Origin of the sequence: uncultured Roseibium sp. (genome assembly GCF_947494555.1) — a bacterium.
In the GTDB taxonomy this organism is placed as follows: domain Bacteria; phylum Pseudomonadota; class Alphaproteobacteria; order Rhizobiales; family Stappiaceae; genus Roseibium.
Window position 1 is genome coordinate 1,261,025 of record NZ_CANLVF010000001.1, and the last position, 57,671, is coordinate 1,318,695.

General features: G+C 56.6%; 53 protein-coding genes (2 of these 53 running past the window's edge). 17 read left to right on the forward strand and 36 right to left on the reverse strand.

The genetic code is table 11. The features are described 5' to 3' along the window. Positions 1-73, reverse strand: the beginning of a protein-coding gene (locus tag Q0915_RS05665; protein WP_299474501.1) for a DUF1287 domain-containing protein. It extends 638 nt beyond the left edge of the window; the window shows 73 of its 711 coding nt (coding positions 1-73); its start codon is at positions 71-73; the stop codon falls past the left edge of the window. 308 nt (positions 74-381) lie between these two features. On the opposite strand from Q0915_RS05665, the gene Q0915_RS05670 reads away from it, so the two are divergent. Beyond that, entirely contained in the window at positions 382-801 is a 420-nt protein-coding gene (locus Q0915_RS05670) for a nuclear transport factor 2 family protein (protein ID WP_299474504.1), read from the forward strand. A 67-nt stretch (positions 802-868) separates the two neighbouring features. On the opposite strand, the gene Q0915_RS05675 is transcribed toward Q0915_RS05670, so the two are convergent. Then, the gene (locus Q0915_RS05675; protein ID WP_299474507.1) at positions 869-1,462 is read right to left on the reverse strand and encodes a TetR/AcrR family transcriptional regulator; all 594 of its coding nucleotides are present in this window, start codon (positions 1,460-1,462) and stop codon (positions 869-871) included. Positions 1,463-1,580: 118 nt separating this feature from the next. On the opposite strand from Q0915_RS05675, the gene Q0915_RS05680 reads away from it, so the two are divergent. Together Q0915_RS05680 and Q0915_RS05685 are read left to right on the forward strand one after the other, a co-directional pair. Continuing rightward, positions 1,581-2,009: a VOC family protein gene (locus Q0915_RS05680; RefSeq protein ID WP_299474510.1), complete on the forward strand. Its 429-nt coding sequence runs from the start codon at positions 1,581-1,583 to the stop codon at positions 2,007-2,009. A gap of 223 nt (positions 2,010-2,232) precedes the next feature. Continuing rightward, a complete protein-coding gene (locus Q0915_RS05685) occupies positions 2,233-3,897 on the forward strand; it encodes a hypothetical protein (RefSeq protein ID WP_299474513.1) in 1,665 nt (554 codons plus the stop codon). On the opposite strand, the gene Q0915_RS05690 is transcribed toward Q0915_RS05685, so the two are convergent. From Q0915_RS05690 to Q0915_RS05740, 11 genes are all read right to left on the reverse strand, one after another. Beyond that, a complete protein-coding gene (locus tag Q0915_RS05690; protein ID WP_299474516.1) occupies positions 3,884-4,858 on the reverse strand; it encodes a hypothetical protein in 975 nt (324 codons plus the stop codon). The two genes, Q0915_RS05685 and Q0915_RS05690, sit on opposite strands and share 14 nt — an antisense overlap. After that, complete coding sequence (locus Q0915_RS05695; protein ID WP_299474519.1) at positions 4,855-5,964, reverse strand: GNAT family N-acetyltransferase; 1,110 nt, start codon at positions 5,962-5,964, stop codon at positions 4,855-4,857. Before Q0915_RS05695 ends, Q0915_RS05690 begins: the two co-directional genes overlap by 4 nt. Next, entirely contained in the window at positions 5,961-7,169 is a 1,209-nt protein-coding gene (locus Q0915_RS05700) for a hypothetical protein (RefSeq protein ID WP_299474522.1), read from the reverse strand. Before Q0915_RS05700 ends, Q0915_RS05695 begins: the two co-directional genes overlap by 4 nt. Then, entirely contained in the window at positions 7,162-8,043 is an 882-nt protein-coding gene (locus tag Q0915_RS05705) for a ThiF family adenylyltransferase (RefSeq protein ID WP_299474525.1), read from the reverse strand. The genes Q0915_RS05700 and Q0915_RS05705 overlap by 8 nt, the downstream gene beginning before the upstream one ends. Then, positions 8,040-8,978, reverse strand: coding sequence for a hypothetical protein (locus Q0915_RS05710; RefSeq protein ID WP_299474528.1), 939 nt, complete (start codon positions 8,976-8,978; stop codon positions 8,040-8,042). Before Q0915_RS05710 ends, Q0915_RS05705 begins: the two co-directional genes overlap by 4 nt. A gap of 162 nt (positions 8,979-9,140) precedes the next feature. Continuing rightward, complete coding sequence (locus tag Q0915_RS05715) at positions 9,141-9,632, reverse strand: hypothetical protein (protein WP_299474531.1); 492 nt, start codon at positions 9,630-9,632, stop codon at positions 9,141-9,143. Between the two features lie 170 nt (positions 9,633-9,802). Then, positions 9,803-11,257 (reverse strand): hypothetical protein, encoded by a 1,455-nt coding sequence (locus Q0915_RS05720; RefSeq protein ID WP_299474534.1) that lies wholly within the window; start codon positions 11,255-11,257, stop codon positions 9,803-9,805. A 37-nt stretch (positions 11,258-11,294) separates the two neighbouring features. After that, entirely contained in the window at positions 11,295-12,230 is a 936-nt protein-coding gene (locus tag Q0915_RS05725; RefSeq protein ID WP_299474536.1) for a DUF6384 family protein, read from the reverse strand. A gap of 63 nt (positions 12,231-12,293) precedes the next feature. After that, positions 12,294-13,499: a cell surface protein gene (locus Q0915_RS05730; RefSeq protein ID WP_299474539.1), complete on the reverse strand. Its 1,206-nt coding sequence runs from the start codon at positions 13,497-13,499 to the stop codon at positions 12,294-12,296. Positions 13,500-13,859: 360 nt separating this feature from the next. Further along, a complete protein-coding gene (locus tag Q0915_RS05735; protein ID WP_299474542.1) occupies positions 13,860-14,792 on the reverse strand; it encodes a pseudouridine-5'-phosphate glycosidase in 933 nt (310 codons plus the stop codon). Positions 14,793-14,908: 116 nt separating this feature from the next. After that, positions 14,909-15,823 carry a PfkB family carbohydrate kinase gene (locus tag Q0915_RS05740; RefSeq protein ID WP_299474545.1) on the reverse strand — a complete coding sequence of 305 codons (915 nt, stop codon included), beginning with the start codon at positions 15,821-15,823 and terminating at the stop codon, positions 14,909-14,911. 317 nt (positions 15,824-16,140) lie between these two features. Here Q0915_RS05740 and recA point away from each other — a divergent pair, with 317 nt between their 5' ends. Together recA and alaS are read left to right on the forward strand one after the other, a co-directional pair. Continuing rightward, positions 16,141-17,229, forward strand: coding sequence for a recombinase RecA (gene recA / locus Q0915_RS05745; protein WP_299474548.1), 1,089 nt, complete (start codon positions 16,141-16,143; stop codon positions 17,227-17,229). Positions 17,230-17,498: 269 nt separating this feature from the next. After that, a complete protein-coding gene (gene alaS / locus Q0915_RS05750) occupies positions 17,499-20,156 on the forward strand; it encodes an alanine--tRNA ligase (RefSeq protein WP_299474551.1) in 2,658 nt (885 codons plus the stop codon). Between the two features lie 87 nt (positions 20,157-20,243). Here the strand turns inward: alaS and Q0915_RS05755 are convergent, their stop codons facing one another. Then, positions 20,244-20,369 carry a hypothetical protein gene (locus tag Q0915_RS05755; protein WP_299474554.1) on the reverse strand — a complete coding sequence of 42 codons (126 nt, stop codon included), beginning with the start codon at positions 20,367-20,369 and terminating at the stop codon, positions 20,244-20,246. A 189-nt stretch (positions 20,370-20,558) separates the two neighbouring features. On the opposite strand from Q0915_RS05755, the gene Q0915_RS05760 reads away from it, so the two are divergent. Further along, positions 20,559-21,845, forward strand: a complete 1,287-nt coding sequence (locus Q0915_RS05760; RefSeq protein ID WP_299474557.1) for a cyclic nucleotide-gated ion channel — start codon at positions 20,559-20,561, stop codon at positions 21,843-21,845. 67 nt (positions 21,846-21,912) lie between these two features. Here the strand turns inward: Q0915_RS05760 and Q0915_RS05765 are convergent, their stop codons facing one another. Further along, positions 21,913-22,383: a hypothetical protein gene (locus Q0915_RS05765; protein WP_299474560.1), complete on the reverse strand. Its 471-nt coding sequence runs from the start codon at positions 22,381-22,383 to the stop codon at positions 21,913-21,915. 56 nt (positions 22,384-22,439) lie between these two features. On the opposite strand from Q0915_RS05765, the gene Q0915_RS05770 reads away from it, so the two are divergent. Continuing rightward, a complete protein-coding gene (locus tag Q0915_RS05770) occupies positions 22,440-23,135 on the forward strand; it encodes an aspartate/glutamate racemase family protein (protein ID WP_299474563.1) in 696 nt (231 codons plus the stop codon). Positions 23,136-23,138: 3 nt separating this feature from the next. Here Q0915_RS05770 and Q0915_RS05775 read toward each other — a convergent pair whose 3' ends face one another. Continuing rightward, entirely contained in the window at positions 23,139-23,777 is a 639-nt protein-coding gene (locus Q0915_RS05775; RefSeq protein ID WP_299474565.1) for a glutathione S-transferase family protein, read from the reverse strand. Positions 23,778-23,793: 16 nt separating this feature from the next. Further along, positions 23,794-23,922 (reverse strand): hypothetical protein, encoded by a 129-nt coding sequence (locus Q0915_RS05780; protein WP_299544190.1) that lies wholly within the window; start codon positions 23,920-23,922, stop codon positions 23,794-23,796. Positions 23,923-24,377: 455 nt separating this feature from the next. Here Q0915_RS05780 and Q0915_RS05785 point away from each other — a divergent pair, with 455 nt between their 5' ends. Together Q0915_RS05785 and Q0915_RS05790 are read left to right on the forward strand one after the other, a co-directional pair. Then, entirely contained in the window at positions 24,378-25,925 is a 1,548-nt protein-coding gene (locus Q0915_RS05785; RefSeq protein WP_299474568.1) for a S8 family serine peptidase, read from the forward strand. 84 nt (positions 25,926-26,009) lie between these two features. Next, a complete protein-coding gene (locus tag Q0915_RS05790) occupies positions 26,010-26,363 on the forward strand; it encodes a hypothetical protein (protein WP_299474571.1) in 354 nt (117 codons plus the stop codon). A 51-nt stretch (positions 26,364-26,414) separates the two neighbouring features. Here Q0915_RS05790 and Q0915_RS05795 read toward each other — a convergent pair whose 3' ends face one another. Continuing rightward, positions 26,415-27,632 carry an NADP-dependent isocitrate dehydrogenase gene (locus Q0915_RS05795; RefSeq protein WP_299474574.1) on the reverse strand — a complete coding sequence of 406 codons (1,218 nt, stop codon included), beginning with the start codon at positions 27,630-27,632 and terminating at the stop codon, positions 26,415-26,417. 567 nt (positions 27,633-28,199) lie between these two features. Here Q0915_RS05795 and Q0915_RS05800 point away from each other — a divergent pair. After that, positions 28,200-32,999: an Ig-like domain-containing protein gene (locus Q0915_RS05800; RefSeq protein WP_299474577.1), complete on the forward strand. Its 4,800-nt coding sequence runs from the start codon at positions 28,200-28,202 to the stop codon at positions 32,997-32,999. A gap of 79 nt (positions 33,000-33,078) precedes the next feature. Here the strand turns inward: Q0915_RS05800 and Q0915_RS05805 are convergent, their stop codons facing one another. Together Q0915_RS05805 and Q0915_RS05810 are read right to left on the reverse strand one after the other, a co-directional pair. Further along, the gene (locus tag Q0915_RS05805; protein WP_299474580.1) at positions 33,079-33,492 is read right to left on the reverse strand and encodes a hypothetical protein; all 414 of its coding nucleotides are present in this window, start codon (positions 33,490-33,492) and stop codon (positions 33,079-33,081) included. A 197-nt stretch (positions 33,493-33,689) separates the two neighbouring features. Continuing rightward, positions 33,690-34,307: a LysE family transporter gene (locus Q0915_RS05810; protein ID WP_299474583.1), complete on the reverse strand. Its 618-nt coding sequence runs from the start codon at positions 34,305-34,307 to the stop codon at positions 33,690-33,692. Between the two features lie 97 nt (positions 34,308-34,404). On the opposite strand from Q0915_RS05810, the gene Q0915_RS05815 reads away from it, so the two are divergent. Then, the gene (locus Q0915_RS05815) at positions 34,405-35,277 is read left to right on the forward strand and encodes a LysR family transcriptional regulator (protein ID WP_299474586.1); all 873 of its coding nucleotides are present in this window, start codon (positions 34,405-34,407) and stop codon (positions 35,275-35,277) included. On the opposite strand, the gene Q0915_RS05820 is transcribed toward Q0915_RS05815, so the two are convergent. From Q0915_RS05820 to Q0915_RS05845, 6 genes are all read right to left on the reverse strand, one after another. Further along, positions 35,257-35,982, reverse strand: coding sequence for an HAD family hydrolase (locus tag Q0915_RS05820; RefSeq protein WP_299474589.1), 726 nt, complete (start codon positions 35,980-35,982; stop codon positions 35,257-35,259). The genes Q0915_RS05815 and Q0915_RS05820 overlap by 21 nt on opposite strands. 130 nt (positions 35,983-36,112) lie before the next feature. Next, complete coding sequence (locus Q0915_RS05825; RefSeq protein WP_299474592.1) at positions 36,113-36,721, reverse strand: dimethylsulfonioproprionate lyase family protein; 609 nt, start codon at positions 36,719-36,721, stop codon at positions 36,113-36,115. Beyond that, entirely contained in the window at positions 36,718-37,377 is a 660-nt protein-coding gene (gene prfH, locus Q0915_RS05830) for a peptide chain release factor H (RefSeq protein WP_299474595.1), read from the reverse strand. Before prfH ends, Q0915_RS05825 begins: the two co-directional genes overlap by 4 nt. Then, positions 37,374-38,570, reverse strand: a complete 1,197-nt coding sequence (locus Q0915_RS05835; protein WP_299474598.1) for an RNA ligase RtcB family protein — start codon at positions 38,568-38,570, stop codon at positions 37,374-37,376. Before Q0915_RS05835 ends, prfH begins: the two co-directional genes overlap by 4 nt. 365 nt (positions 38,571-38,935) lie before the next feature. Further along, the gene (locus Q0915_RS05840; protein WP_299474602.1) at positions 38,936-39,421 is read right to left on the reverse strand and encodes a YHS domain-containing (seleno)protein; all 486 of its coding nucleotides are present in this window, start codon (positions 39,419-39,421) and stop codon (positions 38,936-38,938) included. Positions 39,422-39,619: 198 nt separating this feature from the next. Next, positions 39,620-39,991, reverse strand: coding sequence for a hypothetical protein (locus Q0915_RS05845; RefSeq protein ID WP_299474605.1), 372 nt, complete (start codon positions 39,989-39,991; stop codon positions 39,620-39,622). 180 nt (positions 39,992-40,171) lie between these two features. Between Q0915_RS05845 and Q0915_RS05850 the strand changes: the two genes are divergently transcribed. After that, positions 40,172-41,110: an AraC family transcriptional regulator gene (locus Q0915_RS05850; RefSeq protein WP_299474608.1), complete on the forward strand. Its 939-nt coding sequence runs from the start codon at positions 40,172-40,174 to the stop codon at positions 41,108-41,110. 712 nt (positions 41,111-41,822) lie between these two features. Here the strand turns inward: Q0915_RS05850 and Q0915_RS05855 are convergent. From Q0915_RS05855 to Q0915_RS05885, 7 genes are all read right to left on the reverse strand, one after another. Next, complete coding sequence (locus tag Q0915_RS05855; protein WP_366525262.1) at positions 41,823-44,048, reverse strand: NADP-dependent isocitrate dehydrogenase; 2,226 nt, start codon at positions 44,046-44,048, stop codon at positions 41,823-41,825. Between the two features lie 168 nt (positions 44,049-44,216). Beyond that, positions 44,217-44,732, reverse strand: coding sequence for a hypothetical protein (locus Q0915_RS05860; RefSeq protein WP_299474614.1), 516 nt, complete (start codon positions 44,730-44,732; stop codon positions 44,217-44,219). Between the two features lie 60 nt (positions 44,733-44,792). Then, the gene (locus Q0915_RS05865) at positions 44,793-45,332 is read right to left on the reverse strand and encodes a hypothetical protein (RefSeq protein ID WP_299474616.1); all 540 of its coding nucleotides are present in this window, start codon (positions 45,330-45,332) and stop codon (positions 44,793-44,795) included. Between the two features lie 620 nt (positions 45,333-45,952). Then, entirely contained in the window at positions 45,953-46,297 is a 345-nt protein-coding gene (locus Q0915_RS05870) for a hypothetical protein (RefSeq protein WP_299474618.1), read from the reverse strand. A 1,114-nt stretch (positions 46,298-47,411) separates the two neighbouring features. After that, positions 47,412-47,960: an STM3941 family protein gene (locus Q0915_RS05875; protein WP_299480635.1), complete on the reverse strand. Its 549-nt coding sequence runs from the start codon at positions 47,958-47,960 to the stop codon at positions 47,412-47,414. A gap of 127 nt (positions 47,961-48,087) precedes the next feature. Then, complete coding sequence (locus Q0915_RS05880) at positions 48,088-48,516, reverse strand: DUF2267 domain-containing protein (RefSeq protein ID WP_299480638.1); 429 nt, start codon at positions 48,514-48,516, stop codon at positions 48,088-48,090. A gap of 534 nt (positions 48,517-49,050) precedes the next feature. Further along, positions 49,051-49,182, reverse strand: a complete 132-nt coding sequence (locus Q0915_RS05885; RefSeq protein ID WP_299480641.1) for a hypothetical protein — start codon at positions 49,180-49,182, stop codon at positions 49,051-49,053. A gap of 74 nt (positions 49,183-49,256) precedes the next feature. Here Q0915_RS05885 and Q0915_RS05890 point away from each other — a divergent pair, with 74 nt between their 5' ends. Continuing rightward, positions 49,257-50,429, forward strand: coding sequence for an adenylate/guanylate cyclase domain-containing protein (locus tag Q0915_RS05890; protein ID WP_299480644.1), 1,173 nt, complete (start codon positions 49,257-49,259; stop codon positions 50,427-50,429). A 70-nt stretch (positions 50,430-50,499) separates the two neighbouring features. Here the strand turns inward: Q0915_RS05890 and Q0915_RS05895 are convergent, their stop codons facing one another. Beyond that, a complete protein-coding gene (locus Q0915_RS05895) occupies positions 50,500-51,579 on the reverse strand; it encodes an L-dopachrome tautomerase-related protein (protein ID WP_299480647.1) in 1,080 nt (359 codons plus the stop codon). 93 nt (positions 51,580-51,672) lie between these two features. Between Q0915_RS05895 and Q0915_RS05900 the strand changes: the two genes are divergently transcribed. The 3 genes from Q0915_RS05900 to murI are packed head-to-tail and all read left to right on the forward strand — an operon-like array spanning position 51,673 to position 54,269. Continuing rightward, entirely contained in the window at positions 51,673-52,554 is an 882-nt protein-coding gene (locus Q0915_RS05900) for a LysR family transcriptional regulator (RefSeq protein WP_299480650.1), read from the forward strand. A gap of 53 nt (positions 52,555-52,607) precedes the next feature. Further along, positions 52,608-53,453, forward strand: a complete 846-nt coding sequence (locus Q0915_RS05905; protein ID WP_299480653.1) for an RNA methyltransferase — start codon at positions 52,608-52,610, stop codon at positions 53,451-53,453. A 9-nt stretch (positions 53,454-53,462) separates the two neighbouring features. Beyond that, the gene (gene murI / locus Q0915_RS05910; RefSeq protein ID WP_299480656.1) at positions 53,463-54,269 is read left to right on the forward strand and encodes a glutamate racemase; all 807 of its coding nucleotides are present in this window, start codon (positions 53,463-53,465) and stop codon (positions 54,267-54,269) included. On the opposite strand, the gene Q0915_RS05915 is transcribed toward murI, so the two are convergent. Further along, the gene (locus tag Q0915_RS05915; RefSeq protein ID WP_299480659.1) at positions 54,266-56,062 is read right to left on the reverse strand and encodes an EAL domain-containing protein; all 1,797 of its coding nucleotides are present in this window, start codon (positions 56,060-56,062) and stop codon (positions 54,266-54,268) included. The two genes, murI and Q0915_RS05915, sit on opposite strands and share 4 nt — an antisense overlap. Before the next feature lie 621 nt (positions 56,063-56,683). Here Q0915_RS05915 and rpsD point away from each other — a divergent pair. Further along, on the forward strand, positions 56,684-57,301 hold the full coding sequence (rpsD, locus tag Q0915_RS05920; protein ID WP_299480662.1) for a 30S ribosomal protein S4: 618 nt from the start codon (positions 56,684-56,686) through the stop codon (positions 57,299-57,301). A gap of 71 nt (positions 57,302-57,372) precedes the next feature. On the opposite strand, the gene Q0915_RS05925 is transcribed toward rpsD, so the two are convergent. Next, positions 57,373-57,671 carry the end of a class I SAM-dependent methyltransferase gene (locus Q0915_RS05925; protein ID WP_299480665.1) on the reverse strand. It continues 331 nt past the right edge of the window, so the window shows 299 of its 630 coding nt (coding positions 332-630); its start codon lies beyond the right edge, outside the window; the stop codon is at positions 57,373-57,375.

The window sequence follows — 57,671 nt, forward strand, 5'->3', positions numbered from 1 at the left end:
GTATCATGGCCGCCGTCGTCAGGCCGCCTCCCGCAACAACGCCGGCTCCGATCAGAAAGTCTCTGCGCTTCATACAACATCCATACGTTCTCGCCCGGAACCCGAAATAAGCGGATTCTGAGTCAGGAATGGGGCGATGCGGCGGATTTTCTTTCAAATTTCAATCAAGATCCTGTTGCGGGCTTAAAAAAGGCTGCGAATGGACCTGGGATTTGAGACACCGAACGCTTGATGCCGTTTTGGAAGGGTCTGCGGCGAGAGATGTCATTTCGATCACGCCGATCAACCGGAACTCGTACGGTCAAGATCGGCAGGGTTATTTCTGGTTGCAAAGGCGTGTACAATTCAATTGTACCTAATACACGGTCCGGGGAGGCAAAAATGACTGCGAGCGAAAATTTGAGCGCTTTGAAGCGCTGCTATGAATTGTGGAACGACACGAAGGGCGGCAGCGTCGATGCCTGGCTGGATCTATTTGCCGACAACATCGATTTCAAGTCGCTCGCGATGGCGCAGGATCCGGCTATTGATTTCACAAAACCGAGCCAGGGCAAAGCAGAGGTTATCCAGTATCTTGAAGGTCTGAAATCCGACTGGTCGATGGACCACTACACGATTGCCGATTATGTCGTTGACGGCAATACGATCTGCGCCTTCGGCTCGACGGCCTGGACCAACAAGAAGACCGGAAAGTATATGGATACGCCGAAACTCGACTACATTAAGTTCGAGAACGGCAAGATCGTCTTCTTTTTCGAGTTTTACGACACGGCTTCGCTGATTTCCTGCGCCTGCGACTGACAAAGTCTGCGTACAGGATTTGGGATCGTGGCGGTCTTTTGGACCAACGTGCGAGCCGACTTCGTTCCTAGCCTTTCAGGATCCCTGACAGCAGTGACAATGTTGCGCGTTCGTAGGCTTCCCGATCTTCACCGTTGGCGATGGCCAGTGCTGCGCGGTCGAAGGACGAGGACAGGAGGTCTGCAAGCGGCTCGAGCGGGATGCCCTCAAGTGCGCCGTGCGCGGCAGCATGTTGAAGACCTTCCAGGAGTGTCGCGCCGCCTGTTTCCCTGTCGATAACAGCCATCTCCTCGACACCGAGGACTGCGGGTCCTTCCAGCAACAGGATTCTGGCGCGGCCCGGTGCCGACATGGCCGTGAAGTAGGCACGTGCCCCCGCCATGAACGCATCGAGAGGTGTCTGATCCGTGCTGGTATCGGCGTTTATCTCGGTCGCGATGGCTGCGGCTTCCTGGCGCACAAGCGCACGCATCAGGTCCGCCTTGTCGGCAAAGTGATGATAGAGCGCGCCTCTGGTGACTTCGGCCGCCTTCACAATGTCGGGTGTTCCCGTTTCCGCATACCCCTTTTCCACAATCAGCTTGCGCGCGGCACGCAGGAGGGCGCGCCGTGTTTCAGCCCGGCGCTCGGCTTGAGATCGGCGAGGTTTTTCAACTTGCATACATGCAGCCTGTATGTTAATTTATTTTTACATACAGACTGTATGTCTTTTTATGCCGAAGGAAAAGCCTGAATGTCTCAAGAGCGTGGATAGTTCGGGAAAACGAAGGAGAAATGCCATGAAATGCACTCAATACTATCCCGTTCTCATGACGGAAAACGTCGGCGAGACGGCCCGTTTCTACCTAGATAACTTTGGCTTCAGGGCTGCGTTCGAAGCCGACTGGTATGTCCACCTGCAGTCCGAGGAAGACGAAAAGGTCAACCTTGCCATTCTCGATAAAAACCATGAGACCGTTCCTGAAGAGGGGCGGGGACGTGAAGCTGCGGGGCTTCTTTTGAATTTCGAAGTGGACAATGTGGACGATCTCTACGAGCAGCTTTCAAAGAAAGGCCTGCCGATCCTGCTGGCTCTTAAAGATGAGCCCTTCGGTCAGCGTCATTTCATCACGAAAGATCCGAATGGCGTGATGATCGATGTGATCAAGCCGATCCCGCCAAGTGCTGAGTTTCTGGCCCAATATTCGCCGGACGCAGTGCCCGCCTGAACAGCGCAAGGTCATGGATTTGGAGCGCGGACAGGACGGCCGCGCTTCAAACCGACTGTGCAGATTGTGCAAGGAGGGAATGCCTTGGGTTTTTACCAAATGACCGGAAATCGGATGTGTTCACAAAAAGGCATTCCCATTTGTAGTATCCCTTTGAATAGCCATATGACGGCTCAAGCCCGTTTTATGAAACGGCTGTCACGCGTTGGATTGAAAGGGCACCATGAAACGCATTGCGTTTGCCGTTCTTCTGCTTCTCTGCGGTATTGCGGCGCTACTCCTGGTCGGCAAACCTTTTGACCTTCGGACGTCGTCGACGGCGCTGGCATCACTTGAACCAGCGTTTCAGTCTGAGCGGGATCGCGGCATAGCTACCTTCGGTTTCGGCGATTTCGGTGCGCTGAGCACAGACACACTCAAAACCTCGGCGGTTCCTTGGAAACTCGCCGTCTCGGCTTTGGCTCTGCAACAGACGCATGGGGATTTGAATGCCGTTGGCGAGGTGGATATCAGTGCACTTTTCCGCACTTTCGGGTTTCACAGTCCCGGAAAGATTGCGAACTGGCCAAGCGGGCTGTCGGAGCCGGATCTGTCCAAGCCGGTAGGCCTCAACACAGGCCTTGCAAGCCACGATTTTCTGCCGACAGCTGTCACCATCGCCAATACCGGATGTGCCGCCTGCCATGCGAGCGTGACCTACACGGCAGACGGAACGCCGGACACCGAGCGGATCTGGCTTGGCATGCCAAACAGTTCGATCAATCTGGAAGCTTATGCGTCTGCGCTTTTTTCCGCTTTCAAAACCTATGGTGACGACAGCGGCCTTTTGCTGGAAACCGTTCAGCAGCTTTTTCCCGAGACGACCTGGCAGGAGCGGCAGACCTTGCGTATTGCGATCCTGCCCCTTCTTCAAAAGGAGATCGTTGAGCGGCAAAAAACCTTTGGCCGGTTGCTGCCATTCTCGGCCGGGCTGCCCGGAGCGACGAATGGTCTGGATGCCCTTAAAAACCAGTTGGACCTCATTCCGGACGGCGCAACCGTCGAGAAGAGCGCCTTCAACTCCATCCCGGATCTGGGTGAACGGCACTGGAGGCGAAGCTTCCTGAATTCGGCCGTTTATGCGCCGCCTGGAAGTGATCTCCAATCGGAGACGCGACCGGAGGATCTCGACAACAAGCATCTCCAGGAAATGGCGTCTGTTATCGCCTATTTCACTGTTCCGAGCATGGGTGTTAGCGGGGAGGTTGCCGAGGCGCATATCGAAGATGCGGAAGCCGTCCTCCAATGGCTGACAACTTATCGGCCTCAACCGTTTCCGGGGCAGATAGACAGAACACAGCTGCAACTCGGGCAGTCGGTCTATGCTGCAAAGTGCAGTCGCTGTCATGGCGTTTACAACAGCAGTCTCGAAACACCTGAACTCATCTCGTTCCCCAATTGGTTAGGCGATGTCGGAACCGACAGACGGCTTATGGAACTGACAGACGAAAGTGTCGCGGAGGCGGTCAATGCCGGCCTGTTCGGTCGTTACATCAGCGCCAAAAGCACAGGTGCCTATGCTGCCCCGCCGCTAACCGGCATTTGGGCTAGCGCGCCTTATCTCCACAATGGCAGTGTTCCAACGCTGTGGCACCTGATGCGTCCGGACCAGCGTCCGCACAAATTTGTTGTCGGTGGGCACTCTCTCGATATGAAAAAGGTCGGCATACGCGGGCAAAAAGATGGAAATGGAGGATGGATGCCAGGCAACGAGCACATCCCCTGGTCGCTTGCAGCGGAGATCGATGTCAGTACATACGGCCTTGGGGCTCAGGGGCACGAAAGCGAGTTCAAAAACCTTACGGAAGACCAGAAAGACGCGCTTCTGGAATACCTCAAGCTTCTATGAGGAGCTGGCGCGCAGCCAATCGGGCTTTTGGCGGTTGCCTGTTTCCCGGATGTGGTCCAACGCGCAGTACCGTGGTCAGGTCGCGGTTATCGGGCAAGCGGTAAAGGCGAACAACCTCTTGCCGCGCGGCTGCATTGTCCGCAAGAACGGCCATCGGCCAGGCGGCAAAACCTGCCTGGGTGAGGGCGATCCAGAAATCATAGAACCTGCCACCGCTCGTCCAGCGGTCTTCCCCCTGTGGCCTGTGAAAGGCGACCAGGCCCGTTGCGGTTACGGTCTTGCTGTGTTCGGAAACCACGGCCTTGGCAAAACCGATGCGATCGATCAGTTCAAACATGGGGCGGCGCAACACCAGCCCAGCGGCCCGGGCCTCCAGCCCTGACATTGCAAGCGCGTCTGCAGATAGTCCGTCGGTGTCCCAGTGCGGGTTAGACCGGCTCAACCGCATCCAATCCAAAAGTTCGCGCCGGAAGTCGGGCGCGCGCATGATTGCCAGACTCGCCTGATCATTCCATTCGGACAGCGCCTCGATCTGGTCCTTCGCCTGGGTCAGGGCCGTATCGTCTCTGGAGGCGCAAATCTCCTCAAGCGCTTTGCGGGCGTCGATTGAAGGTGCTTCAAATCCAGCTCTGAAGGTGGTTCTCTTATTGAGCAATTCAGCCGGTAGCACGGGACCCGCGTCGGAAGATAGCTGAATGCGGGCGCGATCCCCGTCGGCTTCCCATCCTGACGTTCCCATGCCATTGCGGGCCAGAGCCAGGATTGTCCCGTAAAGGGCGGCGCCCCCACTCAAGCGCGCATCCTTGTTTTCAGGGTCGCCGATCGGGAGCAGCCGAGAAGGCTCCAGACTAAGAAGAATGGCGTTGTCGCCGTCAGCCTGCCAGCGCGTCGGTTGTGTGTTGTGTGCCGACGGTGCCAGATTGGCTTCTTCGGCGATCCTTTCAAGAAAGTCCGGGGTCACTTGAGCACCTTTCTGAAAAGGTGCGTGCGGTGAAGCTGATGCCCTCCGGCCTTTTCCGTTTGAGCAAGGCTCGCCGGATTGACGTCGGCGATCCAGGTGTTGCCGAGTGTCTCGTAACCGGTTGCCTTCATGGACAGAATGACTTGCCTCAGCACGACCGGATTGATGCCTTTCCCGTGCATGTCGGCGCGCACGGCGGCATAAATCAGAATGGCGCGGCGGTTGGTGAACCTGTGGCGCAGAAAGTGCCACGGCATCGACAGGCCCGGGCGTGAGCGAATGCGTTGAAGAAACGGGTTCAGATCCGGAACGCAAAGTATTGTCGCCACAGGCTCGCCGCGATAGGTCAGCAGGGCAGAGATCCTGGGATCGATGATCCAGACCATGTCTTTGGCCTGGAAATTGTATTCCTCGGCGCTCACCGGAACGAACATGGGATTTTTGGCAAAAGCGGAATTCAACAGGAAGCGCGCCTGTTCCATTCGCTCCTTGATGTTCCAGCGCGAGATCTTTGCAAACTGGAAGTCCGGATCGTCCAGGACTGCCTGCTGCTTCGGCCCGATCGCCGGAGCTTCTTTTTTCTTCAGATCGATCTCGAAAGTTGCCATCGGGAATTCAGCCGAATAGCCGAACTCCTCCAGAAATTGCGTAATGTGTGGAGGATTCCAGACCTGATCGGTATAGGGCGTGTTCTCAAACCCGTCGGTGACGACACCGATCTGCTGCATGGCCGTCAGATTGAAATTTCCGGCGATTTCCTCAAGCTTGCGCTCTCGCGCCCAGTTTTCTGCCGCGTTCAGGAGAGCGCCAGCCGCCTCCTTGTCTTCCGCGCAGTCAAAGTATCCGAAATAGGCGCGCCGCAATCCGTGCAATTCATTTGAGGCAGTGTGGACATGAGCAGTAATGCGGCCAATAGGGCGGTCGTCTCTGAGCGCAGTGAATATCGAAATCTCGCCCTGATCTGAAAACAACGGGTTCTTGTCATGCGACACGAACCTCTGCAAATCGGAGCGCAGGGGCGAGACGAAGGGACTCTGCGAACCGTAAGCATTGAAGGGTGCTTCGAAAAAATCGTCGAAGTTACCAGTCTCAATCCGCAGGTTCATACCGTATCCTTCAAGATTGAATCGCGCTGGGCAATGACGCGGGCGATTGCGAAAGCAGACCGCAGACTGCTGCTTGATGTTGCGGCGAAACCTGCGGGCGACCCCACCGCTACGGTCAACGGCGTTTCGGCAACGAGAATGACTTCATTACCGCCGACGCGTGAAAGCAATTCCCTCAGCTGGCTTTGCGCTGCCGTATCGTGAGACTTGTTTTTGGGAAGGTCTGACAAGGCAATCGCACCACTCGGTTTCAAATGATTGAAAAGCGTCTCCCTGTCGTAGTCCTGAAGTTCGTCTCCCCGGATCATGGTGTATCCTGCCGTCAGACCGTAGCGATCAAGTGCTGCAAGAAAGTCTTCAAGGCTCTCCGTTTTTCGCATGGCTCCAAGCAAAGAGGTTTGCCGGCGGTCTCGGCGGATGGCAGCAGACGACAGACCGAGAACAAGCACGAGCATCAGCGACACGACGATTGCCAGCGTTTCCAGCGTTTCCTTTGCGGAAAGCCCGGTTTGGAGATCGATCAGCCACGCGGCAAGTCCAGCGGTCAGGGCGATTGCGGCGACTGCAAAAAATACGCGCGCCGCACTCGCTATTCGCGCTTCCAGCGTTACCGCAACCCAGGCGACGGTCAACGCACCAAGGCCGGAAAGGTACGGCAGGTGTTCAGGCGGCAGAAGGTCGTAGTCCGACAGGAGAAGGATCATGACGATCGGAATTGCGATTGCAAAGCGGTTGATCGCGATGTTTTCCGTCTGTGACAGGCTTTGCCGGTCACGCGTCACGAGCAGATAAAAGACGAGTGCAAAAGACACAAACTGATAGATCAACACCAGATACAAAAAGGTTGGTGAGAAAGTGATCGCGCTGGGCAGAAACAGGGCCGTAAACCCGATCGCTCCCATACCTGCAACTACCATCAGTTTGACAAACCCGGGTGCGTGCCGCCGCAAAAAGCCTTCGGCAAGCAGCAGTGCCGCAACGGGTATGAGTGCTGCCGCCAAAAACATGGCGCTGCGGATAAAGTCGATTGTGACCAGCCAGCTGGCAGCCCGCAGAAAATAGAACGCTGCAACGACCATCAGGGTAAAGCGGAAACGGCCCGCGACACCGCCGCCTGCCGGATCGATCTGGTAGCGGACAATCAGAAGACCTGCCACCGCCGACAGGGTCACCGTCAGATCGGTTACGAGTTGCGATTCAGTCATCGGACGACCCGATCATGCCAGCCAGTTGCCGGCGCACGAACGGTTCCAGGATCGCGGCAAGCGGGCGTGGCAACGGTCGCTCGATCTTTGCTTTATAAGGATTGAAAAACCATCCGCGTTCGTCGGTGCTGTTCGGCAAATCGAGCAGCAGTCCAAGCGCTTCGTAGGCCATCAGCGCTCCGGTGTTGATCACCATCGGGGCAAACGACATCCGGCTGCGCCGTCCGGCCGCAACCTCTGCTGCAAGGTCCAGATCGATGTAGTGCCGGGATGACGAATTCAGCATCACGAACACGGCTTCAGCGAAAAACGCTTCGCTGCGCTGCGTGTCCGTGATGGCGTCCCATTGCGTCTGTGTTGTCGGATACCGCAGGCGTTCCTCGGGTGTCGGCCGCCCGGGCCTGGTGACATAAACCGACGGTAATGGCGATGCGTAGGCGTCGATCACCGGTCGGCCGAGTTTACGCGCGGTGCGATACAGAAGCAGGGTCGCAGCAAGATTGTCGGTGCCGTTCACAACAACCGCGGCTTTCGAGATGAGTTCTGAAGCCGCATTCGTCCAGGAGGCATCGAAAACATCGATCTTGGCCTCTGGGTTGATCTCCAGGCACTGGTCTCTTGTCGCTTCTGCCTTTGGATGATCAAGAGAGCGGAGGTTGGCAAAGACCTGCCGGTTGAGATTGGACGTCTCAAAGCAATCGAGATCGGCCAGTATCAGGTTTCCGACGCCGGAGCGTATGAGCGACTGGATCGCTGCGCCCCCCATGCCCCCGGTTCCGCAAACAAAGACGCAGGCGTCGTTCAGCTTTTGCTGCTGCTGTTCGGTGACGAAACCGATGTTGCGAGTGGTAAATTCGGAGTAGGTAAAGGTCATCGCGCCCGCAAAAGTCCGTAGTCTTTTTTCGAATTGAACCAGTGGGCCACCGGTAGGAAAACCCGCCGCGTGATAACAAGGACACCCAATGCGGCGAGTTGTATCAGAGACCCCCGCGGAACGGACCGGGAAACATATCTTTGTGCCGCTGCGAGATCGATCAGGCCGATCTGCAACAGGTCGTCACCACGGTCGTAGTTGAGCTCCCGCGCGCACCAGACATTGTATTTCTCGTCGCGATGTTTTGATGCTTCTTCGATGGTTTTTTTCAGATCATCCGAACCGCCGGTATAGGCGTTTTTGATGAGAAAGCGTTTCTCATCAAATTCAGCGTCAGTACCAACGCCGAACACGCTGCGATGGGATCGCATGATCTCACGGGCAATCAAGACTTTGCGAAAATCTCTGGGTTCCGGCTCTTCCGGTGTCGGGCTTACTTCCGAAAAAGTGTCCGTGACCATGCCGACAACGGCGGGCACTTGCGTAACGTTGGAAACATAAAGGGGCCGCAAGCCGCCGCGAATGAACAGCAAAAGGCATGTCAGGCCGTACAGGATCCATGACAGTCCCTTTTGGCGCTCTGACGGATCCACCATGACCAGACCGAGATGGATAACGCGCCTCAAGGTCCCGGACTGCTGAACATCCATGAGCGACAACGCATTGAACGCGATCGGTTTTTGATCTTTCGAGCGACGGACAAGGGTGATGATCGCGTTTTCGAGCCGTTCGCGCTTGCCGGACAAAACTCCATAGTCGAGCGCGCCGCTCTCAAGAGAGGCGGTCGCGACGGTTAGCAGATCCGATTGGAAGCCCTTAAGGCGATCAGTGTCCATCCAACGGCCCGGGCGCTCGACGATCTCAACGGTGTTGGCGCCGCTCTTGAACGACACATTGAGGTATTCCCTACTGATTGCTTTGGCGATCAGCCTCATCAGAACCTGCTCATGTGTGTCTTGGGGAACTGTGCCTTTAAAGCAAGGCGCCGGTTCCCGGTACGCGGACTATCTCTTGTCAGACACCTCTCAGATGCCCAGTTGGATCTAAAGATTCCATGAATCCCGATTGAACGAGTCGCCGCTCAGGATCCTGTTGGATCAGGACGCGATCCGCGGGCAGGGGCTGCCTTGCTCTGCCCTGGACTTGAGACCCTGCAGGCTCTGCAGTGTGTTGGGGTTGCCCGGAAGCACGAAACTCTGTTCCAGGGCGGTGCGGACATTGTTGATCACGGCAAGATCCTGGACCGCAAGTGTCTGGCACTGCGAACCGGTGAACCGTACTCTAATGCGAATGACGCGATCGCCATTGTCGGATGGACCGAACTCGCTGTCGAGTGTCGGGTTCTCACCGGCCATCGGGCGTTCCAGGATCACCATGTTGGGCTGGTTCTGGAGGATCGTGGTTCCCCGTTCCTGTGCACTCGACACCAGTGCCGTGCGTACCGCGACGGGGTCGGCAGCGATGTTGACGCTTTGGGCTCCCGCGGGAACATCAAGTCGCGGCTGGTTGCCGAGCGAAGCCGTCTGGTTGGTGGACTGGCAGGCAGCGAGGGCGAGGGCGCAAAAGCCGAAGATTACGATGTGTCGCATAAGGTGGTCCAAAGTTCAAAAGATGTGTTTTTCAGTCCGGTCAAACCATGTTCTAGTCCAGGTCCAGTCATTGACACAACTACACTTCACGCATCTCACGATACGTTGTTTCAGGTCTGGCCAGTCAATGCTACCGAAAGCTTGTGGCAAATAGCGGGCAAATGATGAATTCAGAACTGATCGCCGGTCTTGAATCCACCACCGCCGAAACTTCCCCCGCTCTTGAAACCACCGCCTCCGAACTTGCCGCCCCTGCCGCTGGATCTGCGGCCGGATCGTCCGAAACCGCCCATCGATTTCGGTAGTCCCGTGCCGTTTGGAAAAGCCACCTTGCGACCGCGCGGCTTGCGGCGCCGGTGCGACCGCTCTGCGCGTGCCCAGTAGTCGGCACCCGTGATAGCACCCTTGACCAGCTCGCCGAGCAGAACCGTGGTGAGTTTGTCGTCGGAGAACGTGGATTCCCAACTGCCATAGCCTTTGGATCGGAAACGCTTGATCACATCTGCAAGTTCAGCTCGCCGGCGGCCGATATCGCGCTGTAATTCGCGGTCCTGGCGTATTTCCCGCGCGACCTGTTCAACTCGGTCCCTGAAATCTTCTATGCGCTGAACGATCTTTTCATCTTCGGGAGAGGGGGTGTCGATGGCCGCCTGCCAAAGATCATGCAGATCATCTGCCTTGAGCGATTCCGACAGATGCCGCTCGGCTTTCTGGAAATCAGCATCCTCGCCGCTGGAAAATTCGGCAAGAGCGCCTGAAAGCGTTTCGATCTGCCGGTCCAGCTTTTCTAGATCGGTATCAATCTGTTCGATTTCGTCACTATAGGTTTCGATCGAGCCGACGAGATCCGTTCCGGCAGCATCCGTCATCGCATTGCGGCTGAATTCCGCGAGCTTTTCCTCTTCCGCAGCTGCAATTTCTGCGCAGCGTTCCGCGTGCCGCGCCATGCGTCCGGGAATTCCCGTCAACATGGCATAATTTGCCCTGGCATCATCGAAGCGGATCAGGCCGGCGACCCAGCGGTCAAGGGACCGGGTAAGGCCCCGGTACTGGTAGTCCGGCGTGCCATAGCCGCGTTGCCAGAGATAAACGAAGAGCGGATCGGCATCATAGGCCTTGCCCTTGACGTCACGATCCTGGTCTGACGTCCTGGCCTTCTCTTCCGCCGCTTCCGCTGTCGCGATGGCGCGCTCGGTGGCATCGCGCTGCGCCAGATACGATTTGTCGCTTTCCAGGCGCCCGTCGACCGCTTCCATCAGGTCGTCCATCTGGTTCTCGGCCGCATCGCGTGCGTCATCGAGTTCCTGACGCTTTTTCTGGTTCTGGCTGCGCTCCGTCTCGCTTTGGCGCAGTTGCTCGCTCAAAACCTTGTAGTCGTCGCTGCGCTTGTCGAGAAGGCGCCTGGCCTCGCGCGCTGCGCTGTCCAACCGGGTGTTGAGCGTTCCGGCAGCGTCCGTGTCCAGCCGGAACCGCGCCAGATCGCGGTAGGCCTCACTTTGCCGTTCCTGCAGGTCCGTCACGGCCCGCGTCGAACGCTCGATGCGTTTGCTCAGCTCTGCTTCTTCACGCCTGAGATCTGCGAGCGACTGTTCGATCGTGCCAAGGGTCTGCCGCCCGGTCAGCATGTGCGGGTCACCGGTGTTGCCGCAGGGCCAAGCCTTGCTACCATGTCGTTATCGCTCCATCCTGAACGCCGCCGCGCCAATTGATGTCGATCTCGCCGCGCCGTTTCTGGCCGAGAACTCCCTTCTGGACGATGCCATCTTCCATCTTGTCCCGCCGTACGGCGTCATAGATCGCTTCCGAGACGCGCTGGCCCCATTTATCGACGGTCTCGGAAGTACCCGATTCCTCAGACAGGATCGTTTGGCTGATGGTGTTTCCATCAGGATCGATCGCCTCGACGACAATGTAGAAATTTTCCGAATTCGGATTTGCCTCCGGAATGCGTGTCAGTCCGGTCGGTTCGCCCTGGCGCGACACGATCTGGACTTCGAAGACTTCCTGCAGCCGGCCCGCCAACGACCGAAGGTCGGCTTCCGCCTTGAACGCGGCTTCGTTGTTGCCGTCCTGTAAAGCAAGGCGGCCATCTTCGGCGAGCGAAGCAGCCTTTGCTTCGACGGTGCCGTCTTCCGTCAATCCGTCAATGCGCTGAACAAGCTCTGTGTAATTCGAGGACAGAGCTTCAAGCCGTGCGAGTAGCTCCGCTTCGGCACGTTGCTGCGGCATGACGACGAAAAAATACCATGCTGCGGCGGCAACAATGACGACGGCACCGGCGGCCGCAAGCCATTTGGACCACGTGCCGCGGGAGATGTAGATCATCGCCAGGGAACGCTGAAACCCGGTGTTGGGCGGCGAGTAGACAAAGCGATCCCGCTTGAGGTTTTCAACACCGGCTTTCAGGATGTGATCGGGAACCTCGATGCCCTGCGAGGCATAAACCTGCCGCAACCTCTCAAGCATTGCCGCATCGTGGTTGCCGGCTTTCAATTCCCGGGTGACCTGGCCTTCCTCGTGACGGAGCGTGTCGACCACGTCCATCACCATCATGAGGTCGTCGAGAGGGGCGTCGGATTTGTTCGCCGTGCTTGCCATCGATACCTGTCTTCAATCACGACCTTGGGCCGGCGAACGCCGGCCGCAAGCGATCTAATGTTATCAGAGGCCTTGTCCCTGAGCGGTCAGCTTGGCCAAGCGGCGTTTGCCTTCTTCGACCGCATTGCGAATTTCCTCTGAATTCTTGGTCGACATGTCGCGCATCTCGGAAATGATCTCGCGCGACTGGACCTGGAAATTCACCACGGAATCGACCAGCTTCTTGACCGAAGCCGCTGCGACCGTCGGACCATAGCCCGCCTTCAAGGCTTCCTTCTGCACTGCGTCGCCGATCTCAGCGAGCGTTTCCAGGCTTTTGTTGATCCCGTCTTTCATGGCGTTCAGCGTTTCGGTGGATTCATGAAGTCCCTGCAATCCTGTGAAAGAAGCGTTCAGAGCTGTCAAAACGGATTCGTTTGTCGAAAAGAAGCTGACCGATTGGGCATAGACCCGCTCTTTGGCGTTGGTCGTTTGAACAAGCCGCGCCATGATGACCTCGGACGTGTTGTAGCCGACCGTCAGGTTGTCGGAGAGATCCTTGGCGATCTGGTAGCGCTTTTCCTCGTCCTGCATTTCGCGCAGGCGCTCGTCGCGCGTAAGCTCCAGGCGCGCCTTCTGGGCCGGATCTTCACCCGTATAGGCTTCGACCTCATTGGAGGCCGATTCCAGAGCGAGCTTTTTGCCGTTGAGCTGTTCCGTTGCCATGTTCAGCAATTCGAGCGCCGTGACTTCGGCCTGCTTCAATGCTCCGCGGAAATCGCGGTAGGCCTCCAGAATCGTCTGCTCGCGTTCGATCTGATCTTTGGTCGCGTGTGCAACTTCTTTGTATGTTCCGCGGATGTCCTGGAAGCGGTCGGAAATGGTTCCCCGACGCATGTCACGCCACTTGTTGGCCATGTTCTCAGTAAAGGAGATCTTGCCGTCGGCGAGCTGGTCGACAAGGCTCTTTGCGTCGTCGCGAATGGAGTTGAACGCCTCGGTGATTTCCTCATAGCGCTCGCCGATATCCATTTGCTGGACCTGGGTGCGTACAACTTCATTGAAGTTCGACGCCTGGCTGAGCGTGCGCGAGATTACCAGAACCTTGTCTGGCGAAAGGTCCGAAATCTGTTCGAGAAGAGCGTTGATCGGGGCGTCTGCTTCCGATTCCGGAGATATCCCTATGTCTCGCAATGTCGATAATGCACGATCCAGATATTGAAGAGGTGAAAAGCTACCGGCGGGGGCCGCCGCTGTTTCCGTGCTTGCTGGTGTAGACGCGTCTGTCATTTTCGACCTCCTCTTCCAAACATTCTTCAACAGCTCCTGTATTCTAGCTGGGCTGCCGGGCCGTCCCCTTTACACTATTGTGCCGCAAGTAAGGGCAGGCTTACGCCGCTCTGTCAACGGCTTACGGTCTGCCGGAAGCCGTGCATCATCAATGCTGGAAAAACGTGCTTGCGCGAAAATAGCCTTAAGCCCGCTTTGCAACAGCTCTCTATCGCCTGGCCGCATCACGTTTCCGGATCTCGGAAATGTCTGACCAACTTGTTTGACCGCGACATGTGTCACCCCCGGAATGATCTTGCTCGTCGAAGACCCGGTACCTGAATGCCCAGTACCCGAATACCAACTACATTTCCGGCCTCTTCAGACAAGTTCCGCCGCGATTCTGGCTGCAAGGCGCGCATTGTTGCGCACGAGTGCGATGTTCGTTTCGAGACTGCGGCCTTCGGTGAGTTCAAAAATGGCCCCGAGCACGTAAGGGGTGACGTCCTTTCCCCTGATGTTTTCCGCAGCAGCCTTGGCTAGTGCAGCATCGATAAATCCGCTCATCTCCGAGCGTGCAATTTCGTCTGCCTCGGGTACCGGATTTGCGATCAAAACGCCGCCATGGTCAGGGAATTTTGCACGCATCTTCAAAAGAGCGCCAATTTCGGTGGCCGTATCGAGGCGATAAGGTGCCGGTAGTCCGCTGCTTCGGGACCAGAAGGCCGGTAGATCATCCGTGCCGAAGGCGATCACGGGAACCCCCTTCGTTTCCAGGACTTCAAGCGTTTTGGGGATGTCGAGAAGTGCCTTTGCTCCCGCGCTGACGACGCAAACGGGCGTTCGTCCCAACTCGTCAAGGTCTGCCGAGATGTCGAACGTGTCCTCCGCTCCCTTGTGGACACCGCCGATGCCGCCGGTGGCAAACACTTTCAGCCCCGCCAGATGCGCGGCCATCATCGTCGCGGCAACCGTTGTCGCGCCGTACCGGCCAGTCGAAAGCGCGAATGTGAGGTCCGCACGCGAGCATTTCATCACGTTTTCAGCCTGTGCGAGCCGGTCGAGTTCCGCGTCGCTGAGGCCGACATGGATCTTGCCGTCCATGATTGCGATTGTTGCAGGAACAGCGCCTTGCGAGCGGATGTCGGCCTCCACGAAACGAGCTGTCTCAACATTTCTCGGGAAGGGCATGCCGTGTGTGATGATTGTCGATTCAAGCGCAACGACCGGCAATCCCTCTTTCAGGGCGCTTTGAACTTCGTCGCTATATACCAGCAGCTGGGCCAGAGCGGCATTGTCGGCAGAATGGGTCACGTTTCAGGGCCTTTCCGTTGAGGCTGTCACCGAACAAATCCAAAAGGGTCAAAGTGACGCCCTTAAAGGTGCGCGCTTCCGGGCGCAAGGCTATTGCTTGTCCGTCTGGTCAAAATCTAGAGTGCGTCCCATGAGAGGTGCTGCGCAAAGGCGCCCGTGCTTTGCAGTGTCAGTTGTGCGGCCCGCATGCCGTAAGGAACTGCTTGGTTCAACGTAAACCCCCTCGCAAGTGCTGCAATCGTCCCGGCAGTCAGTGCATCGCCCGCACCCGTCACGTCGATGATTTCGGTTGATGGCGGCACCATTTTTTCAATCCCTGTGCCCGTCTGCACAAGAAGCGCGTCTCGCCCGCCCGTGAGGACGAATTTTCTCAATCCGGTCTCGATCAGAGCATTCGCGAGATCCTGCGGTGCTGATGATGGTGCCTTTTGCAAGAGAGCTGCGGCTTCACCGTGATTGAGCGTCAGGCAATCGATCTTTGGAAGAAGCTTACGCAGACGAGGGGCTTTTGCATCTGAAACGGCGTTGGCGAACAGGAAACCTTTCCCCAATTTGCCGACGACATGAACCAGCATCTCTTCCGGTAAATTCGCGTCGAGAAACCAAATCGTTTGCATCGCCGTGTTTTGCATCGCGGCTTCGATCACACCGTCAAACACTGTCTCGGGCGCTTCGGTCAGGATCGTGTCGTCGACGCAGGCGGCTGCAAGCGATCCATCCGGATCGTGAAGCGCTAGATACCGGCCAGTCGCAAAACCATTTCTTTGTACGAGCTCGAGCTTGAGGCTTTCGTCCGTCAACTGATCGGCAAGTTCGCGCGCCGCCGCATCCGTTCCCGTAAGACCGATCAGTGTGGTGTCGACACCCAGGCGCGAAACCGTTCGGGCAATATTTGTTGCAACGCCGCCGGGCCTGGTGTTGAAGCGGGCAGGGGTGGACGTCTCGCGGTGAACGTTTATGCGTGCATGCGCGATCGTATCTTGATGAACCGCGCCAATCGAGATTAATCGGCAGTCTGGTTGTGTCGACACTTGTCTGGCGCTTCCGGTTTGCGCGCGCCCCGCGGGCCGCTGCGGTTGCTGAACGGGGTGCGGGCTAGCAGATCGTTTTGCCCTCGGCAACTCCAATCCGGCCGAGTGATTCTGCAGCAAGGAAGAATCACGCCATGTTTGCTGCTTGTTCTGATACCCGGTGACCAAGACTGGAACCATTTCAGAACATATTGGAAACAAAGGTCCATTTCTACTGAAAAACCAATTGCTTCGCGAGGCTTGTGCAATTGGAACAAATAGTGTACAAACCCATCCATTGAAACAACGCGTCCATCGTGGAATAAGGAGCGTAAGCCATGTCGCAAAGTACACTTCGTCTCGTAGAAAGCAGCCAGATGGATAAGACAAAAGCGTTGGATGCAGCGCTCAGCCAGATTGAACGCTCCTTTGGCAAGGGTTCCATTATGCGGATGGGCCAGGGGCAGGCCGTTGAAGTGCAATCTGTCTCTACCGGTTCCCTTGGGCTCGATATCGCCCTGGGCATCGGCGGACTGCCACGCGGCCGTATCGTAGAGATTTACGGTCCTGAATCGTCCGGTAAAACAACTCTTGCCCTTCATGCCGTTGCTGAGGCTCAAAAGGAGGGCGGTATCTGCGCGTTTGTCGATGCAGAGCATGCGCTTGATCCGCTTTACGCCCGCAAACTCGGCGTTGATATCGACAATCTTCTGATTTCACAGCCGGATGCGGGAGAGCAGGCTCTCGAAATTGCCGACACGCTGGTTCGGTCCGGGGCCATTGATGTGCTGGTGATCGATTCCGTTGCCGCGTTGACGCCGAAAGCCGAGCTGGAAGGCGAGATGGGCGACAGCCTTCCGGGAATGCAGGCCCGCCTGATGAGCCAGGCGCTGCGCAAGCTTACCGCCTCGATTTCGAAATCAAACACGATGGTGATCTTCATCAACCAGATCCGGATGAAGATTGGTGTGATGTTCGGATCCCCGGAAACCACGACCGGTGGTAACGCGCTGAAGTTTTACGCTTCCGTCCGCCTGGATATCCGCCGGATCGGGGCGATCAAGGATCGTGACGAGGTTGTTGGCAACCAGACCCGGGTCAAGGTGGTCAAGAACAAGCTGGCACCTCCCTTCCGGCAGGTCGAGTTCGATATTGTCTATGGTGAAGGCGTCTCCAAGATGGGCGAACTGATCGATCTTGGCGTCAAGGGCAATGTCGTCGAAAAGTCCGGATCCTGGTTCTCCTACAACAGCCAGAGGCTTGGTCAGGGACGCGAAAACGCCAAGCAGTTCCTGAAGGAAAATCAGGAAATTGCCGAGGAGATCGAGTTGGCGATCCGCCAAAACGCTGGACTAATTGCAGAAGCGATCATTGATCCGGAAGGCGCGGAAGGCGCGGAAGGCACGGAAGAGGCTCTGGAAGACTAAGCCAGGCTGTGCCCTGATTTCGTCAAGTGCGGAACAGCGCATGATTTTCAAAGGCTCGCTCCAGGCTGGAGCGGGCCTTTTTCATTTCTGCGAAGTCACTAAAGCGCGTTTAGAGTGCCCCTGAAATTGTCCGGATGAAGTTCAACTGCTGGACAGGGTTTGAGGTCAAAGTTAAAAGGCTGTTCCGGCGTGGGTCCCTTGGAGGGACAGTGATGCCGGCAGACTTTCAATCGGCCTGATTTTCTGGCCTGGACTGATGCGAGATCCGAATGACCGGCGTAAATGAAATCCGTTCTACATTTCTGGACTATTTCGACAAGAACGATCACGAAGTGGTCGCGTCCGGACCGCTGGTGCCGCGTAACGATCCTACGCTGATGTTCGCGAATGCGGGCATGAACCAGTTCAAGAACGTGTTCACGGGACTTGAAACGCGTCCCTATAAACGCGCCGTGACGGCCCAGAAAGTGGTGCGGGCAGGCGGAAAGCACAACGATCTCGATAATGTCGGCTACACGGCCCGGCACCACACGTTTTTTGAAATGCTCGGCAACTTTTCCTTTGGCGACTATTTCAAGGAACGTGCGATTGAGCTCGCCTGGAACCTGATCACGAAGGAATACGGACTTCCGGCGGACCGGCTTCTTGTGACGGTTTATGCCGAAGACAATGCCGCGGCCGGACTGTGGAAGACAATCGCGGGTCTGAGCGACGACAAGATCATTCGCATTCCCACGTCCGACAATTTCTGGTCAATGGGCGATACCGGTCCCTGCGGCCCATGTTCCGAAATTTTCTATGACCATGGCGATCACATCTGGGGCGGCCCTCCCGGATCGGCTGAAGAGGACGGTGACCGGTTCATCGAGATCTGGAACCTCGTCTTCATGCAGTACGAGCAGACAAGCGAAGAGCGCCTCGACCTGCCAAGCCCGTCAATCGACACCGGTATGGGTATCGAGCGTCTTGCGACGATCTTGCAAGGCGTGCACAACAATTATAAGATCGATCTCTTCAAGGCTCTGATCGCCGCGTCCGAACATGAAACCAATGTTGCGGCCGAAGGCGACGCGCTCGGTAGCCACAGGGTGATTGCAGACCACTTGAGATCGACCAGTTTCCTGATCGCGGATGGTGTTTTGCCCTCCAACGAAGGCCGTGGATATGTCCTGCGCCGCATTATGCGGCGCGGCATGCGCCATGCGCACCTCTTGGGGGCCAGCGAGCCGCTGATGCACAAACTTGTTCCCTCGCTCGTCAGGGAAATGGGCAGGGCCTATCCGGAACTGTCCCGCGCCGAGGATCTCATTACGGAAACGCTGAAACTTGAGGAAACGAGATTCCGCAAGACGCTGGAGCGCGGGCTTGGCCTGCTCGACAATGCAACGGCGGACCTGTCGGCCGGTGGCCAGCTTGACGGCGAAACGGCCTTCAAGCTCTACGACACCTACGGCTTTCCTCTTGACCTCACGCAAGATGCCTTGAGAGCGCGCGACATTTCCGTCGACACCGGCGGATTTGACGCCGCCATGGAACGCCAGAAGGCTGAAGCCCGTGCGGCATGGTCGGGTTCCGGCGGCGCGGCAACCGAGGCCGTCTGGTTCGCGCTGAAGGAAAAGCACGGCGCGACGGACTTTTTGGGATATGAGACCGAAAGCGCGGAGGGCGTTGTCGACGCAATCGCCTCGGACGATGCGGAAATCGCCAAACTGTCTGCGGGCGAAAGCGGCTATGTGGTCTTGAACCAGACACCGTTCTACGGCGAGAGCGGCGGTCAGGTCGGCGACACCGGCAAGATGCTCGCCCCGGGAGTTCGTGCGACCGTCACCAATACGCAGAAAAAGGCCGATGGGCTGTTCGTGCACAGCGTGACAGTGAAAGAGGGCGAACTTGTTCCGGGCCTCGCGCTGGAACTGAAGGTTGACCACGCACGCCGCAGTGCTGTGCGCTCCAACCATTCCGCCACCCATCTGGTGCACGAAGCCCTTCGCGAGGTTCTGGGTTCTCATGTGGCGCAGAAAGGCTCGCTCGTCTCTCCGGATCGCCTGCGCTTCGATTTCTCCCATCCAAAGCCGATGGACGAACAGGAACTGGCAACGGTTGAGACCTACGCCAATGAAATCATCCTGCAAAACGCACCCGTAGAGACGCGCCTGATGGCGGTCGATGATGCCATCGAAGCAGGCGCAATGGCGCTTTTCGGAGAAAAATACGGCGAAGAAGTCCGTGTTGTCTCCATGGGAACGGCTTTGCACGGCCCCAAGGAAGGTAAACCCTACTCCCTTGAACTTTGCGGCGGAACGCATGTCAAACGAACCGGGGATATTGGTCTCGTGACGCTCGTGTCCGAAGGTGCGGTTGCTGCTGGTGTCCGGCGGATCGAGGCCCTGACAGGCGCAGAAGCACGCACCTATCTGGACGCACAGGACAAGCGCATGCGCGAAATTGCGGCACTTTTGAAAATTACGGCAGATGATGTGCCGGCAAAGGTTTCGCAACTGGTGGATGAGCGCCGCAAGCTGGAAAAGGAACTTGCGGATGCCAAGAAGAAACTGGCCATGGGTGGCGGAGGCAACGGCGCGGCGCCTGTGAAGGATGCCGGTACCTTCAAGCTGATGGCACGGACCGTGGAAGGCATCAATCCGAAGGATCTCAAGGGCATGGCTGACGACGCCAAAGCACAACTCGGATCCGGCGTTATTATCCTGATCAATGTTGCTGAGGATGGCAAAGCTGCAATCGTGACGGCAGTCACCAACGACCTGACGGATAAAGTCAGCGCTGTGGATCTTGTGCGCATTGGCTCAGAAGCGCTTGGCGGACGCGGCGGTGGCGGGCGACCGGACATGGCCCAGGCCGGCGGGCCGGACGGTGCCAGCGCCGAAAAGGCGATCGCTGCGATCGAAACCCATCTGAGCGCGCTGTGATCTGCCAGCTGTTCGAACAATCGTCCATGTAAAATGAAAAGGCGTGCCCAGTGGCACGCCTTTTTCATTTGAGAGACCTGGTATTTCCTAGTGAAGGGCTGCGGTCACCGCGAGCGCTGCGGCCGTCAGAAAAGTCGAAACAATCAGCATCTTAAGGACAACGTGATGCGGCGACGTTTCGGCGGCGCGGACCTTGTTCGTTTCTATCGTCATAATTCCCTCCTTTCAGGGGTTCACCCACGCTCAATGATGTGGGGTGCGCGACAATTTAACCCAATCACATTGGCGCAGGCTCTGTTCACAGCTTCGCGTGGATGTCGTGAATTCAGCGGAACGGGCAACTTTGTCCTGAACCGATCTTCGGCTATTCATGAATCAGAGTTTTTCACGACGGAGCAGATGGTGCAGGACGAAAGCTTCAAACGCGCGCTCTATGAAGTGCTTGAAGATACGGGAAAGCGAAAGCTTGCGGCCCGTTCGCTGCGCCACTTTCTTGTTTTCCTCATCCTGTTCAATATCGTGCTTGCCGTACTTGAAACCGTGCCGGAAATCCGCGCCACATTCGGTCCGCACCTTAGATTCATCCAGCTGGGGAGCGGATTTGTTTTTCTGGTCGAATATGTGCTGCGTCTTTACGTGGCGGACATGCACCCGCCGCTGCGCCGTTACGGTCCTGTCTGGTCGCGCCTGCGTTATGCGGCGCATCCCGACGCGATTATCGACCTGATCGGCGCTCTTCCGCTGCTCTTCGTTCTGTTTTTGCCCAATCAGGCGGTCACCGTCGTCGTCATTTTACGACTGCTCCGCTTCCTGAAACTTGCGCGGTATTCCCCGGCGCTACGCTCGCTGATCTCGGCTGTCGTCGGAGAAAGGAAAGCGCTTCTGGGATCAAGCATGATCATCTTCGGCGTGATCCTGTTGTCCGCGACCCTGATGTATCTGGTCGAGCATAACGAGCAGCCCGAAAAGTTTCGCAGCATTTTGCACGGCACATACTGGGCGATTACGACAATCACCACGGTGGGCTATGGTGACGTCGTTCCCGTCAGCAATCTGGGAAAAATGATCGGCGGCTTCGTCATGCTGATGGGATACGGCTTGATTGCCCTGCCTGTCGGTATCATTGCGTCGGCTTTTGCGCGTGAAATTCATTCCCGCGATTTCGTTGTCACCTGGTCGATGGTCGCAAGAGTGCCGTTGTTTGAAGATCTTAAGGCCACCGAGATAGCCGAGGTGTCAAAGCTGCTGCAGGCACAGAAAGTGCGCAAGGGGGGCGTGATTGCAGAACAGGGCGATGTGGCAGACAGGATGTACTTCATTTCGGAGGGCGAAGTTGCGATCAAGCTGGCCCATGACACAGTCTATCTGGGTGAGGGGAGTTTTTTCGGGGAACTGGCCTTGATCAACCAGAGCAGGCGAACAGCCACCGTCATGGCCTATCGGGACTGCCAGCTGCTCGTCCTGGAATCAGATGCCCTGCAGCACCTGATGGACAAGGACGAAACGCTCGCCAAAAAAATCATGGACGAAGCCAGGGAGCGTGTCCGTGCAGGCAAGAAGGTGCTCGGTGAGCTGGCCGAGGAAGAGTTGCAACAGGCCGGTGTCTACGCTTCGGTCGATAGCTCCGACGAGGAGCCGGAGCTTTCCTTCAACGACGGCCCGGAAACGGATCGCACACCCGCGAAGTGAAGCTCAAAAGATTTGCTCTTTCGGGGGCGGGCGACCAAAGCGCTCTTATACGGTAACGACCTGGACGCTACCGCACCAAGCCCGGTGGAAGCCGTGCGTAAAGCGGGTCGCCGTGCCAGAAGGCATCTGTTGGTCCAACGGCAAAATCAATCAGGTTCCAGCGGTCATACTGAAAACGCAGCAAGGCGAAAGTTGTTGCGCCATCCATATACTCCGCCTGTTCAGAATAAGTTGTCTGGAAGAGGTCGATCGGTGCGCCTCCAGGCCGCTGGGGACTTAACACGACAAAGGCCCAACCCGACCCCGAGCGCATCCAGTTCACAACAAATTCCACCGGTGGCCCCACTCTGGCTTCCAGCATCGGGCGGACGGCGTTGAGGATCTCGCTTCGTTCAGCTGTCCCCCGCGCGGGTTCATGGACCGCCTGCGCCGAAGCGGTTACGGTCAAGACCGACATCAGGAACGCACCAAATAGAAGGCGAGCAAGTCTGCGAAAGATTGTGAAGAAAGGTGCTTCTTCAGGAAATGTATCAGGCATGAATACCCCATTTAGATGTCATGACGGCATGTGGGCAAAAACGGTGAAGGGCTAACATGAAAACCATTGGTCTGCTTGGCGGGATGAGCTGGGAAAGCACTGTCATATACTACCAGTATCTGAACCGCATGGTTCGTGAACGGTGTGGCGGTCTTCACTCTGCACAGTGCCTACTCTGGTCCTTTGACTTTGCCGAAATCGCGGCGGCACAATCTTCCGGAAATTGGGAAAAGGCAACCGAATTGATGGTGGTTGCTGCAAGGAATCTCGAGCGTGGCGGTGCGGACTGTCTCGTTATCTGCACCAATACCATGCACAAGATGGCTGCTGATGTTGGCGCTGAAGTCGATATCCCGCTTCTGCACATCGCTGATGCTACGGCCCCTGCGATCAAGGAAGCAGGGTGCCAAGAACCTCTCCTGCTGGCGACCGCATACACCATGGAGCAGGATTTCTATAAAGGCCATCTGCAAGAAAAACATGGTGTCACGGTGCGTGTGCCAGCATCTGACGCACGGCAGGAAGTTCATCGCATCATTTACGAGGAGCTTTGCAAGGGCGAAATCTGGGCCGATTCAAAGCAGACATTTCTTGAGGTTGTCGAACACGAACTCGGAGCTGGCGCGGATGGTGTGATTTTCGGCTGCACGGAAATCGGTCTTCTGGTCTCACAGAAAGACTTCTCCATTCCGGCCTTCGATACCACGGCGCTTCACGCAAAAGCCGCGCTCGACTTCGCTTTTGACGGTTGATCTTCAAGTTGGCGTCTTTGGTTCGGTGGTTCGGAAGCTTTCGCGTAGTGTGAACTGCTCCAGCCAGGCGGAGAGCTTCGGCGCTCCTTTCAGGATCATCTGACCTTCTTCGGCCTTTTGAAACAGATGAAACATCGGGGCCGCGTGACAGTCCGCAAGGCTTGGCCGTGACCCCAACAGAAAAGGGGTTGCTTCCGACAGGCGTTCCAATTCGGTCACGATCCTGCGTGCAGGGCCAAGAGCGGACAGGATCCTCACTTCGTCAGCGGCGCTTCCATCACTCGGTTTGACCACACGTTCGACAAAAACCTCCCAGACAAGCGTCTGATAGGCGTAGGCGTTCAAGATGGACAGGATCTGGTTCATTCTCGCCCGTTCGCGCGGATCCACCGGTTGCAGGGCAGGCGCAGGGTGGGTTTCGTCCAGAAAGCGCAAGATGGCATCGGTCTCATAGAGAGTGAAATCATCTGTCTTCAGAACCGGTATCTTGCCGAAGGGCTGCATCTCCAGATAATTGTCTGCAGGACCACCGGGGGCGAAGATATCGATTGGCACCAGACTGTATGATAGCCCTTTTTCCGCAAGAGCAATCCGGACAGATCGGACGTAAACCGAATAGTCCGCGCCGTGAACTTCGATCATCGTGATCCTTTCTCACTTACTCGATCGTGATCCCGCAGCAGCATCGGTGCTGCTGCTGCTTTCCATATCCATCGTAAATGAGATTTGTGCCGTTTGGTGTGACCCTGACCACGGCAATCGCAATTCCGGCGCCCTGTCCTTTCACCCTTCGCTGCTTTGTCCCTTGCCGTGCAAACCAAAACTTGAATGAACATTGCGTGCCGGCATGAGGGTTGAAGGGTTATTGATAATTTTTACTATGGGTTTTCCGGCAATCTTTTCTGCGCTGCGGCAAGTCAACAATACGGTCTCGTGAGGCACGAAGCGGCGCAATTTCAAAGGTTGTAGGGTTTTGACGCGTTACTGATCCGGAATTGCAGCTGTTTTTTTCTCTGTAAATAAACTCGATGTAAAATTTAAATTTTTCCGTGTAGTCAGAGTGTGTTTTTCTTCATAAAAACTACACAAGAAATATGTACTCGGAAAAAAATATTTCCGATTAATACTTTTATTCGTTATTGCGACTTGAGCTCTCTGATACCGTTAATAATTGTACCCCCGGCCATATTTTAGGCTGCGTGTATATTTCATGGAAAAATGACTTTTCTAGGGAGAGTTAAAATGAGTAGTGGAGAATATGAGGTAATCGCTACGGTCTCGCCTCGCTCGCTCGGCCCGACTTCTTTATTTGACGCAGAGGAAGCGATCACAAGTGATAATGTAAAGCAGTTCAATTCAGACCCCTCCGACACGCGGGACGCGAAACGGGCGCTCGCCCGGGCCGGTTTTCACGTCTTCGAGGATGCCTCGAATGAAACCACCATTTCGATCGGCGGAACCGCGAAGCTTTTCAAGGACTTTTTCGGTGCGAAACTGACCAAGCAGAAAGCGGAAATTCGTCCTGCGACAACTGTTGAATTCATGGCAACGAGCGAAGAGCCGGAAGCGGCTTTGATGAATGCGCCCGATGAGTTCAGTTCGCTGATCGAGGGCGCCGTGGTTGCAAGGCCGCCGACCTATTTCGCAACCCATCCGATCCCGCCGCTCGCTCCGGTGCACAAGGATGCCTATCCCTACATGATGGTTCCTGACGGCGTTGCAGTGGTTTTGCGCGCGGCCAGGGTGCACCGTCTCGGTGTTACGGGCAAAAACATCGTGGTCGGGATGCTCGACACCGGGCACTATCGGCATCCATTCTTCAGTTCACGCGGCTACAGGCTCCTGTCCACGATCCTGGCACCGGGTGCATCCGACCCCGCCGATGATGCCAATGGGCACGGAACAGGAGAAAGCGCGAATGTTTTTGCCTGTGCGCCCGATTGCAAATTGCGCATGACGAAGATGGGCAACGATACGGTTGGGGCGATCAACGCTTCGCTGAATGCCAATCCCAAACCGCACATACTGACCAACAGTTGGGGCTACAGTGTCGACCAACCGGGCACAACGATCCCCAACTGGCTGAAACCGCTGGAAGCGGCCGTTGCCAATGCGGTTTTGCAGGGTGTTGTTGTCTGCTTTTCTGCCGGGAACGGTCACTTTGGTTTTCCGGGCAGCCATCCGGATGTGATTTCGGTCGGTGGCGTTCACGTCAATCTGCCGGATGAAAATGACCTTGAAGCCTCCAGCTACGCTTCAAGTTTCAATTCGACCTGGTATCCAGGGCGGCAGGTTCCTGATCTTTGCGGTTTGACCGGCAAGGGTGTGAACATCAGCGGCACCAAAGCGCCCAGTATCATGTTGCCGGTTCAGTCAGGCGCTTCGCTGGATGCAATCGCTCCCTCAACCGGCTCGAACACAGACGGGTGGGGGCTGTTTTCCGGAACATCTGCAGCCTGCCCGCAGATCGCCGGCATTTGCGCACTGATCCTGGAAAAGGACGGGTCACTGACACCGGCGCAGGTCAAGGACAAGCTGGTAAAGAGCGCCCGTGACATCAAGAAAGGTACGACGCAGATGGGGCACACAGCTACAAGCGGACCTGACCTTGCCACAGGTGCCGGGCTCGCTGATGCGAAGTGGGCCTACATCAACACGATGGGCGATGTTGCTGCGACTTTCTTCAACGCGACCAGGGAAAAGCAGCTGGCAATGGTGTCCTCCGGGTCCATGCCGGAATTTTCCAAGGAATTCATCGATGACATGATTGATACCTTGCGTTCGCGGTAAAACTTGGAGAAGTTCGAATGAATGAGGGCATGTGCGCCCGCGCGCATGCCCGCTCCCTGGAGATCGTCTTGAAGGCAGAGACCAATGACGGACGACAACGTGACCTATGGTGCCCAGGTCGTACTGAAACGGGCGGACGGAACTTCCATACTGGACGTACAGGAATCCGTCACCGCCAGCGTGCTCGACAAATACAGGGTGCCGGAAGACACGGTTGCCGCTGCTGCCAGGGCACTTGAAGCGCTTGGATTTCGTATCTCCGGAAACGATGGGACGACGCTTTCGATTGAAGGCTCCCGCCAGGCATTTATCGATGTTTTCGGCCTGGAAGTGGGGGCGCAAGCCGCTGGCGTTGCCGCGCACGCAACACAGGTGCCCGATGAGATCAAGCCATATGTTGCCGATGTGATCGTTCCGCCCGGGCCGACCTTTTTCTAGAAAGGCACAGCCTCCGGGCGCCCCGTCTGCAACGACGGGACGCACATTTTGTTACAGATCCGCCATCGCCTTCGCCAGGTTTTCGTCGATCTTGTCGAGAAAACCGGTCGTCGTTAGCCAACCCTGATCGGGACCGACCAGAAGCGCGAGATCCTTCGTCATGTAGCCGGACTCCACCGTATTGACGCAGACGCTCTCCAGGGTCTTTGCGAACCGTGCGAGCTTGTCGTTGCCATCCAGTTTCGCCCGGTGCGCCAGCCCGCGGGTCCAGGCGTATATGGAAGCAATGGAGTTGGTGGATGTGCTTTCGCCGTTCTGGTGCTGCCGGTAGTGCCGTGTGACCGTTCCGTGGGCGGCTTCGGCTTCCACCGTCTTGCCGTCCGGTGTCATCAGCACGGACGTCATCAGGCCGAGCGATCCGAACCCCTGCGCGACGGTATCGGATTGCACGTCGCCGTCATAGTTCTTGCAGGCCCAGACGTAGCCGCCGGACCATTTGAGCGCGGAGGCGACCATATCGTCGATCAGACGGTGCTCATACCATATGCCTGCATCAGCGAATTTTTCCTTGAATTCGGCATCGTAGACCTCCTGGAAGATGTCCTTGAAGCGTCCGTCATAGGCCTTGAGGATCGTATTCTTCGTGGAAAGGTAACAGGGGACTTTTCTTTGGAGCGCGTAGTTCAAGGAGGCGTGCGCGAAGTCGCGAATGGAATCGTCCAGATTGTACATCGCCATCGCAACGCCGGAGGAGGGCGCGTCAAAAACGTCCCGTTCAATTTCGGTTCCGTCTTCGCCGACAAATTTGATCGTCAGCTTGCCCTTGCCGGGGAATGTGAAATCGGTTGCCCGGTACTGATCACCGAAGGCATGCCGGCCCACGATAATCGGCTGTGTCCAGCCCGGTACCAGGCGCGGGACATTCTGCATGATGATCGGTTCGCGAAAGATAACACCACCCAAAATATTGCGGATTGTTCCGTTGGGTGACCGGTACATGCGCTTGAGGCCGAATTCCTCAACGCGGGCTTCATCTGGCGTAATGGTGGCGCATTTGATGCCGACGCCGTGCTCTTTGATCGCATTGGCTGCGTCGACCGTGATCTGGTCATCCGTCTCGTCCCGCTTTTCGATAGACAGATCGTAATAAAGAAGGTCGACGTCGAGGTATGGATGGATCAGCTTGTCCTTGATGAAGGCCCAGATGATGCGCGTCATCTCATCGCCATCTAGTTCGACGACCGGATTATCGACTTTGATCTTTACCATGGACGGGTTTACCTCACGAAGTTAGCTGCGGGAACAGGTGAAGGTCATCTCACGGGACGAGTTGTACCGGAAAACTATTGTGTGCGCTTGTATGCAATAAAATCCATCGAGGCAATACGAAGCTTTTCGGGTTTGCTTTTTGCTTATGCCGCTGTGCGGAAGCTGTAATCCTGTACAGATCACGCATCCAAGAGACGAAAATCGAACGATTTTCTCACTTTTTTCCGTGCGGTTCCGGCAGACGTATCAACTAGGCCGCGTCTGCGAACTTGGATATCTAGCCTTATTCATCGGTAAATTTACTGGTGTTTTGGTTCGAAAAGGCATTTGTTTCAAATGCTTTGATGTGTAGTGATTAGATTAATATCTGATATTTACTTTTAGTTAACTATAGTAATTTGGCAAAATGGATAGACAAGATTCAAATTTTAAAAAATTATACTTTGCAATTCTGATTTTTATATACCTTTGATTGGTGGAATATTTTGATTAGGTGACTCAGAGTAGCCGGAGTCCGCCACGTTTCCGTGTTGAGCGCTTCGGGAGAAACCTGTTTTGAGAGCCTCCATGCATCCGGCATTTTCCTTTGGATTGAAAAACGGTCCGACCATCAAAAAAGCGGCATTCGCATCTCCGTTTGCAGCCAAATTCAAATCAGGCCAGTGGCAATCCGAGCTCTCACAAGGCTTGTCGGTCAGTGAACCAGATGCGGACGATGTCTCTGGTGGTGGTTCCTTCGGTGCGCGTTGGATGCAGTTTTTGGGAGCAACGCCGTCCTGGAAACCTCTTATGTCCGATGAAGACATTAGCTTCGAAGCCGGTACCGGCGCTCGCGAAAATGGTATCGAAGAAACCGAAGCCGTTGAACTGCAAAGTGAGGCGGATGGCGTCAGTCCGATAAAGGCACTTCTGGATTCGCTTTTTGAAAGCAGCGGCGGTGACAACGCCGATGCCGGAGTGACCGTTGCCGAAGCGCTGGCTGCAGTTTCATTAGAACCGGCTAATCTGCGAGAGCCCGTACCTCAGGACGAGGAAACGGCAACGGCGGAAAGCTCGGAAGGCAGTGCCTTCCCGACTTTCGAAGCCTTTGCCCCGGTTATCGGCGAAGACGGTGTCGTTCTGCACGATCAGGCCTGTCCGTGTCCTGGATGTGGGGCTCGGGAGGAAGACAGCGTCACCCTGAATATGGAGTCCGAGGCCGGAACCAGTTCGTCAGGAACAAGTGGGGCTGCCGCTACGCTTGGTGACATGGCCGAATATCTCACCAGTGGATACTGGGCGGACAAGGGCCTCAATGTCTCCAATTCGGAAGGAACGCTTTCCCATAACCTCGGCAGTTCCGGAACAGACGCAAACAACGGTGTTCTCTATTATAACGTTTCCGGCTTTTCGTCCGACAGCAACGGAATCTCCGAGGAGCGCAAGGTGCTTGTCCGCGAAGCGTTCAAGCTGTTTGAGGCGACGCTGGGGATCGATTTTGAAGAAACGACGTCAACGAACACGTCGGAAGTCGACTTCTTTTTCAGCGACAACTCTTCGGGTGCCTGGGCCAATTACAGCTACTACAGCAACGGCACGATTGCAGCCAGCTATGTGAATGTTGCCAGTTCCTGGTCAGGCGGTACATCGACCTACAACGACTATACGCTGCAGACGATCTTCCACGAAATCGGTCACGCCCTCGGCCTGGGTCACCAGGGCAACTACAACGGCTCGGCAACGTTCGGCGTCAGCAACGATTTTGCGAATGACAGCTGGCAGGCATCGATGATGTCCTACTTCAGCCAGAGCGAGAACACGAATGTCGACGCGTCTGGGGCTTTGTTGCAAACACCCATGTCCGTCGACTGGATGGCGCTGGACGCGATTTACGGCTCGCAGGGCTACGGTGTTGCGAACGCATTCACCGAGAATACGACCTGGGGCTTCAACACGACGGTCACATCAGATGTCAGCGATATCTGGGCACAATGGTCGAGCTATGCCAACAAGACGGCGTCTACAATCGTGGATAGCGGCGGTAACGACACGCTGGACCTGTCCGGCTACGGCAACAATTCGGTGATCAATCTGGCACCGAGCGATAGCCAGTCCTCAGGACCTTCTGCGTCCAGCATCGGCGGCAGAACCGGCAATCTGACGATTGCCGAGGGAACGATCATCGAAAACGCCATAGGGGGATCGGGTTCTGAAACGTTCTATGGCAATAGTGCAAACAACATCCTGACCGGCAATGGCGGCAACGATACATTCCACGACAGTGAAGGGTCCGATACCTATCTGGGCGGAGCCGGGACGGATTCGGTCCTCTTTGAGGGCAATTTTGCCGACTACAGCTTTGCCATTAGCGGTTCGTTTCTGCAGGTCATAAATGTCGCTGTAGACCTCGTCGAGTTCACAGTTGAAGCGCTCGGATTCTCTGATCAGACAGTCAGCTATCAGGAGATCGTCGATTCACTCACGGCGATGCCGAACGCTGATCCTGAAGCGGAAAACGATAGTTATTTCGTCGATGAAGACGGTTTGCTAACCGGTCAGAATATTCTGGCGAACGATACAGATACCGATGGTGACAGTCTGACGGTCGCCTCGGTGAACGGCTCTGCTGCTTCGGTTGGATCCGAAATCGTATTGGAGTCGGGTGCATTGCTGACGGTCAATGCGAACGGTACGTTCTCCTACGACCAGAACGGTGCCTACGACTATCTCGGCGATGAAGAGAGTGCGGAAGAAACCTTCACCTATGTTGCGACGGACAGCGAGGGGAACTCCGAACCGGCAACGGTCACGATCACCATTGAAGGCTCGCACGACAACACCGCCCCGGTCTCTGCAGACGACAGTTACACCGTCGACGAAGACGGGTTGCTGTCAGGCCAGAACCTCCTCGCCAATGACACGGATGCTGATGGCGACGGTCTGACGGTTGCCTCCGTCAATGGTTCCGCCGCCTCGGTCGGTTCCCAGATCATGCTGGAGTCCGGTGCATTGCTGACCGTCAACGCGGACGGCACGTTCTCCTACGACCAGAACGGTGCGTACGACTATCTCGGCGACGAAGAGAGTGCGGAAGAAACCTTCACCTATGTTGCGACGGACGGCGAGGGGAGTTCCGAACCGGCAACGGTCACGATCACCATCGAAGGTTCGCATGACAACACGGCGCCGGTGTCCGCCGACGACAGTTACACCGTCGACGAAGACGGGTTGCTGTCAGGCCAGAACCTCCTCGCAAATGACACGGATGCCGATGGCGACGCACTAACGGTCGCCTCGGTGAACGGCTCTGCGGCCTCGGTTGGATCGCAGATCGTGCTGGAGTCGGGTGCTCTGCTGACAGTCAATGCGGATGGCACGTTCTCTTATGACCAGAACGGTGCCTACGACTATCTCGGCGACGAAGAGAGCGCGGAAGAAACCTTCACCTATGTTGCCACCGACGGAGAGGGGAACTCGGAACCGGCAACTGTCACGATCAGCATTGAAGGCTCGCACGACAATACCGCACCGGTCTCTGCCGATGACAGTTACACAGTCGATGAAGATGGCATGCTGACAGGCCGGAACCTCCTTGCGAATGACACGGATGCCGATGGCGACGCACTAACGGTCGCCTCGGTGAACGGCTCCGCCGCCTCGGTCGGGTCGCAGATTGTGCTGGAGTCGGGTGCATTGCTGACGGTCAATGCGAACGGCACGTTCTCCTACGACCAGAACGGTGCCTTCGACTATCTCGGCGACGAAGAAAGCGCGGAAGAGACCTTCACCTATGTTGCCACCGACGGCGAGGGGAACTCGGAACCGGCAACTGTCACGATCAGCATTGAAGGCTCACACGACAACACGGCGCCGGTCTCTGCAGACGACAGTTACACTGTCGACGAAGACGGGTTGCTGACAGGCCTGAACCTTCTGGCCAATGATACGGACGCTGATGGTGATGGCCTGACAGTAGCCTCCGTCAATGACTCCGTCGCCTCCGTCGGGTCCCAGATTATGCTGGAGTCGGGCGCACTTCTGACAGTCAATGCGGACGGCACGTTCTCCTACGACCAGAACGGTGCGTTTGAAGCGCTTGAGTCCGGTGAGACAGGAAATGACAGTTTCACCTATCAGGTTTCAGACGGCAAAGGTGGTTTTGACACCGCGACCGTCACTCTGACAATCGATGGCGTAAGCGATCCGGTTGACGATCCGCTGCCCGGCCCCGAACCGGTTGTAGAGAAGCCGGTTGTGATCGATTTCGAAGGCCTTGCGCCGGGCGCTTACGCCGGTAAGACGGGTATATCGCTTGCGGGTGTTGATGTCACGACGAGCGGTCAATTGGCCGGAAGCCTTTCCGGGGCAACGTCCGGCTTTACGATCAGCGCAGGTGGCGAGGACTTCGATCTGGACAGCCTGCTGCTTCAGTCAGAAACGCGCCGTGCGCGTATCAAGCTTGAAGCTTTTGACGACGGCGTTCTGGTCGGTTCGATGAAGGTACGCATCAATTCCAAAGGCGCTTTTGAACTTGAACTTGACGATCGTTTCGACGGCGTCGATGAAATTGTTGTCAGCAGCCGGCGGGACAAGCCGTTCTACGTGGATGACCTCGCCCTTGTGACATACCAGTCAGGGTCGGCAGGCGGAAACGAAGATCCGAATGCGGCTGACGATGCCTATGCGACCACCGAAGACGCGACTGTTGGCGGTAATCTTCTGACCAATGACCGGGATCCGGAAGGTGAGGGCGTCTCGCTGCTTTCACTTGCGGGGCAGAGCGGAGGCGTAGCCGTCCTGGCATCCGGCGCGATCGTCACGTTCGCGAGCGACGGTACGTTCACCTATGATCCGAACGGGGCATTCAACGGTCTTTTTGACGGCGACACCGCGACAGAGGCCTTTGTCTATGAGGTCTCGGATGGCAATGGCGGCGCCGATACGGCAGAGGTCACCGTCACGATTGTTGGCGAAGGCACTGCGCCGGTTGAAACGCATATCGGCTTCGAAGATGGATCGCTTTGCGGCTGGTTCGATGAGGAAGATGAATTTGTCTTTGCCGACACATACGTAACCGGCCGCAATCGTGGTGTTTCGGAAGGTGAACTTGCCGGCCGGAGCTACGGCGACAGCCTCTCGTTTTCCCGCGCCGATGGTGAAAGTTTCGACTTTGAAGAGGCCGTCTTTACCGCAATGGGCCGGGGCAAGGTCACGCTGACGGTCGAAGGATATCTGGATGGCGAGCTTGTCGGCAGCGAAGACTTCAGTGTTCGTGCAAACCGGGAGAAAAAGCTGGCTCTGTCGGATTCGAAATTCGACGAGGTCGATGAAGTCGTCGTCCGATCCAACTACGGGGTAATTCTGGATGACATGACCCTGCTCGTCTAGGCGTCATTCACATGGTCAGATCAACGCCGGGGCGCATTCATAAAGCTGCGCCCGATAGCCTCCTTCCGACACGGGGCCGTTACGGCCCCTCGCAGGTGATGCCGACAGGTGTTGAAGCGCCGAACTGCAGCAGGCCGATTTGGACGGGCTCTTCATCATCGTTGAAGTGCCGCAACACTCTCACCGTCGCAAGAAGCGTGTCGGCCTGATCGTTTATGAGTTGCATGCGAAGGTGTTCATCATCTGCGGAAAACTGAACGATCGTAGCATCTTCGGCATTTTCGCGGTCCCGGGTGGAAATGGCTTTCCCGTCAAAATAGATGTCGGCTTCCAGAGGCGCCAGGACCGGACCGGCTCCAAACAGGATCGTAACGTCCGTATCGGAATCAATGCCGCTGCAGAACATGTTGTGTGTCGCGTTGGCCTGACTTGTCAGGAGCAGAAAAAGAAAAGCGAATGCAAAGTGACTGAATAGAGCTTTGGGTGAATTCATTGCGGCCTCTTGTCGGTTGGCTTCTCCGAAGATAAGCGCTTCCGGCGGATGTTGCCAGCGATGGCGTCGATACCATTGTGATTGGAGTGGCAGAGCCTGGCTGTTTTGGAGATTGGTCCGGAAGAGGTCGTTTTTGTGAGCGGTTGGCGAGAAAACGCAGGCCGCTCAAAGCAATCAGTCTCGCTCCGACTGCAGCATTAAGCACCAAGACCGGTGACCACCAAAGCAGCACCGAAACCGACCAGTATGGTCCCGAATACGCGATCGATCAGATGGCGAGCCGCTTCAAAGATGCGTTGCATTGTCTTCGCCGAAAAGAAGACTGCGACAAGTGAAAACCAGATCCCGTGTGTCAGCGATATGAACAGCCCATATGCAATCTGAATTGCGAGTGGCGTTGCCGGACTGACCACTTGCAGAAAGAGACTGATGATGAATACGGATGTCTTGGGGTTCAAGGCGTTGGTCAGGAAACCCATTCGCAGGGCTTCCATGGCAGACATGCCGCGCTCCGATTGTCCGCTGTCCGCGCGTTTGCCACGAGACAGGATCAGCGTCAGTCCCAGCCAGACGAGATAAAGCGCTCCTGCAAATCTGAGGACCTCCAAAAGCACCGGCGACTGCCGGATGAGTATTCCAACCCCCAAAAGCGTGTATCCAACGTGGACGAACACGCCGAGTGCGATGCCGATGGCCGTCAGCACTCCGGTCTGCCGTTTCGTCAAAAGGCTGTTTCGGCTGACAATTGCGAAATCCGGCCCCGGGCTGATGACGGCAAAAATCGTAATCGTGACGACAGCGAGCAGCTCGGTCATGGATGCGCCTCCGGTTTCGATCCGAACTGTCAGTAGCGTCAAAATATGGTTTTCACTAACGATGACTTCTCACTTGATTTGTGATTAAAACTGACAGATGCGTCAGCCAATCACGTCGTTGCCTTCTTTGAATTGCTTTCGTGCCGCTGCTGAGTTTGAAAGCTTCAGCGCAGCAGCTGATCGTTTGAATCTGACGCATGGTGCGGTGAGCCGGGCTGTGAGACTGCTGGAAGACGACCTTGGTGCTGCTTTGTTTGAAAGGCGCAACCGGAGAGTTTTTCTGACAGAGAACGGTCGACGGTTGGCCCGCGCAGTGGACGAGGGCTTTATCCGGATCGAACAGGCCATCGCGGATATCAGACAAAGCGAAGCCGGCGTACCGGTGACGCTGTCTTGTGAACCGACATTGCTGATGCGGTATCTGATCCCGAGACTTCCGGATTTCCGGTCGCGTTTTCCCGATATCACGCTGCAATTGGTTGCCGGTGGTGGCCCGGTCCGTCTCGATACCAACATTCAGTTTGCGATCAGGCGAAACGATTTCAGCATTCCGAACCGGTATCGGACCACTGAATTGTTCGATGAGGAAATCGGGCCTGTTTGCCGTGCCGACCTTGTGGCGTTGTTTTTCGAAAGCGGTCAATTGAAGCGGGAGGCTCCGTGTCTGCACACGCGCACGCGGTCGCAAGCCTGGACGCAATGGTCCGAAATGACCAGCGCCCGCAGAGCTGATTTCGCAGGACAGCACTTTGAGCATTTTTATTTCAGTTTGCAGGCCGCCGTTGCGGGCCTTGGCGTGGCGATAGGGCCGAAGCGGCAGGTTCAGGACGATATTGAAAGCGGTCTTCTTGCGGCGCCAACGGGATTCATAAAAGATGGAAGCCACTATGTGCTTTTGTCTGAGCGGTCATCGCCACCAGGGCGAGTGGAAAAAGCGCTGCTGTCCTGGCTAGGAGAGACATCGCGGTAAGTCAGACGCACTTGGCAAAATGATATCCGCATGTGTCTCAAGATCTTCCTGTGCGCTGGTTCCTGTCAAAACGCCAATCGTCAGCCCGGCTCCGGCAGCTTTTGCCATGTCGATATCGTGCATGTTGTCTCCGACGACGGCTATCTTGGCGGGTGGAAGACCGATTGCACTGGCGAAGCCGAGAACCATGCCTGGCTCCGGTTTCGGGCCATGCCCGGTGTCATAGCCTGTCACGAATTCGAATTTCGGGGCCAGTCCGGAACCCTCGAGGAAAGCCCTGATCGCAGCTTCGCTGTCACTGGAGGCGACCCCAAGTCGAAAGCCGCGATCAAGGAGCCAGTCAACTGTCTCGCGGATACCGGTCAGCGGTTTTGCGTCATGCATCTTCGAAACGAAAATCCGATCGAGTTCACTGGTCAAATCGTCCAGACTGAAGTCGGCGCCACCCGCAATCCAGGCCTCCGCAATTTCCTCTGAATTGCCGGCGGCAAGCAAAGACCCGGCTGCTGAATTTCGCGTTTCCAGGTCCAGCCCGGTCTTCTCAAGAAAGCGCTCTGCCTCAGACAAAATGCCTTTCGATGCAAATCTTGCGGCTTCCTCGTAAGCCGGCGTCCAGGTGGCGTCAAAGTCCAGAAGGGTGCCATCCTTGTCGAACAGAATGGCTTCTATGCCGGTTGTGTTGATTCTTGGTATTTCAGACGTCATCCGTGGTCTCTGATGCGAACTGTCACTGTCTCATCGCTTTCGGCACTCTATTCGAAATCTCACAAAGCGTGATGGCAATTTCGGCATATTCGATTGGAAGGCGGCTATTTGCCTTCATGCTGCTGGCACTCTAAGCCGGTGCAATCTCAAAACTCTTCAGGTCGAGATCTCCACTCCATCGCCAAGCACCGAGAAACGGTTCATCAAGGGTTCGCCGGCCATGCATTTCCCAAGCCGGATGATGGATCATGGAACCGGGTGGAACCCGTCTGTAGGGTGCTTTGCCGAGGACCCACTCGGCTTCTCCGGCGATCGCGAAATAGGTCTCCTCACCGGAGTGCCTGGAGAGCGGGTAGTCAGTGTGCGCCTCTGAGACAAGCAATCCGACACGAACCTCGTCGTCCCGGATATGCCCGTCCGGTCCGAGAAGTTCAGTTGTGTAAAGGCTGCTGGAAACATTGTCGGACAGTCCAGAGCCTTGCCAGTTCTCCCAGTGCAGGCAAGGCGCGGTTTCAAGGACCAGTCCGGCCCAGTCGACGGCGGTGTCGAGTGCACAGGCCCGTTGCAGCAGGCCGCGTGGATACTCTTGCGCTTCAGCGGTGGAAAAGGGGCGGTTCGCTGCGTCCCGAAGCCTGGCTGCCGCCACGTTGCCACCGGGCCTGCCTTCCGCGTCGAAAACCGATGCGATCTCGATCAGAAGCTTGTCGACGGCCTGGCGTTTATTGTCAGATAACGTCATTTACGACCTCCGGTGTTGCTTGCCTCGGCAAAACGCTCCCCCTTGAAGACACGCACAGGATTGCCGCGTTCCAGTTGTCTGTGCAACTGGTTCTGCGCCGACCGGTCCGTTGCAAGGCTCTCTTCGCGCTTCAGAAGAAAGCGCGCTTTCAGCCGGTCGAGGGCGACTTCACGGTTCCGGTGCTGGGATCGTTCATCGGTCGAAATAGCAACAAGCCCGGTTTTAAGGTGCGTGATCCGGACACCACTGTCTGTGGTGTTCTGATGCTGACCGCCAGGACCGCCGGAGCGGAAGGTTTCGATCTTGAGAGCACCCGGCGACAGATCAACCTCCGGAAGATCGCCATGCTCGACCGCGAAAACGCCAACGAACCAGTTCCGGCGCTTGTGATGCGGGCGGAAGGGGCTCTTGCAGACCCATTGGATTGTGCCGCACCAGCGTCGCGAAAGCTCAGCTGACTTGCTGCCGGACAATGTGATCAGTGCGGAGTTAGGGTCGTTGCCTTCGTTCTCCTGCGGCAAGTCAGCCGTGAACCGGACATCGGACTGCGCGGCCTCCCGCGTCATCTGACGAACGACATGGGCAACCGCCCGTTGGCATTCGCGTGGACCATCCCCGCTTGTTACCAGGAGATGGAATTTCTTGGGCGGCGTCATCGCATGCCCCTCCGGTTTTTGAGGCGGTCGCGTTTGTCCTGGCGTGCGTTTGCAAGTGCCTCACTGACTGCTTTCTTGAACGTCAGCAAGGGCTTGAGGGTTGCGACTGCCCGTGCCAGACCAGCAGCCTGAAGATCGTTCAGGACCTGCTTTGGATCCTTGTAGGCATTCGGAGCTTCCTCGATCAGCAGCTGTCGATCCTCGCAGATCACCTGTCCGCCGAAGGATGTTCTGGCAAGACTTTCCCGATCGGAACGCGTTGCACCTGCGCGGCCAAGCATCGACCGGCGATCGTATTTGCGGCCCGAACCGTGCGCGAGCGAGGCAAGGGCGTCAGGATTGCTACCTTCCGGCGCGAGGACGAAGCTGAGCGCATCGCGCGACCCGGCGAGGGGCACCAGCGGAAGATCGGCCTTAGCCGCTCCCTTTCTGTGTAAAAACTGACCGTCGTGTTCCTCAATCAGATTGTGAGGCGCGTCCGATACCAGACGAAGATCGGACCTGAGGGCCCGCGCGGCTCTTTCTGCGATCAGCCGCCTGTTGAGGCTGGCCCATCGGACGGCGTCCCTGTGTGCCAATAGATAGGCCTTGCCCGAATTGCTATCCGGATCCATCCCCGAGAACTGTTCCAGCACCGCGCTGAACACCGTCATTCCCAGTGAGCGGGAGCCGGAATGCACCAGCAGCATCAGATCGCCTTTTTTGATTTCATGATCAGCGAGCAGATGCTCGTCGGCGGCGGCTTCGACTTCCTGCAGCTCGCAGAAATGATTGCCGCCGCCGATGGTGCCGAGTGACTGTGGGTCCAGATCGGCTGGCAGACCCTCATTCAGGAGACGAGCGGCCGCGTCTCCATCCCACACCCCTTCGAGGGATCGAAATTTCTGCCCCGCCTTGTCAAGCCGCAGCTTGCGGGCCGGCAGGTCGAGCACGAAGAGGCTCATGCCACAGCCGATATCGTTGCCGATCAGCTGCGGATAGATACGATCGGCGAGGACTGCGCTGCCGACCGGACCGTATTTGCCTGGGTGCAGGTCCGGAAACGCTGCGACCTGCGAGACGCCGGACATTTTCGACACAACGTCCAGCTGCTCTTCGGCTGCGCCTTCGATCCAGGCGGTTTCAGAAAAAAATCGATGGATGGGCGCGGCTTCTTGTGAAGACGCGTGCCCTTCCTTTTGAGAAGTGCCCATGTTGGGAACCCTTTTGAAAACAGGAAAGCGTCAGGAGCAAGTCGGTCTTGCCCCGATAGCCTTTGCCGCACTGCTGCCGCAGATCAGCTCAGGTTTGCCGCCGTCTTGGGCGCGCAGAACATGGTGGTCATGTTGTAGTCCCGTTTTCAAAAGTCATCATCGTGCCGCGTCGCGCGGTGGCAATCACATAGGCGCTGTGATGGCTTTGCGCAACCTGTCTGCCGTTGAAACGGGCTGTTCGCTCCAGAGTGTTGTGGCTGTGCAACGTGGCCAAACAACATGCCTTTGTTCAATCAAATAGGCGCGCCCAATCGGGCGCGCCTGATCCTTGGCCAAGGTTTGCACCTGAAGGGAAGCAGACCTTGTCAGAGGTCCTTGGCAGCGGTTGAGCGGATCTTTACCCAGTTCTCCTCGGCCTTGGCGATGGTGCCTGCCTCATCCTTCAGGAACGCGCGGAAGATCTCCTCGTTCAGGAAGAGATAGAGCTTGTCGTCGACGATGGCAGCAAATTGCGGGTCGCCGTCAAATTTCTTTCCAACCGAAACACCGAATGTGCAAAAGCCACCATTTTGCGGCAGGTACGCGGCTGGATCTGCTGTGAACTTGTCCATGGTTTCCTTGGAGGAGAAGTAGTAGGCAACGCCGTCGTGCAGAGCCGTATGACGGGCGGCGCCATCGATCCGGTTGCCGAGATTGACGAAGGCAACAGGATCGACGCCGTGCATGCCGAGCGGAGCGCCTGCAGCGGTCAGACCGCTGGAGGTGTTGTATTCGTCGGCGGCAAGGGCTGGCCCCGACAGGTTTGCAATGCCAAGAAGCGTGACGGCTACGAGTGTTTTTGAGAAGGACATTTAGATTACTCCTGATCTGGATCTGAATGATGTTCGGCCGGCCTGAGCGCCAGCCACATATACTTTGCGTTCATCTTGCTGATTGATCCATGCGCGAAACGCCGCCTGAGTTTGCAGATCGTCCGGGAGCGTCGAAAAAAGAAAAACACCGGCTGAGAGCCGGCGTTTTCAGGTCTGGGTACAGGGAATGTTACTGTTTCACGCCAGCCGCGGTTCGCTGACCTCCGGCTTGTGAAGAGACACGACGGTCAGGACGGCAAGCGCGTTGACGATGTAGTAGGCGAAGTCGATGCCTTTGAAGCCGAGGACGAACGGGGCTGCGAGGAAGACGACACCGACCGCAAAATCGACGATCAGGTGAAACGAATAGGGCACGACCCGGATCAGGCCGGTCTCGTGGTCTGTCAGAATGGTCAGGGCCAGCGCCGCAATGCCGGTGACAACCGACAGCCAGAAGGCGACCGGGCTGGACTGACCGAGACCGAGCACCATCGGCAGGGCGATGAGGGCAATGGCGACAGGGTAATCGAGATAGGCGTGGATGGTTTTTGTGACAAAGCGAATATTCATGTCGAACTCCTGGATAAAGACTGTTGGGAGGCGAGTGCCTCTCGTGCCTTAAGATGATCCGTGCCAGGCGACTGATCCATGCACGAAAGTCCCCGAAAATTGACCGATCGTCCGGGAGGCTTGCGGCGCATGTCCATACATCGCAAAACAGTGCCGTTACGAACCGGACGATGGAAAAACATGAGACATGATGCCCTCAGCCAGATCCTTGACGCGCTGAAGCTGCGCGGATCGATCTACTTTCACACCAGCTTTTCGCCGCCCTGGGCAGTGGAAGTACCTTCGTTCGGAAACGTCGCGCGGTTCCATATGGCAATGCGCGGCGCCTGCTGGCTGAAGGTCGAAGGACATGCTGCGCCGATCTACCTTTCGACCGGCGACCTGGTGGTGATCCCGCATGGTGCGGCGCACGTCCTGTGCGACGAACTCGGGCGGGAGGCGACGTCCGTCGACCGGGTGCTTCAGGAGACGGGCTATACGGGTGAGGGCGCGCTTTATTTCGGCGGACCGGACGAGGAACAGAGCTGCAAATTGTTTTGCGGGCATTTCGAGTTTGAAGACGGCTCGGTACATCCGATCCTCGACGCGCTGCCTGAGGTCATTCATGTGCCGAATACGGAAACGATGAACGCATTCTGGCTCGAAACGGTGATGCGTTTTGTCGCCAGCGAAGTCCGGGCGACCCTGCCGGGGTCGGACGCAATCGTGCATCGGCTGACAGAGATCATCTTTATCCAGGTCGTGCGCACGTTTGTCGATCAGCAGGGCGACCGGGCAGGGTGTCTCGCTGCTGTCCTCAATCCGAAGCTGGGACGCTCCATGTCGCAGATCCATCTGGCGCCCGAGCAGCCCTGGACCGTTGAGACGCTGGCACGCGAGGCCGGCATGTCACGGACGGTTTTTGCCGAACGCTTCACAGACCTCGTCGGCATGACGCCACTTGCCTATGTCACGCACTGGCGCATGGAAAAAGCCCGCAAGGACATCCGCGAAACCGACCTGCCGCTGATCGATATCGCGGAGACGATCGGCTATGCCTCGGAAGCCGCCTTCAACCGCGCCTTCAAGCGCCAGTTCAACCAGACGCCGGGCCAGATGCGGCGCATGGGGGAAGGGTGATGCCGGACCGGGCAATGTCCTTCGGTGGATGGCCTTCGATTGGAAGACCGGTAAGTGACCGGCACCAGTGATTTCTGAGGTTGTCGGCCCATCCTTCGAGACGCCGCTGGCGCGGCTCCGCAGGATGAGGTGTGAGGGTGTGTTGACGTTTGATTGCGGACCACAACGGACGCTGAAATCCCGAGTAGGCACTAGCCAATCCTTCGGCCTTATCCTGAGGAGGATCGTTAGATCCGTCGCGAAGGGTGCACGGCATGCTCAAAGTTGGTTTCCCACCCTTCGAGACGCCGCTGGCGCGGCTCCTCAGGATGAGGGGTGAGGGTGTGTTGACGTTTGATTGCACTGAAACGGATGCCGAAACTCACAGCAAGCACTCGTCAATTCTCTGGCCTCATCCTGAGGAGGATCGTTAGATCCGTCTCGAAGGATGTGCTGAAAATTCTTTGCTTCACCTTGTCCTTCAGGCGTCAACAAGCACGCAGCGGAGTGAAGGTCAGGGCCCCAATCGTTTTCAGAGCCCGTCTTGGGCACGCCCGAAACTGTCTCTGTCTTCCGTCACTCATCAGTCCACCGTGGGCCACCGTCGATTGGATCCCGAATCAAGCTCGGGATGTCACAAGCGGTAACTGCCCAAATCTTGGGGGCGCATGACTTTCATTTAAAAAAGGGGCGGAAAAATCCGCCCCTCAAGATCCTTGTCGTGACCGGTCGACTAGCCGATGATGCCGTTCAGTGTTGCGCTCGGGCGCATCACAGCGTCGACCTTCGCCTGCGGCGCGTGGTAGTAGCCGCCAGTATCTGCCGAAGAGCCCTGGACGCTGTTGAGTTCGCCGACGATCTTGTCTTCGTTGGAGGAAAGCGCCTCGGCAATCGGTGTGAAGTGAGCCTTCAGCTCCGCGTCCTTGTCCTGGGCGGCAAGCGCCTTTGCCCAATAGAGCGCGATGTAGAAATGGCTGCCCCGGTTGTCCAGGCCGCCGACGCGGCGCGCGGGCGACTTGCCGTTGTCGAGCAGACCTTCGATCGCCGTATCGAGGGCATCAGCCAGGACCTGTGCCTTGGCGTTGTCCTTGGCATTGGCGAGATGCTCGAGCGACGCGCCGAGGGCGCAGAATTCACCGAGCGAGTCCCAACGGAGGTAGTTTTCCTCCTGAAGCTGCTGGACGTGCTTGGGAGCAGAACCACCGGCGCCGGTCTCAAACAGGCCGCCGCCGTTCATCAGCGGAACGATGGAGAGCATCTTGGCAGAGGTGCCGACTTCCAGGATCGGATAAAGATCGGTCAGGTAGTCGCGCAGGACGTTGCCGGTAATTGCGATCGTGTCCTCGCCGCGGGCAATGCGTTCGGTGGTGTATTTTGCCGCTTCCGTCGGAGCCATGATTTTCAGGTCCAGACCGGACGTGTCGTGCTCGGGCAGGTAAGCGTTGACCTTCTTGATCAGCTCTGCGTCATGGGCACGGTTCTCGTTGAGCCAGAAGATGCCCGGCATGCCGGAAAGACGCGAGCGGGAGACGCCGAGTTTAACCCAGTCGCGGATCGGCGCGTCCTTTGTGCGGCAAGCGCGCCAGACATCACCTTCCTCGACCTCATGCGAGATCAGCGTGTTTCCGGCTTCATCGACAATACGGATGGTGCCGTCGGCAGGCGCCTTGAAGGTCTGCGGGTGGGAACCGTATTCCTCGGCCTTCTGGGCCATCAGGCCGACATTCGGCACAGTCCCCATCTTGGATGGATCCAGCGCACCGTTTTCACGGCAGAAATCGATGACGGCGGAATAGACGCCGGCGTAGGAGGAATCTGGAATGACGCATTTGGCGTCTTGTTCCTTGCCGTCCGGGCCCCAGCCCTTGCCACCGGCGCGGATCAGCGCCGGCATGGAAGCGTCAATGATGACGTCAGAAGACACATGCAGGTTCGTGATGCCCTTGTCGGAGTTCACCATGTAGAGGTCCGGGCCGTTGTCGAGCGCTGCCTTGATGTCGGTCTCAACCTCGGCGCGCTTGTCCGCCGGTAGTGTCGCGACCTTGGCTTCCAGGTCACCCATGCCCAGATCCGGGTTGACGCCAAGCTCGGTAAAAGTCGCGGCGTGCTTTTCAAAGACATCCTTCAGGAACGCCTTCACGCAGTGGCCGAAGAGGATCGGGTCGGAGACCTTCATCATGGTGGCTTTCAGGTGAAGCGAAAACAGAATTCCCTGGGCCTTTGCGTCCTGGATTTCCTTTTCAAGAAACGCTTTCAGCGCCTTGACGCTCATGTAGGTAGCGTCGATGACGTCGCCTTCTTCCAGCGGCCAGTCTGTTTTCAGTACCGTCAGGTCGCCACCTTTTGCGTCGAACTCGATCTTGGCGGCACCGGTGGAAACGGCCGGGACCGTGACCGACTTTTCGTTCGAGCGGAAGTCATTTTCACCCATCGTGGCGACATGCGTTTTTGAAGATGTCGCCCATGCCCCCATGCGGTGGGGGTTCTTCTTGGCGTATTCCTTGACTGCCTTGGGTGCGCGGCGGTCGGAATTGCCTTCGCGCAGAACCGGGTTCACTGCGGAGCCCTTGATGGCGTCGTATTTGGCCTTGACCGTCTTTTCTTCTTCACTTGAAGGTTCAGCCGGATAGTCGGGCAGCTTGTAGCCTTGCGACTGCAGTTCGGCGATCGCCGCATTCAGCTGAGGCTGGGACGCGGAGATGTTCGGCAGCTTGATGACGTTGGCGTCCGGCTGCTTCACCATCTGGCCAAGTTCGGCAAGCGCATCGGACTGTTTCTGAGTGTCAGTCAGATACTCTGGGAAGTTCGCCAGGATGCGGCCTGCGAGAGAAATGTCCCGGGTGCCGATGGTGAGCCCGGCCGCCTTGGTGAAGGTGCGGATGATGGGCAGGAACGAGGCGCTTGCCAGTTCGGGCGCTTCGTCGACCTTGGTGTAGATGATATCGGCCATGATGCTCACATTTCCCAGTGTTCGAAGTGGGGTCGGCGAGGACTTTTCGGCGTCCCCGGACGGAATTTCGACCAGCGTATACAATTGTACGCAATCAAAAGCCAGCCCTTCTAAAGACAAACGCTGTTGATCGGGCACGTTCTAGCAAACGGGGGGGAAAAGGCAATCGGGGAGGGGTTAGAGATCCAGGCGTATTGCCTCACCGCATGCGGCGCGCGCCTGTTTTTTAATCTCCTCTCGGAGAACAGTTTCTGAAACGCTGTACAGCGCGGGTCTCAGGAAAACTGAATTGTCTGTAAATGGGCCAAACCGTCGAAAACGCAGCCCAAGTTTTCCGAAGTTGAGTTTTTCGATTTCCCCTTTCTTCAGCGAGATGACTATCCACATCCGGAGTGAGGAAATACTTGCGATGGAAGTCCAGGGGATTGGATTTTTCCCAAGCTCCCTCAGCATTATCCCTTCCCCGGTTACGGATACGACCGGTCCGACTTGCTTGCTCATTTTGCGTACGCGCATGGAAAAATAGATGAAAACAAGAATACCAATCGGACCGGCCGCCAGGTCCCAAGCAGCGCGCTCTCCGTTTATCGCTTCCATGGTGAGAACAGGCGTCGCAAGAATCGAGATAATCAAAAACACGCGGAAGAACCATTTTAAGAGTGAAAGGCGGTTTTGCGCGTATTCGAGTTCCATGGGCTATTTTGTCTTCCTCAACGTTTCCGGAGGCTGCGTTGTTTGTCCAATATCGATTTGCTATCGAACGGCGGGGCAGTTGTATGCCTTCGCGTAGGTCTGCACAATTTTGTTGAATGTATAATGGCCGACGTGAAACTCCATCGGATTGATACACCTTCCTTTTCCACCCATTCGCCTGTTATAAAATTTCATAATCAGATGATGCACTGAATTGATTTGCGTTTCTTCGAAGTTCTTCGTGACATCAAGCATCATCATGTACTGATCATTCTGTTTCCCCCTGGATATGTTGACGATTTCGGACCAGGGAATTGGATACTTGCAGATCCGTTTGTCCAATATTCCTGCAGGGCCGACTTCTATCGTCAGCTTGGGAATATTCAACAATCGATTGACTGCGGCGATGCTGCTGCTGATGCTCAATATCAAAACGCCAATTGCGAATACTGCTTTGGATGAACCCTTGTTCCAGCCGTAATACTCTGCTGTCAAAATGAAGACGCTTAAAAACATCAGAGACAGATAAACTAAGAAATTCGCGATTCTTTGGCTTCTTGGTATTTCGAATTTCATTGTTTTTGATGTGTCAAAATCCATTGATCAAACCAAGATTAAGCGATGCTTCTAGCGTTCTTTGCGTGGAGGGAGGATGTGAATTTTTCGGACCAAAGAGAATTGCAATTCAATGCCATTCAGATGCAGCAGAAGAACCGTGTGCCTTTGCGTAGGTTTCGATGATTTCCTTAAGTGAGTCTTGTGAGATCGACAGACCCGAAGCAGCAATCGAAATGCCCGCGCGTCTCCAAGACGATCCCAATTTGTCGATCCAACTCCGTCGCTGGCGAAATTTTTGGAATTGCTCTGGAGAAACACCCAATTCCACACAGCAAACGCGCCTGCTTCTTCCTCTTCTTATGGCGAGCCGCACAAGTTCTGACCATGCCATGGGTTCATTCTGGACACGCCTGTCGAAGATACCTGAAGGACTGATCTGGATGACCGGTTCGTTGAGGTGAAAAAACCTGGCCAAGTGAACGAGAAACAGAATGGTGAATATGACCAGGAACGAGAATGGAATGAATGATGTTCCAATCGATTGGCTTGTGCTCAATACGGTGAAGACGGTAAAACCGGCGAAAGTTGCACCCAGCAACGAAAATACGAGCGTTGCAAAGGTTTTCTGCGCTGAATAGCCAATCTCGATTGCTTGATGAGCGTCAATCCGCATTCGATGACCCAGGCATTGACCAAGCCTTCATGTAGGCATTGAGTGTTTCCAGCAGCTTGTCACGGGTGATATCGAGGCGCGATGTGTCGATGATGAACTCGTCCGGGCGCGCCATGGTGGGTTGCCTCGGGTCGGCCACGGGTTGAACTGCCTTTGCCGGTGCCGAAATCCTGACCAGTCCTTTCCCGCGGTGGTCGAAACTCGAGATACTATCGATATCAGACCAGGCAAGAGATCGCTCCGAAGGCTGTTTGAGCAGAAGACCTGCCGGCGAGATCTGAAGGCAACTTCTTGCCGGGTGAAGCATTTCCAGAACGCAGCGCGCGAATTCCATGCCTATTGCACAGGTGACAAAACCATAAACCAAATGCCAAAGGCTGAATGAACCATCAGCCATGTTTGCAAAAAACGCGGCGATCGCAGTGAAAAACAAAGCTCCGTAACAGGCGACCTTCAAGCGCAGTAGGCGACTCTTTTGGCTGATCAATGTGGTTTCGTTTGTATTCATCGCGCTCTTAAAACTGATTATTCAACTAGCTCTGCCTAAGTTGCAAAACAAAAAAACTCTACTCGTTCTGTTTTAGCAGAGCGTGGTTTGATAGACAATCAACGCTCGTTTGGCACCTGTCCTGGTGCCCGTCCGTGAAAGCGGCAAATGGAATGGCATGAAAAAGTGACTGAGGGTGTATTCACTCAGGGGCTTATCCATCCACGCGCGGCGGGAGGCGGCAACTTCTGGCCTCTTGGGTCGAAACGCAAAGATTTGTGGTTACTGGATCCCTGCGTTCGCAGGGATGACAAATTCCTCAAGAGGAGCCGGCCCGGCCTTGAGCCGGGGTCAAGATAGTGCTGAGAGCAGGTCCCGGATCAAGTCCGGGACGGCAATAGCGGGCGGTTTTCGTTTCAGTTGTCGTCCCGGCCAAGCGCAGCGCGAGCCGGGAACCAGTACGCCGCAGCGTTTTTGGTTTGGCCGACAGGCGTGAGTTTACTGGATCCCTGCCTTTCGCAGGGATGACGAATTGCTCAAGTGGAGCCGCCCCGGCCTTGAGCCGGGGTCAAATTGGTTCCGTGTGCAGGTCCCGGATCAGGTCCGGGACGACAAAGGGTGTGCCCGCGTTCGTTCCAATTGTCGTCCCGGCCAAGCGCAGCGCGAACCGGGAACCAGTACGCCGCAGCGTTTTTGGTTTGGCCGACAGGCGTGAGTTTACTGGATCCCTGCCTTTCGCAGGGATGACAAAGTGCTCAGGGGAGCCTCCGCGGCATTGAGCCGGGGTCAAGTTAGTGCTGAGAGCAGGTCCCGGATCAAGTCCGGGACGGCAATAGCGGGCGGTTTTCGTTTCAGTTGTCGTCCCGGCCAAGCGCGGCGCGAGCCGGGAACCAGTACGCCATGGTGGTTCTTACCCGCTATGGGGCAAGAGTTCCCTGCTTTCTCTTTGGTAAGCAACCTGTCAGTCCCAGGCATAGGACGCCGGAGAGTCGAAAGCGTCGGCGTAGGCCAGTATGGTTTCGTGGAGGTCCTGGAAGCGGACCGCGAAACCCATGGGGTTCAGGCAGTGGCCGTGTGCGCCGACCAGACTGTTCGCCGTTCTGTACAAGCGGTACCGCCATGATTGATCGAGCGTCGCCTCGAAGTCCTCGCTCAGCTCCAGCATCAACACGGAAGACCCCCGGCTGCTCCAGACGCTGATGTATTCGATCTCAGACCAGGGAAGGTGCACCTTCGAAATCCTGTGATCGAGGATTCCGTCGGGGCCGATTTCGATTTTCTGGTCCGGATTGCGATAAAGCTGAACGAGACCGTAGATCCCCAGGAAGCCAAAAAATCCGACGCTGAGCAGACCCAGCACCAGTCCGGCATACTCGCTGTCGGGACCGTCGAAGCTGCCGGCCGCCAGGAAGATGCCGATCACCACGAACGGAATACTCAAGGAGAGTATCAACAGCGTCTTGCCGCGAGACCGTTTGAATTCGATGGTTTCTTGAGGGTCGAAAGCCACGTAAACCTCGGTATGGGCACGTTTCGAGAATGGCTCGAACGGTACATAGATAGAATGCCGTCTTCAATTGCCATCGTTTCGAACAATGTGCGACGGCAGAAACAATGTTGTCGCACACGCCCGAACTTCACCCGCGGACCGACCAATATTCCGACGCGCCTTCCGGCAATTCCGCAAGCACCCTGTCCAGCTCTCGTTCATCGACGGATGAGCGTCTGAGTGCCGTGGCGACATCTTCGATTGCACTCTCCGGGGCGAGGTTGTGATCCCGTCGCACGGACTTGACTTCGCTTATCAACGCAACACGCTCCGGAAAGGGAGCTGGTGTTTCGTCCGGTGTCCAGTCTTCGACAAAGATCGCTCTTGTTACGGCAGGAAGGACGTTCGCAAAGCGAAGTGCGTCACTTGTCGTGAGGTGGGAGCGGAACGTGTGAAGAACCGCGCGCAGCGTGTGATAGGCCTGATGATGGGTCTGGAGCATGCAGGTGTCGCGCACGTCCTGAATGAAGGCATCGAAGTCCCGGGAGGCTTGAAAATAAGTCTGGGGCATGGGCATGAGGGCGGCCTCTTTGCTCGGTTTGCTTCGCTCGAATTGACCCCAGTTTTCGTCTGTTGTCATCCAGGCTAAGTGCGGCGGGTGCAGGGGACGTGATCTTGGAGGTCTTTTGGAAGCCGTACACCGGTCCCGGATCAAGTCCGGGGCGGCAGGGGGGGGGCGGTGTTCGTTCCAATTGTCGTACCGACCAAGCGTAGCGCGAGCCGGGGTCGGGTTCGCCTCAGCGTTTCTGGTTTTGCCGATGGGCCAGTGTTTACTGGATCCCTGCCTGCGCAGGGATGACAAGGTGTTCAAATGAGACTTCCTTGGGCTTTTGCCGATGCCTCGTCAAAAACAGCGCACAACCGGCATCAGGCTTTACGGCGCAGAGGGCATTTGTTTGTTCCGATTGTCGTCCCGGCCAAGCGGAGCGCGAGCCGGGAACCAGTACGCCGCAGCGTTTCTGGTTTTGCCGATGGGCCAGTGTTTACTGGATCCCTGCCTTCGCAGGGATGACAACGAGAGCGTGCGATTTCGGAAGTCCGAGACGGGGCATCAGACCATCGGCCACAAAACCGGATCATCGATATTCGTCAGGGTTGTCATCCCGGACGCAGCGAAGCGCAGATCCGGGAACCAGTACCCCGCAGTCTCGGTGATGAAGTTTACAAACCTGGAGCGGTTCATCTCAAACGCACTGGGGATGACAAAAAGCTTCCACGCATGGAAAATGGAACGAGGAGAACTGCGCGGAGCCGTTGATGCTCAACGAACAAAAACTCGATGACCTCTTCTGGTGGATGCTGGACGGTGCGCGGCCGAGTGCGGATGCTCGCGAGATCGTTCTAAAGATCTGCGAGGGGCTTCTGGGGGCCGGCGTTCCGATAGAGCGGTTCGCGCTCTTTATTTATACGCTCCATCCCAACCTTCAGGGACGCCGGTTCCGCTGGCTGAAAGGTGAGGGCGTCGACCAGTCCGATGCGGATCTCAGAGCCTTTGACGGGGCTGAATATCACGACAACCCGTTACCGACTGTGCTCAGGACGGGCAAGACCCTGCGGCGCAAGCTCTGTGATCCTGATTGCCCGGAGGATTTTCTCATCCTGAAGCAATTCCGGGAGGAGGGCGTCACAGACTATGTCGTTCAGCCGCTCCTTTTCACGACTGGCGAGACCCATCTTGTGAGCTTTGCGACGAAAGCGAAGGGTGGCTTTGACGAGGCCATGATGGCGGCTCTTGAAAAAGTTCGTTTGCCGCTGGCCCGTCTCACCGAGACCTATATGCTCCGGCTCAATGCGGCCAATCTCCTGTCCGCCTATGTCGGGCGCGACAGTGGCAACCGGATCCTGTCAGGGCGGGTGCACCGGGGAGACATTGAAAAAATATCCGCCTGTGTGGTTTTCGCTGATCTTGTCGCCTTCACGCAGTTTTCAAACGCAGCGACAGCAGAAGACGTATTGGCCCGCCTCAACCGGTTTTACGACTGCCTTGTGCCGCCGATCGTAGATCGCGGTGGTGAGGTACTGAAATTCATGGGCGACGGCTTGCTGGCGATCTTCCCGATTTTGGACGACGCCGACAGTCGTGACGCCTGCCGACGCGCTCTCGACGCTCTCGATGAGGCGTCCGGTGGCGCGGACAAACCGCGATTTTCCGAGACTGTTCCACCCTTTAGGGCCGCCGTTCACGTCGGGCCGCTGCAATATGGAAATATCGGAGCCTCCGACAGGCTGGATTTCACGGCGATCGGCCCGACCGTCAACCTCGCCGCGCGGCTGCTCGCGTCGGCAGTTCTGGTCAACGGACAGACCGTGGTGTCCGAACGCGTTGCGGATCTTGCCGGGATATCGAAAGAAAATGCTCCCGCATTTGAGCTGAAGGGCTTCGACAAGACCCAGGTGATCGTGCCCATCCGGGAAATGCCGCAGGCGTGAAAGACAAATTCCGGCAGGATGAGGCTACTCCTGCCGGGCGTTCCTGTTTGGCTTGATTGGCCTGAAGGCGTCAGCGGCCACTCACTGCATCGCTCAGAGCGGGAAAACGGACGATCCGGTATGTCCCGAGCGAGGCGTCTTCCCCACCGTTCAAAACCGGCGAGCGATGGAGTTCGTTGATGGTTGCATAGACATAGCCGTCCGCGCCGATCGAGAAGCCGTCCGGCCAGGGCAGGTCTTCATCGGACTGAAACAGGATCTCATAGCTGCCATCCGGTTTCGTGACGCCGATGGCATTGTCCGTCATCGCGGTGATATAGACATTGCCGCCGGTATCAACCGTGGACCCATCGGAGATCGGCTTGTCTCCATAGCGCTCGACACGCTCGACAAGGTCCTCTTCGCTCAGCTCTTCATTGAGAAGGTCCGCGGTCTTCACCCGGTACATCGCACTTGCGGTCATCGGAGCGAAATAGACCCATGTGTTGGTCGGGTCTACGGTGATCGGGTTCACGCCGATCTTGGCGGGGTTGCCACCCAAAAGGATCTCGCGACCATCGATGACCATCGGTGTGTCTTCCGGCGTCGTGAATTTCGATCCTTCCAGGACCCGGCGTGCGCGGCCGGTTTCAAGATCGACGACGATCAGGGCGGAGTTCGCGCCGTCACCTGTGTCTGAAATGTAGATGGCTTCATGGTCCCGGTCGACGGCAAGATCGTTCAGGAAAGATGTGGGACGTGAGACCGGCGCGCCGATATAGTAGACACCGTGCAGCTGTTCGGTCCTGGTGTTCCAGGCAACAATTCGTCCGGTCTGGTTTTCGCCCTGACCGTCGAGCATCCACAAGATACCGTCCCGGTCCGCGCGCAGTCCAAGGACACCGTTCAGACCGTCACCGTCCTCCTGCGGTGCACGGGCCCAGTTTTCGGTCGGGTAGGGTTTGGTCGACCCGTCCTTCATCACCTCAACGACACGCAGTTCCGGACCGTAAAATTCGTGTACGGACATAAACATGCGGCCATCAGGGCCAATCGCAAGGTTGCCCGGCGGCATCGACTTGTCGAAGCTCAGATAGGTTTCGAGACCTTCCGCGGCTGCGGGAAAGATCAGGGCGGTGCTGATGCCAAGGGCGGCGAAAAAGCGTTTCATGGGCGTCCTCCAGATATTGATGTGGAGGGTTTAATTGTTCTAGAATTCGAAATGAATTCCCTCATTTTCGAAAGCAGCGTTAGAAAATTTCAAATGTACAGCATCCCCGACCTTCAGACCTTTGTTGCCGTTGCCAGATATGGCGGCATCACGTCGGCCGCCGGTCAGCTCGGGATATCGGCAGCGACCACGAGCCACCGGATAACCAAACTGGAACAGGCGCTCACGGTGACACTGTTTCATCGGAACAGCCGCACCTTCCGGCTAACAGATGAGGGGCAGCTGTTTCTGGAACGGGTCGATGTCATCCTCGAGGATCTGCAGCAGGCGGAATTCGATGTCGGCAGTGGAACGGCGAAACTTCGGGGCCATTTGCGCGTGACCATGTCGCCCTGGATCCTCTCGCGTTTCATCATGCCTGTCCTTGGAGAATTCCGCACCGAGAACCCGGATCTCACGATCGAGTTTCTCGCCGTCGACAGATTTGTCCCACTGGTTGAAGAGAGGCAGGATTGCGCCATTCGCGTCGGCCGGCTGGCCGACAGTTCACTTGTCGCCCAAAAGCTATGTGACAACGACCGGATCATCTGCGCGTCTCCCTCGCTGTTCGGGGCCTTCGGAGAACCGGATACGGTAGAGGATCTGCGAGACTTTCCCTGGGTCTGTCTGCCCTGGCAAACACGGTTCGACGTGAATGATGCAAAAGGGCGCAAGCGCCAGTATTCTGTCGCAAGAAGCATTGCCGTATCAAACTCGGACATGCTGACGGTTGGAGCCGTCGAGGGACTCGGACTCGTAATCAAGTCCCGAATGGCGGTCAGGGAGGAGCTGGAAGCAGGCACTTTGGCGGAAGTGCTGCCCGGCTGCCTGCACGCACCCGAAGCGCCGATCTGGTTCGTGTTTGCCGCCGAAAGTCGGACCGGTCGGAAAACAAAGGCCTTCCACGAAGTGGCAAAGAGCGCTTTTGGCCGGTAATTCCGGCGTGTTGCGCTTTTCATTTTTTCAATAAACCGGTACATCCCCGGCCCATGAGCAAGAATGCGAAAATCAGAGATGAAGCGCGGGCGGTTTCCGCAAAGCCGCCGGCGGTAATCCTGTGCGAGCCGCAACTGGGTGAGAACATCGGAACCGCAGCGCGGGCAATGGCAAATTTCGGCCTGGTGGACCTCAGGATCGTCAATCCACGGGATGGCTGGCCGAGCGAAAAGGCCCGAGCAGCCGCCAGCCGGGCGGATCATGTCATCGACAAGGTTCAGGTGTTCGACAGCGTCGAAGCCGCGATTGCCGATTTGCAATTTGTCTACGCAACGACAGCACGCTCGCGGGAGGTGCCCAAACCCGTGCGCGGACCGGACGAAGCCGCGCAAAAGGCGGTCGAATATGGTGAGAACGGACACGCGACCGGCTATCTGTTCGGCCGTGAGCGCTGGGGTCTCAACAATGAGGAAGTGGCGCTCGCCGATGAAATCGTGACGCTGCCGGTCGACCCGGATTTCGCGTCGCTCAACATAGCGCAGGCGGTGCTTGTGTGCGCCTATGAGTGGCGCAAGACCGCGACTTCCGGTGCTTTGCCCTTCGTTTTGTCGGAAGAGGAACACCCGACGGCGAAAAAGGAAGACGTTCTGCGTTTCTTCGAACATCTTGAGGGAGCGCTCGATTCCGTAACCTTCTTCAGGCCACCGGAACGACGACCGCATATGGTGCGCACATTGCGCAACATCTTCCAGAAAGCAGAACTCACGGAGCAGGAAGTTCGCGCCCTGCGCGGTGTTGTTGCCTCCCTCGAAAAGCGCTCAACGCGTCCGCGCAAGGATCGCGGCGAAGGCAACGAAGGCAACGAAGGCAACGAAGGCAACGAAGGCAACGAAGGCTAGGAGGGATCGGTGAGTTCGCAGCGCCCGGTGCTTATCTTCGATTCAGGTCTTGGAGGACTGACTGTTCTACGCGAAGCGCGGTATCTGCTGCCTTATGAAACCTTGGTTTATGTGGCCGACGATGCCGCATTTCCGATCGGGCGCTGGCCTGAGGCGGAATTGAAATCGCGGATCCTGACCCTGTTTGCAGATCTGGTTGCTGTTCATGACCCGAAAGCCGTCGTGATTGCCTGCAATACTGCCTTTACCCTTGCCGGCGAGGCACTCAGAAGAGCGCATCCGGGTGTGCCTTTCGTTGGAACCGTTCCGGCCATAAAACCGGCCGCAGAACAGACTTCGTCCGGGTTGATTTCTGTCCTGGCGACCCCTGGAACCGTGCGCAGAACCTACACAAGAAGCCTGATCGACAGTTTTGCCAGCCAGTGCCATGTTCGGCTTGTCGGGTCCGACACTCTCGCTGTCCTTGCCGAAAAGCACCTGCGCGGTTCAGAAGTGTCCGACGAGGAGCTCCTGAGCGAAATTGCGGATTGTTTTCTGGAGCAGGAGGCGCGGCGAACAGACATTGTGGTCCTTGCCTGTACCCATTATCCGTTTCTGGCCAACCGCTTTCGCAAGATCGCCCCATGGCCGGTCGATTGGCTCGATCCGGCAGAAGCAATTGCACGCCAGCTCGTGCGGGTCCTGGGCGACGACGCGGCGATTGCTCCTTCGCTTGTCCCCGATCGCGCACTCTTCACGTCCAATCCGCGCGAAGCGGGTCTTTCTCGGCTGTTGTCCGGTTTTGGTCTGGTGCTTGAAGATATCAAGATGCGTTAAGCTGCAAGGCTTTTGACGACGATACCGTCATCCGACCGTTTCGCCTCAAGTTTCAGCTCGCTGATTTCATGATTGAGCGTGTCGGGATGAAGGGTGACACCCTGCGCCAGGCTCAAGATGGAAATCGAGCACTGGAGCAGAGGAAACTGCCGCGTTGTGCCGAACCGATCCTGCGCTTCCATATAGCCGAGCTCGCGGTGCTCTGCTTCATAAAAGCTCTCGACGTCATCGCGGAAGGCACGCTTTAGCGCAAGCATGCGCGCTGCGACATCCGTCTGGTCCGCGTTTTGAAAACCGGCAAAAAAATCATCGCCGCCGATATGCCCGTGAAAGGTACCCGAACCGGAGATGTGGCGCTGCAGCAGTTCGCTGAAAAGGATGATTGCCCGGTCTCCCTGCCGGTAACCGTAGGTGTCGTTGAACGGCTTGAAGTTATCGAAATCGAGATAGCAAAGATGCCGGTCCTGTGCGCTTTTCTTGGCGACATCGGCAATATAGCGGGAGATGGCGCTGTTGCCGGGCAGACGGGTGAGTGGGTTCTGGTCCTGAGCTTCCTGTAGCCGCTTTTCGTGAATGATCTTCAACAGGGAAGTTGCGGACAAAAAACCGGCATAGCGAAAATTCTCCGTGATGATGATACCGTCGGAGTTGATCGACGAAGCAAAAGTCACCAGCAGCATGTCCGCGTTGGAATCGATGTCCGCAATCGGACAGGCCCGGACAAAGGAGCGCAGCGGTGTCTCAAGCGAGGGGCGCATGTCAGCCTCGTCCTGACCACCGGAATAGAGATAGGCCTTAAGGTTGCGTTCGTGGATCAGTCCGCGCGGTTCCATGTTGGCGTCGACAACCGGAATGACGCTTCCATTCTGATTGTGAACGACCATGTCCAGAAGATCGTTCATGGAAGCGTTGAACGAAATGGTTGGAAGCTGAACAAGCTCGTTTCTGATCCGGTCCTGCTCGCGCCGTCTTTGCGGTCCGGCGGCGGAATCGCGAATATGATCGTAGAACAGCTTTGCAGCGGCCGGCTTTCGAAAGGACGGGGCAATGTATTGTCCCTGGACAAGATCGCAGCCAACGTCGCGGCACACCTTGAACGCCCGTTCCGTTGCGACGCCTTGTGCGATCACCCTGGCGCCAAGGACGTGCGCGAGATTGGCAACTGTCGTCACGAAGAGTTTCCGGCGCGGGTCACTGTCCACGCCTTCCAGAAAAAAGTCGTCGATCTTGACATAGTCCGGCGAAAGGTCGTGAAGCAGACCGAGTTCGCAGGCGCCGCGGCCGAAATTATCCAAGGCAACGAGAAAGCCCATTTGCCTCAGATTGTTGATTGCCTGGTGTGTGGCATCCGGAACGGTCATGTGATGGCGTTCCGAAAACTCTATGCAGATCTGATTGTTCTGCAATCCGGCATCGCGGACCAGTGTGGCCATTTGCGTGTGCACGTCGCCATTTCGACTAAGCTCGTTGCCATCCGGTTTGAAAAAGAGCTTCGTACCCTGTGCAATCCGAAGTTTCCCGAAGCGATTGAGGGCTTTTTCGAATTGTTGAATTTCCGATCCGGTTAAGCCGTCGCAAGCTTGTGTGCTTCCTGTTGTGGCCATGGCGGAGCGCGGACCATGCTCGTTCAGCGATTGAGGCCGCGTTTCATAGCCATAGACGACGCCCGTTCCGATATCGACGATAGGTTGGAACGTGAAATCCAAAACATCGAAAACAGCATCTGTCGATTGCGGGAGTGCACCCGAAATCTGCACGTCTGTCTTCTGGTTTGAATTCCGATCCGATGTCATTTCTGGTCCTGCTGCCAAGTCCGGTTTCAGAGTTTTTGTTGCATGACGCTACAGGTAGGCTCATTCGCCAGTGATATTATTATCCATGGTTGTGGGCCGGATTGCATAGTGAAAAACCGCAATTAAAATTCCCTAAATGTATGCATTGTTTTTCTGAGGGGGCGGAAACTGACAGGCGAGCGTGCACAGAAATACCCGATTCTGCCTGAAATCGGCAGAATTATGCCATTTGTAAGTATTTTCACGAGGCCTTCGGTACCACGCCATACGGGTAAGTGTCCCTAAGTGACTTCATCTTTGGGTTGCCGGATGTGCTCCATTCCAATGCGAATCCCCCGCAAAGCGGCCAAACCAGTCGTTTCAGAGGGAAGGTTGCAAAAAAGGCTGGCGGGAGGCTTTGCCGCCGGCGCTGGGGTGCGGCGTTGACATTTCGCCGCTCAGGCTGTATCTCCCGCGCGGTCCGGCAGATAAATATCTTCCGGATTTACGCACCCGTGGGTGTTCAGCCGGCGCCGTCTAGCTGAGCCCCTGTCGATCCGACCGGTTTCCGCAGGATACCGGGATGATAAAGGAGGGCGCGTTTCCTTTTAGAACAACAACGCGAATTCAAAGGAAACCGCGATGTCAAAGCGCCACAGCGTTAAATACAAACTCGACCGCCGGATGGGCGAAAACATCTGGGGTCGTCCGAAGAGCCCGGCAAACAAGCGTGAATACGGCCCAGGCCAGCACGGTCAGCGTCGTAAGGGCAAACTGTCCGACTTCGGTGTTCAGCTCCGCGCCAAGCAGAAGCTGAAAGGCTATTACGGCAACATTTCCGAAAAGCAGTTCCGCAAGGTCTATGCGGAAGCATCGCGTCTGAAAGGCGATACTTCTGAAAACCTGATCGGTCTGCTGGAGCGCCGTCTCGACGCGATCATCTACCGCGCCAAGTTCGTTCCGACCGTTTTTGCGGCCCGTCAGTTCATCAACCACGGCCACATCAAGGTCAACGGCAAGCGCGTCAACATCCCGAGCTACCAGCTGCGTCCGGGCGATGTCGTTGAAGTTCGCGAAAAATCCAAGCAGCTCGCGCTGGTTCTGGAAGCTAACCAGTCTGCAGAGCGTGACGTGCCGGATTACGTCGATGCCGACCACTCCAAAATGACCGCGACATACAACCGTATCCCCGGTTTCGCCGATGTGCCGTACCCGGTGCAGATGGAACCGAACCTGGTTGTTGAGTTCTATTCGCGCTGATCAGCGCCGAATACGGTTCAAGGAAAGCCCGCCTTTTGGCGGGCTTTTTTGTCTCTGAGGATGCACCCCTGTCAACACCGTTCGAGGCAGACAATGGTATCTGTGATCGCGCCTTGCTGGCCGTCTGGACCGCTCGCAACGCGCTCCTCGTTTCCGACAAAGACTTCCCGCCAATGCGTCGGGATCAGACCCAGGTCCTGAAAACGCTTTTGCGGCGGGGGGAAGGACGTGTTGGCCTTGTCCCAGGACCAGGATGGCCGGGATCCATGGGTTACTGCCAAAAACAGTCCGCCCTTTTTCAGGCTTGAGGCCGCCTGTCTCAGGACCGTTTCGCGCGCGAACTCAAATGGGGTTTGCAGGAACATTGCCG

Coding starts and splice junctions, on each gene's coding strand:
- Q0915_RS05670 (WP_299474504.1), top strand. CDS start 382: ATGACTGCGAGCGAAAATTTGAGCGCTTTGAAGCGCTGCTATGAATTG.
- Q0915_RS05675 (WP_299474507.1), bottom strand. CDS start 1,462: ATGCAAGTTGAAAAACCTCGCCGATCTCAAGCCGAGCGCCGGGCTGAA.
- Q0915_RS05680 (WP_299474510.1), top strand. CDS start 1,581: ATGAAATGCACTCAATACTATCCCGTTCTCATGACGGAAAACGTCGGC.
- Q0915_RS05685 (WP_299474513.1), top strand. CDS start 2,233: ATGAAACGCATTGCGTTTGCCGTTCTTCTGCTTCTCTGCGGTATTGCG.
- Q0915_RS05695 (WP_299474519.1), bottom strand. CDS start 5,964: ATGAACCTGCGGATTGAGACTGGTAACTTCGACGATTTTTTCGAAGCA.
- Q0915_RS05700 (WP_299474522.1), bottom strand. CDS start 7,169: ATGACTGAATCGCAACTCGTAACCGATCTGACGGTGACCCTGTCGGCG.
- Q0915_RS05705 (WP_299474525.1), bottom strand. CDS start 8,043: ATGACCTTTACCTACTCCGAATTTACCACTCGCAACATCGGTTTCGTC.
- Q0915_RS05710 (WP_299474528.1), bottom strand. CDS start 8,978: ATGAGGCTGATCGCCAAAGCAATCAGTAGGGAATACCTCAATGTGTCG.
- Q0915_RS05715 (WP_299474531.1), bottom strand. CDS start 9,632: ATGCGACACATCGTAATCTTCGGCTTTTGCGCCCTCGCCCTCGCTGCC.
- Q0915_RS05720 (WP_299474534.1), bottom strand. CDS start 11,257: ATGCTGACCGGGCGGCAGACCCTTGGCACGATCGAACAGTCGCTCGCA.
- Q0915_RS05725 (WP_299474536.1), bottom strand. CDS start 12,230: ATGGCAAGCACGGCGAACAAATCCGACGCCCCTCTCGACGACCTCATG.
- Q0915_RS05730 (WP_299474539.1), bottom strand. CDS start 13,499: ATGACAGACGCGTCTACACCAGCAAGCACGGAAACAGCGGCGGCCCCC.
- recA (WP_299474548.1), top strand. CDS start 16,141: ATGTCGCAAAGTACACTTCGTCTCGTAGAAAGCAGCCAGATGGATAAG.
- alaS (WP_299474551.1), top strand. CDS start 17,499: ATGACCGGCGTAAATGAAATCCGTTCTACATTTCTGGACTATTTCGAC.
- Q0915_RS05755 (WP_299474554.1), bottom strand. CDS start 20,369: ATGACGATAGAAACGAACAAGGTCCGCGCCGCCGAAACGTCGCCGCAT.
- Q0915_RS05765 (WP_299474560.1), bottom strand. CDS start 22,383: ATGCCTGATACATTTCCTGAAGAAGCACCTTTCTTCACAATCTTTCGC.
- Q0915_RS05770 (WP_299474563.1), top strand. CDS start 22,440: ATGAAAACCATTGGTCTGCTTGGCGGGATGAGCTGGGAAAGCACTGTC.
- Q0915_RS05775 (WP_299474565.1), bottom strand. CDS start 23,777: ATGATCGAAGTTCACGGCGCGGACTATTCGGTTTACGTCCGATCTGTC.
- Q0915_RS05785 (WP_299474568.1), top strand. CDS start 24,378: ATGAGTAGTGGAGAATATGAGGTAATCGCTACGGTCTCGCCTCGCTCG.
- Q0915_RS05790 (WP_299474571.1), top strand. CDS start 26,010: ATGACGGACGACAACGTGACCTATGGTGCCCAGGTCGTACTGAAACGG.
- Q0915_RS05795 (WP_299474574.1), bottom strand. CDS start 27,632: ATGGTAAAGATCAAAGTCGATAATCCGGTCGTCGAACTAGATGGCGAT.
- Q0915_RS05800 (WP_299474577.1), top strand. CDS start 28,200: ATGCATCCGGCATTTTCCTTTGGATTGAAAAACGGTCCGACCATCAAA.
- Q0915_RS05805 (WP_299474580.1), bottom strand. CDS start 33,492: ATGAATTCACCCAAAGCTCTATTCAGTCACTTTGCATTCGCTTTTCTT.
- Q0915_RS05810 (WP_299474583.1), bottom strand. CDS start 34,307: ATGACCGAGCTGCTCGCTGTCGTCACGATTACGATTTTTGCCGTCATC.
- Q0915_RS05815 (WP_299474586.1), top strand. CDS start 34,405: ATGCGTCAGCCAATCACGTCGTTGCCTTCTTTGAATTGCTTTCGTGCC.
- Q0915_RS05820 (WP_299474589.1), bottom strand. CDS start 35,982: ATGACGTCTGAAATACCAAGAATCAACACAACCGGCATAGAAGCCATT.
- Q0915_RS05825 (WP_299474592.1), bottom strand. CDS start 36,721: ATGACGTTATCTGACAATAAACGCCAGGCCGTCGACAAGCTTCTGATC.
- prfH (WP_299474595.1), bottom strand. CDS start 37,377: ATGACGCCGCCCAAGAAATTCCATCTCCTGGTAACAAGCGGGGATGGT.
- Q0915_RS05835 (WP_299474598.1), bottom strand. CDS start 38,570: ATGGGCACTTCTCAAAAGGAAGGGCACGCGTCTTCACAAGAAGCCGCG.
- Q0915_RS05840 (WP_299474602.1), bottom strand. CDS start 39,421: ATGTCCTTCTCAAAAACACTCGTAGCCGTCACGCTTCTTGGCATTGCA.
- Q0915_RS05845 (WP_299474605.1), bottom strand. CDS start 39,991: ATGAATATTCGCTTTGTCACAAAAACCATCCACGCCTATCTCGATTAC.
- Q0915_RS05850 (WP_299474608.1), top strand. CDS start 40,172: ATGAGACATGATGCCCTCAGCCAGATCCTTGACGCGCTGAAGCTGCGC.
- Q0915_RS05860 (WP_299474614.1), bottom strand. CDS start 44,732: ATGGAACTCGAATACGCGCAAAACCGCCTTTCACTCTTAAAATGGTTC.
- Q0915_RS05865 (WP_299474616.1), bottom strand. CDS start 45,332: ATGGATTTTGACACATCAAAAACAATGAAATTCGAAATACCAAGAAGC.
- Q0915_RS05870 (WP_299474618.1), bottom strand. CDS start 46,297: ATGGAATTCGCGCGCTGCGTTCTGGAAATGCTTCACCCGGCAAGAAGT.
- Q0915_RS05880 (WP_299480638.1), bottom strand. CDS start 48,516: ATGCCCATGCCCCAGACTTATTTTCAAGCCTCCCGGGACTTCGATGCC.
- Q0915_RS05885 (WP_299480641.1), bottom strand. CDS start 49,182: ATGAACCGCTCCAGGTTTGTAAACTTCATCACCGAGACTGCGGGGTAC.
- Q0915_RS05890 (WP_299480644.1), top strand. CDS start 49,257: ATGCTCAACGAACAAAAACTCGATGACCTCTTCTGGTGGATGCTGGAC.
- Q0915_RS05895 (WP_299480647.1), bottom strand. CDS start 51,579: ATGAAACGCTTTTTCGCCGCCCTTGGCATCAGCACCGCCCTGATCTTT.
- Q0915_RS05900 (WP_299480650.1), top strand. CDS start 51,673: ATGTACAGCATCCCCGACCTTCAGACCTTTGTTGCCGTTGCCAGATAT.
- Q0915_RS05905 (WP_299480653.1), top strand. CDS start 52,608: ATGAGCAAGAATGCGAAAATCAGAGATGAAGCGCGGGCGGTTTCCGCA.
- Q0915_RS05915 (WP_299480659.1), bottom strand. CDS start 56,062: ATGACATCGGATCGGAATTCAAACCAGAAGACAGACGTGCAGATTTCG.
- rpsD (WP_299480662.1), top strand. CDS start 56,684: ATGTCAAAGCGCCACAGCGTTAAATACAAACTCGACCGCCGGATGGGC.